The organism is Microvirga sp. KLBC 81, assembly GCF_003075415.1.
GTDB lineage: Bacteria > Pseudomonadota > Alphaproteobacteria > Rhizobiales > Beijerinckiaceae > Microvirga.
The window spans coordinates 55,427-110,790 of record NZ_QDAH01000011.1 but is presented as its reverse complement, the minus strand read 5'-3'; the positions used below and the strand labels follow the sequence as shown (position 1 = coordinate 110,790).

The 55,364-nt window shown below is 64.0% G+C and carries 56 protein-coding genes and 1 tRNA gene (2 of these 57 running past the window's edge); 34 read left to right on the top strand and 23 right to left on the bottom strand.

Going from position 1 to position 55,364, the window contains the following annotated elements; translation table 11 throughout:
- From DC522_RS10615 to DC522_RS10595, 5 genes are all read left to right on the top strand, one after another.
- On the top strand, positions 1-8 hold the 3' end of the coding sequence (locus tag DC522_RS10615; RefSeq protein WP_116528665.1) for a hypothetical protein. The gene continues 397 nt to the left of window position 1, outside the view; the window shows 8 of its 405 coding nt (coding positions 398-405); its start codon lies beyond the left edge, outside the window; its stop codon occupies positions 6-8.
- Positions 9-41: 33 nt separating this feature from the next.
- Entirely contained in the window at positions 42-305 is a 264-nt protein-coding gene (locus tag DC522_RS10610; RefSeq protein WP_116528664.1) for a hypothetical protein, read from the top strand.
- Entirely contained in the window at positions 302-868 is a 567-nt protein-coding gene (locus tag DC522_RS10605; RefSeq protein ID WP_116528663.1) for a tetratricopeptide repeat protein, read from the top strand. Before DC522_RS10610 ends, DC522_RS10605 begins: the two co-directional genes overlap by 4 nt.
- A 95-nt stretch (positions 869-963) precedes the next feature.
- Entirely contained in the window at positions 964-2,556 is a 1,593-nt protein-coding gene (gene purH, locus DC522_RS10600; RefSeq protein WP_116528662.1) for a bifunctional phosphoribosylaminoimidazolecarboxamide formyltransferase/IMP cyclohydrolase, read from the top strand.
- Between the two features lie 394 nt (positions 2,557-2,950).
- Positions 2,951-3,271: a heavy metal-binding domain-containing protein gene (locus DC522_RS10595; protein WP_047190164.1), complete on the top strand. Its 321-nt coding sequence runs from the start codon at positions 2,951-2,953 to the stop codon at positions 3,269-3,271.
- Positions 3,272-3,275: 4 nt separating this feature from the next.
- Here the strand turns inward: DC522_RS10595 and DC522_RS10590 are convergent, their stop codons facing one another.
- From DC522_RS10590 to DC522_RS10580, 3 genes are all read right to left on the bottom strand, one after another.
- Positions 3,276-4,616 (bottom strand): MFS transporter, encoded by a 1,341-nt coding sequence (locus DC522_RS10590; protein WP_116528691.1) that lies wholly within the window; start codon positions 4,614-4,616, stop codon positions 3,276-3,278.
- 65 nt (positions 4,617-4,681) lie between these two features.
- Entirely contained in the window at positions 4,682-9,532 is a 4,851-nt protein-coding gene (locus DC522_RS10585; RefSeq protein ID WP_116528661.1) for an NAD-glutamate dehydrogenase, read from the bottom strand.
- 114 nt (positions 9,533-9,646) lie between these two features.
- The gene (locus DC522_RS10580; RefSeq protein ID WP_116528660.1) at positions 9,647-9,997 is read right to left on the bottom strand and encodes a helix-turn-helix domain-containing protein; all 351 of its coding nucleotides are present in this window, start codon (positions 9,995-9,997) and stop codon (positions 9,647-9,649) included.
- Between the two features lie 97 nt (positions 9,998-10,094).
- Between DC522_RS10580 and DC522_RS10575 the strand changes: the two genes are divergently transcribed.
- The 3 genes from DC522_RS10575 to DC522_RS10565 all read left to right on the top strand — a co-directional run bounded on the left by DC522_RS10575 (position 10,095) and on the right by DC522_RS10565 (position 13,043).
- Positions 10,095-11,111 carry a zinc-binding alcohol dehydrogenase family protein gene (locus DC522_RS10575; protein ID WP_116528659.1) on the top strand — a complete coding sequence of 339 codons (1,017 nt, stop codon included), beginning with the start codon at positions 10,095-10,097 and terminating at the stop codon, positions 11,109-11,111.
- Between the two features lie 439 nt (positions 11,112-11,550).
- The gene (locus tag DC522_RS10570) at positions 11,551-11,931 is read left to right on the top strand and encodes a DUF2794 domain-containing protein (RefSeq protein ID WP_116528690.1); all 381 of its coding nucleotides are present in this window, start codon (positions 11,551-11,553) and stop codon (positions 11,929-11,931) included.
- A 116-nt stretch (positions 11,932-12,047) separates the two neighbouring features.
- The gene (locus DC522_RS10565) at positions 12,048-13,043 is read left to right on the top strand and encodes an SDR family oxidoreductase (RefSeq protein WP_116528689.1); all 996 of its coding nucleotides are present in this window, start codon (positions 12,048-12,050) and stop codon (positions 13,041-13,043) included.
- 83 nt (positions 13,044-13,126) lie between these two features.
- Here DC522_RS10565 and DC522_RS10560 read toward each other — a convergent pair whose 3' ends face one another.
- The 4 genes from DC522_RS10560 to DC522_RS10545 all read right to left on the bottom strand — a co-directional run bounded on the left by DC522_RS10560 (position 13,127) and on the right by DC522_RS10545 (position 18,054).
- Positions 13,127-13,663 carry a GNAT family N-acetyltransferase gene (locus DC522_RS10560; protein WP_116528658.1) on the bottom strand — a complete coding sequence of 179 codons (537 nt, stop codon included), beginning with the start codon at positions 13,661-13,663 and terminating at the stop codon, positions 13,127-13,129.
- Between the two features lie 97 nt (positions 13,664-13,760).
- Positions 13,761-14,525, bottom strand: a complete 765-nt coding sequence (locus DC522_RS10555; protein ID WP_116528657.1) for a Bax inhibitor-1/YccA family protein — start codon at positions 14,523-14,525, stop codon at positions 13,761-13,763.
- 232 nt (positions 14,526-14,757) lie between these two features.
- Complete coding sequence (locus DC522_RS10550) at positions 14,758-17,343, bottom strand: ABC transporter permease (RefSeq protein WP_116528656.1); 2,586 nt, start codon at positions 17,341-17,343, stop codon at positions 14,758-14,760.
- Between the two features lie 12 nt (positions 17,344-17,355).
- Positions 17,356-18,054: an ABC transporter ATP-binding protein gene (locus tag DC522_RS10545; protein ID WP_371679289.1), complete on the bottom strand. Its 699-nt coding sequence runs from the start codon at positions 18,052-18,054 to the stop codon at positions 17,356-17,358.
- Between the two features lie 90 nt (positions 18,055-18,144).
- On the opposite strand from DC522_RS10545, the gene DC522_RS10540 reads away from it, so the two are divergent.
- The 7 genes from DC522_RS10540 to DC522_RS10510 all read left to right on the top strand — a co-directional run bounded on the left by DC522_RS10540 (position 18,145) and on the right by DC522_RS10510 (position 23,118).
- On the top strand, positions 18,145-18,780 hold the full coding sequence (locus tag DC522_RS10540) for an arylesterase (protein WP_245444083.1): 636 nt from the start codon (positions 18,145-18,147) through the stop codon (positions 18,778-18,780).
- Between the two features lie 63 nt (positions 18,781-18,843).
- Positions 18,844-19,887, top strand: coding sequence for an aldo/keto reductase (locus DC522_RS10535; RefSeq protein WP_116528654.1), 1,044 nt, complete (start codon positions 18,844-18,846; stop codon positions 19,885-19,887).
- A gap of 179 nt (positions 19,888-20,066) precedes the next feature.
- Positions 20,067-20,603: an RNA 2',3'-cyclic phosphodiesterase gene (thpR, locus tag DC522_RS10530; RefSeq protein WP_116528653.1), complete on the top strand. Its 537-nt coding sequence runs from the start codon at positions 20,067-20,069 to the stop codon at positions 20,601-20,603.
- A 43-nt stretch (positions 20,604-20,646) separates the two neighbouring features.
- Positions 20,647-21,243, top strand: a complete 597-nt coding sequence (locus DC522_RS10525; protein WP_116528652.1) for a histidine phosphatase family protein — start codon at positions 20,647-20,649, stop codon at positions 21,241-21,243.
- An 83-nt stretch (positions 21,244-21,326) separates the two neighbouring features.
- Positions 21,327-22,337, top strand: a complete 1,011-nt coding sequence (locus DC522_RS10520) for a YeiH family protein (protein WP_116528687.1) — start codon at positions 21,327-21,329, stop codon at positions 22,335-22,337.
- Positions 22,338-22,383: 46 nt separating this feature from the next.
- Entirely contained in the window at positions 22,384-22,707 is a 324-nt protein-coding gene (locus DC522_RS10515) for a 4a-hydroxytetrahydrobiopterin dehydratase (RefSeq protein ID WP_256369849.1), read from the top strand.
- A gap of 3 nt (positions 22,708-22,710) precedes the next feature.
- The gene (locus DC522_RS10510; RefSeq protein ID WP_116528650.1) at positions 22,711-23,118 is read left to right on the top strand and encodes a GFA family protein; all 408 of its coding nucleotides are present in this window, start codon (positions 22,711-22,713) and stop codon (positions 23,116-23,118) included.
- Positions 23,119-23,229: 111 nt separating this feature from the next.
- On the opposite strand, the gene DC522_RS10505 is transcribed toward DC522_RS10510, so the two are convergent.
- Complete coding sequence (locus DC522_RS10505; RefSeq protein ID WP_116528649.1) at positions 23,230-24,015, bottom strand: SDR family NAD(P)-dependent oxidoreductase; 786 nt, start codon at positions 24,013-24,015, stop codon at positions 23,230-23,232.
- Positions 24,016-24,095: 80 nt separating this feature from the next.
- On the opposite strand from DC522_RS10505, the gene DC522_RS10500 reads away from it, so the two are divergent.
- The 5 genes from DC522_RS10500 (at position 24,096) to DC522_RS10475 (ending at position 28,120) form a co-directional block, all read left to right on the top strand.
- Positions 24,096-24,485 (top strand): YkvA family protein, encoded by a 390-nt coding sequence (locus DC522_RS10500; protein WP_116528648.1) that lies wholly within the window; start codon positions 24,096-24,098, stop codon positions 24,483-24,485.
- Between the two features lie 280 nt (positions 24,486-24,765).
- Complete coding sequence (locus DC522_RS10490; RefSeq protein WP_205769598.1) at positions 24,766-25,458, top strand: hypothetical protein; 693 nt, start codon at positions 24,766-24,768, stop codon at positions 25,456-25,458.
- Positions 25,459-25,774: 316 nt separating this feature from the next.
- Complete coding sequence (rlmN, locus tag DC522_RS10485) at positions 25,775-27,100, top strand: 23S rRNA (adenine(2503)-C(2))-methyltransferase RlmN (protein ID WP_205769596.1); 1,326 nt, start codon at positions 25,775-25,777, stop codon at positions 27,098-27,100.
- Between the two features lie 97 nt (positions 27,101-27,197).
- Positions 27,198-27,626, top strand: coding sequence for a hypothetical protein (locus tag DC522_RS10480; protein WP_116528646.1), 429 nt, complete (start codon positions 27,198-27,200; stop codon positions 27,624-27,626).
- Positions 27,623-28,120, top strand: a complete 498-nt coding sequence (locus DC522_RS10475) for a hypothetical protein (RefSeq protein WP_116528645.1) — start codon at positions 27,623-27,625, stop codon at positions 28,118-28,120. The genes DC522_RS10480 and DC522_RS10475 overlap by 4 nt, the downstream gene beginning before the upstream one ends.
- On the opposite strand, the gene DC522_RS10470 is transcribed toward DC522_RS10475, so the two are convergent.
- Positions 28,092-28,733, bottom strand: coding sequence for a LysE family translocator (locus tag DC522_RS10470; RefSeq protein ID WP_116528644.1), 642 nt, complete (start codon positions 28,731-28,733; stop codon positions 28,092-28,094). The genes DC522_RS10475 and DC522_RS10470 overlap by 29 nt on opposite strands.
- A 212-nt stretch (positions 28,734-28,945) precedes the next feature.
- Here DC522_RS10470 and DC522_RS10465 point away from each other — a divergent pair, with 212 nt between their 5' ends.
- Genes DC522_RS10465 through DC522_RS10455 form a run of 3 tightly spaced genes read left to right on the top strand, consistent with a single transcriptional unit; the run spans position 28,946 to position 30,953 of the window.
- On the top strand, positions 28,946-29,551 hold the full coding sequence (locus DC522_RS10465; protein ID WP_116528643.1) for a LemA family protein: 606 nt from the start codon (positions 28,946-28,948) through the stop codon (positions 29,549-29,551).
- 4 nt (positions 29,552-29,555) lie between these two features.
- Positions 29,556-30,344 (top strand): YgcG family protein, encoded by a 789-nt coding sequence (locus DC522_RS10460; protein WP_116528642.1) that lies wholly within the window; start codon positions 29,556-29,558, stop codon positions 30,342-30,344.
- Complete coding sequence (locus tag DC522_RS10455; protein WP_116528641.1) at positions 30,345-30,953, top strand: TPM domain-containing protein; 609 nt, start codon at positions 30,345-30,347, stop codon at positions 30,951-30,953. It begins immediately after the preceding gene.
- 3 nt (positions 30,954-30,956) lie between these two features.
- On the opposite strand, the gene DC522_RS10450 is transcribed toward DC522_RS10455, so the two are convergent.
- The 8 genes from DC522_RS10450 to DC522_RS10415 form a co-directional block, all read right to left on the bottom strand.
- Positions 30,957-31,694 carry a thioredoxin family protein gene (locus DC522_RS10450; protein WP_245444081.1) on the bottom strand — a complete coding sequence of 246 codons (738 nt, stop codon included), beginning with the start codon at positions 31,692-31,694 and terminating at the stop codon, positions 30,957-30,959.
- A 29-nt stretch (positions 31,695-31,723) separates the two neighbouring features.
- On the bottom strand, positions 31,724-32,683 hold the full coding sequence (locus DC522_RS10445; protein WP_256369848.1) for a lipid A biosynthesis lauroyl acyltransferase: 960 nt from the start codon (positions 32,681-32,683) through the stop codon (positions 31,724-31,726).
- A gap of 101 nt (positions 32,684-32,784) precedes the next feature.
- On the bottom strand, positions 32,785-33,807 hold the full coding sequence (locus DC522_RS10440) for a zinc-binding dehydrogenase (protein WP_116528638.1): 1,023 nt from the start codon (positions 33,805-33,807) through the stop codon (positions 32,785-32,787).
- A 338-nt stretch (positions 33,808-34,145) separates the two neighbouring features.
- Positions 34,146-34,892 carry an SDR family NAD(P)-dependent oxidoreductase gene (locus DC522_RS10435; RefSeq protein ID WP_116528637.1) on the bottom strand — a complete coding sequence of 249 codons (747 nt, stop codon included), beginning with the start codon at positions 34,890-34,892 and terminating at the stop codon, positions 34,146-34,148.
- Between the two features lie 166 nt (positions 34,893-35,058).
- Positions 35,059-36,333: a beta-ketoacyl-ACP synthase gene (locus tag DC522_RS10430; protein ID WP_116528636.1), complete on the bottom strand. Its 1,275-nt coding sequence runs from the start codon at positions 36,331-36,333 to the stop codon at positions 35,059-35,061.
- A gap of 12 nt (positions 36,334-36,345) precedes the next feature.
- Positions 36,346-37,464, bottom strand: a complete 1,119-nt coding sequence (locus DC522_RS10425) for a beta-ketoacyl-ACP synthase (RefSeq protein WP_116528635.1) — start codon at positions 37,462-37,464, stop codon at positions 36,346-36,348.
- Complete coding sequence (locus tag DC522_RS10420) at positions 37,464-37,925, bottom strand: 3-hydroxyacyl-ACP dehydratase FabZ family protein (RefSeq protein WP_116528634.1); 462 nt, start codon at positions 37,923-37,925, stop codon at positions 37,464-37,466. The genes DC522_RS10425 and DC522_RS10420 overlap by 1 nt, the downstream gene beginning before the upstream one ends.
- A gap of 129 nt (positions 37,926-38,054) precedes the next feature.
- Positions 38,055-38,336: an acyl carrier protein gene (locus DC522_RS10415; protein ID WP_047190190.1), complete on the bottom strand. Its 282-nt coding sequence runs from the start codon at positions 38,334-38,336 to the stop codon at positions 38,055-38,057.
- A gap of 311 nt (positions 38,337-38,647) precedes the next feature.
- On the opposite strand from DC522_RS10415, the gene DC522_RS10410 reads away from it, so the two are divergent.
- Positions 38,648-39,370 (top strand): tyrosine-protein phosphatase, encoded by a 723-nt coding sequence (locus DC522_RS10410; protein WP_116528633.1) that lies wholly within the window; start codon positions 38,648-38,650, stop codon positions 39,368-39,370.
- A 129-nt stretch (positions 39,371-39,499) separates the two neighbouring features.
- Here the strand turns inward: DC522_RS10410 and DC522_RS10405 are convergent, their stop codons facing one another.
- From DC522_RS10405 to DC522_RS10395, 3 genes are all read right to left on the bottom strand, one after another.
- Positions 39,500-41,281, bottom strand: a complete 1,782-nt coding sequence (locus tag DC522_RS10405) for an ABC transporter ATP-binding protein (protein WP_116528632.1) — start codon at positions 41,279-41,281, stop codon at positions 39,500-39,502.
- Positions 41,282-41,737: 456 nt separating this feature from the next.
- Entirely contained in the window at positions 41,738-44,134 is a 2,397-nt protein-coding gene (locus DC522_RS10400; RefSeq protein ID WP_116528631.1) for a transketolase, read from the bottom strand.
- 313 nt (positions 44,135-44,447) lie between these two features.
- Positions 44,448-44,522: transfer RNA gene (locus DC522_RS10395), tRNA-Gly, on the bottom strand.
- Between the two features lie 162 nt (positions 44,523-44,684).
- Here DC522_RS10395 and DC522_RS10390 point away from each other — a divergent pair.
- Genes DC522_RS10390 through DC522_RS10375 form a run of 4 tightly spaced genes read left to right on the top strand, consistent with a single transcriptional unit; the run spans position 44,685 to position 47,109 of the window.
- Positions 44,685-45,212: a prolyl-tRNA synthetase associated domain-containing protein gene (locus tag DC522_RS10390; protein ID WP_116528685.1), complete on the top strand. Its 528-nt coding sequence runs from the start codon at positions 44,685-44,687 to the stop codon at positions 45,210-45,212.
- A 52-nt stretch (positions 45,213-45,264) separates the two neighbouring features.
- Positions 45,265-46,170, top strand: coding sequence for a thioredoxin (gene trxA, locus DC522_RS10385; RefSeq protein ID WP_116528630.1), 906 nt, complete (start codon positions 45,265-45,267; stop codon positions 46,168-46,170).
- 28 nt (positions 46,171-46,198) lie between these two features.
- Positions 46,199-46,870 (top strand): LON peptidase substrate-binding domain-containing protein, encoded by a 672-nt coding sequence (locus tag DC522_RS10380; protein ID WP_116528629.1) that lies wholly within the window; start codon positions 46,199-46,201, stop codon positions 46,868-46,870.
- Positions 46,871-46,878: 8 nt separating this feature from the next.
- Entirely contained in the window at positions 46,879-47,109 is a 231-nt protein-coding gene (locus DC522_RS10375; RefSeq protein ID WP_116528684.1) for a Trm112 family protein, read from the top strand.
- A gap of 75 nt (positions 47,110-47,184) precedes the next feature.
- On the opposite strand, the gene DC522_RS10370 is transcribed toward DC522_RS10375, so the two are convergent.
- The gene (locus tag DC522_RS10370) at positions 47,185-48,066 is read right to left on the bottom strand and encodes a CoA ester lyase (RefSeq protein ID WP_116528628.1); all 882 of its coding nucleotides are present in this window, start codon (positions 48,064-48,066) and stop codon (positions 47,185-47,187) included.
- Between the two features lie 68 nt (positions 48,067-48,134).
- Between DC522_RS10370 and DC522_RS10365 the strand changes: the two genes are divergently transcribed.
- The 4 genes from DC522_RS10365 to DC522_RS10350 all read left to right on the top strand — a co-directional run bounded on the left by DC522_RS10365 (position 48,135) and on the right by DC522_RS10350 (position 51,579).
- Positions 48,135-48,878: a DUF429 domain-containing protein gene (locus DC522_RS10365; RefSeq protein WP_116528627.1), complete on the top strand. Its 744-nt coding sequence runs from the start codon at positions 48,135-48,137 to the stop codon at positions 48,876-48,878.
- Positions 48,875-49,813, top strand: a complete 939-nt coding sequence (locus tag DC522_RS10360) for a threonine/serine dehydratase (protein ID WP_116528626.1) — start codon at positions 48,875-48,877, stop codon at positions 49,811-49,813. The genes DC522_RS10365 and DC522_RS10360 overlap by 4 nt, the downstream gene beginning before the upstream one ends.
- A gap of 17 nt (positions 49,814-49,830) precedes the next feature.
- Positions 49,831-50,511, top strand: coding sequence for a carbonic anhydrase (locus DC522_RS10355; RefSeq protein ID WP_116528625.1), 681 nt, complete (start codon positions 49,831-49,833; stop codon positions 50,509-50,511).
- A gap of 321 nt (positions 50,512-50,832) precedes the next feature.
- Positions 50,833-51,579 (top strand): hypothetical protein, encoded by a 747-nt coding sequence (locus DC522_RS10350; protein WP_116528624.1) that lies wholly within the window; start codon positions 50,833-50,835, stop codon positions 51,577-51,579.
- 87 nt (positions 51,580-51,666) lie between these two features.
- On the opposite strand, the gene DC522_RS10345 is transcribed toward DC522_RS10350, so the two are convergent.
- A complete protein-coding gene (locus DC522_RS10345) occupies positions 51,667-52,698 on the bottom strand; it encodes an aspartate-semialdehyde dehydrogenase (protein ID WP_116528623.1) in 1,032 nt (343 codons plus the stop codon).
- A 392-nt stretch (positions 52,699-53,090) separates the two neighbouring features.
- Here DC522_RS10345 and DC522_RS10340 point away from each other — a divergent pair, with 392 nt between their 5' ends.
- A complete protein-coding gene (locus tag DC522_RS10340) occupies positions 53,091-53,882 on the top strand; it encodes a hypothetical protein (RefSeq protein ID WP_116528622.1) in 792 nt (263 codons plus the stop codon).
- On the opposite strand, the gene DC522_RS10335 is transcribed toward DC522_RS10340, so the two are convergent.
- Positions 53,860-54,963: a sulfite oxidase gene (locus DC522_RS10335; protein WP_245444080.1), complete on the bottom strand. Its 1,104-nt coding sequence runs from the start codon at positions 54,961-54,963 to the stop codon at positions 53,860-53,862. The two genes, DC522_RS10340 and DC522_RS10335, sit on opposite strands and share 23 nt — an antisense overlap.
- A gap of 151 nt (positions 54,964-55,114) precedes the next feature.
- Between DC522_RS10335 and DC522_RS10330 the strand changes: the two genes are divergently transcribed.
- Positions 55,115-55,364 carry the 5' portion of a hypothetical protein gene (locus tag DC522_RS10330; RefSeq protein ID WP_116528620.1) on the top strand. It continues 86 nt past the right edge of the window, so only the first 250 of its 336 coding nucleotides appear in the window; it begins with the start codon at positions 55,115-55,117; the stop codon falls past the right edge of the window.

Below are 55,364 nucleotides of genomic sequence, written 5' to 3'. Positions count from 1 at the left end.
TGAACTAATGGCAGAGCGAAAATCGGCGCGGAGACCGGGTAATGAGCAACACCAACCGTACAATAGCCCAGCAGGTTGAAAGCCACGACGGCAGGTTTCGATTGTCCATTTTCAAGCGCAGTGATGGCTTGTTCGAATTTTCGGCCGAGGAACTGATCGAGGACGATGAGGAGCCCTTCATACCGTTCTGGGTCCAGCAATGCGCCTCTGGGCTTCACGACACGGTAGCAGGGGCCGAAAGTGAGGCCCGTGCTGTTCTTTCCTGGCTTAGAGCACAAACCGAAGCTGAGCAGGTAAGGAAATGACTGTTAGTTCTGCTGGAGACAGTGAAGAACTCATTCATCAGGCTTATGAGCTTTATCACCAGCGCGAGTATTCACGCGCACGGGAGCTGTTTGAGGAGGCCTTCGATGGCGTCGATCCCTACGTCGCAGTGCATCTAGGGTGGATCTATAATCAAAAAGACTTGCCCCAATATGATCCTGTAAAGTCGGAAGAATACTATGTGATTGCAGCCAAGGCAGGACTGACGTCGGCTCACCATGGACTTGCCGGGCTATACTATGAGCAAGGCAAAAAGGATAAAGCTCTTCATCATTGTTCCGAGGCAAGCCAAGCGGGAAATGCTGAATGTAGTTGGGCGCTACAGAGTATTTATAAACGCGAAGGTCAGCTCGATCTGCACAAGTTGGTTTTGAATAGAGCGGCTGAACAGGGGCATCCTTTGGCGGTTCAAAGGCGGTCTATTGACGACATATTGCTTAGAAATGGAGCGAGACATTTTGTTCGCGGTCTAAGATTGTACTTTCTCAATATACGCCCGCTGTTCCGGTACGTTATGAAAACGCGCATAGATGGAAGTAGTTGACACCATTACGGCCTGAAACTTCCGCCTCCCCGGTTCCCATCTCAGGCCTCCCGTGCTATCGCGCCCGCATCTTTACCCTTCATGGAGCGGCCGCCATGCCGAGCGATCTGAAGCGCGTTTCCCGCGCTCTGCTTTCCGTATCCGACAAGACGGGTCTCGTGGACTTCGCCCGGGCGCTGTCCGAGCGGGGCATCGAGCTGGTCTCCACCGGCGGCACCCATAAGGCGCTGACCGAGGCAGGCCTGCCCGTGAGGGACGTGAGCGACCTCACGGGCTTCCCCGAGATGATGGACGGGCGCGTGAAGACCCTGCATCCGTCGGTCCACGGCGGCCTTCTCGGCATCCGCGCCAACCCCGAGCACCAGGCGGCCATGCTGGCCCACGGCATCCAGCCCATCGACCTGCTGGTGGTGAACCTCTACCCCTTCGAGGCCACGGTGGCGGCGGGTAAACCTTACGACGATTGCATCGAGAACATCGATATCGGTGGACCGGCCATGATCCGCGCGGCGGCCAAGAACCACGGCGACGTGGCCGTGGTGGTGGACGGCGCCGATTACACCGCCGTTCTCGACGATCTCTCCATCCATAACGGCGCGGTGACCTACACGCTCCGCCGCCGCCTCGCCCAGAAGGCCTATGCCCGCACGGCCGCCTACGACGCGGCGATCTCCAACTGGTTCGCCAATGAGCTCAACGAGCCGAACCCGCCCTTCCGCGCCATCGGCGGGACGCTCGCCGAGGTGATGCGCTACGGCGAGAACCCGCACCAGAGTGCCGCCTTCTATCGCACGCCCGAGCAGCGCCCGGGCGTCTCCACGGCGCGTCAGGTGCAGGGCAAGCAGCTTTCCTATAACAACATCAACGACACCGACGCGGCCTATGAGGCCGTGGCCGAGTTCGCTCCTGAGCGTTCGGCTGCCGTGGTGATCGTGAAGCACGCCAATCCTTGCGGCGTGGCCGAAGGCGCGAGCCTCGTCGAGGCTTACGAGAAGGCCCTGCGGTGCGACCCGGTCTCCGCCTTCGGCGGCATCGTCGCCATGAACCGTGCGCTCGATGCGGAAGCGGCGAAGGCCATCACCGAGATCTTCACGGAAGTAATCATCGCGCCTGACGCCAGCGAAGAGGCCATCGCCATCGTTGCCGCCAAGAAGAACCTGCGCCTGCTGCTCGCCGGCGGCCTGCCCGATCCGCGCCAGCCGGGCCTCACCATTCGCACGGTGGCGGGTGGCTTCCTGGCCCAGAGCCGCGACAACGCGGTGGTGGATGCCATGGACCTGAAGGTGGTGACGAAGCGTGCACCGACCGAGCGCGAGCTCGCCGATCTGCGCTTTGCCTTCCGCGTCGCCAAGCACGTGAAGTCGAACGCCATCGTCTACGCCAAGGACCTCGCCACCGTCGGCATCGGCGCGGGCCAGATGAGCCGCGTCGATTCCTCACGCATCGCCGCCTGGAAGGCTGCGGAAGCCGCCAAGGCGGCTGGCCTGCCCGAAACCCTCGCCAAGGGTTCGGTCGTGGCCTCCGACGCCTTCTTCCCCTTCGCGGACGGCCTGCTCGCCGCAGCCGAAGCCGGCGCCACCGCCGTGATCCAGCCCGGCGGCTCCATGCGCGACGACGAGGTGATCAAGGCCGCCGACGAGGCAGGCCTCGCCATGGTCTTCACCGGCCACCGCCACTTCCGTCACTAACCTGAAAGCAGCGCCATCCCGGGGCCGCACAGCGGAACCCGGGATCGTTTGACGAGAATGGAGCTCCATTCTTCCCTCCTCCTTGCGGGGAGGGATCGAGGGTGGGGGTCGCACAGTCGGAGCGCTACATGTGCTCCAGAGAACGCGAGGTGTGTCCACAGCGTCATGGCCGGGCTTGTCCCGGCCATCTCGATGCAGAAATGCGCAGCGTCTCACCGAAACGGGATCACCGGCACAAGGCCGGTGATGACACAGTCTTGCTGGTTTGATATCTCACCCAGCCGCATCACCCCTACCCCTCTCCGCAAGAGGGAGGGGAAAGAGAGGTGCAACTCCACCGGGATGACGTTTCTCCTTTCGCTTCCCATATGAATGGAACCGAAAGGAGACCCTGATGATCATCACCACCACGCCCAGTGTCGAAGGCCGCCGGATTGCCGCTTATCGCGGCATCGTTTCGGGCGAGGCCATTCTCGGCGCGAACGTCTTCCGTGATTTCTTCGCCTCCATCCGCGATGTGGTCGGCGGGCGCTCGGGTTCCTATGAGCGCGTGCTGCGCGACGGGCGCGATACGGCGATCCGCGAGATGATCGACGAGGCGCAGCGCCTCGGGGCCCATGCCATCGTCGGCGTGCACATGGATTACGGCGCTATCGGCAAGAACGAAGGCATGATGATGGTGACGGTGAGCGGCACGGCGGTGACGCTCGAATAAGGGCTCACGCCTTCTTCACGCCGCTCAGCAGCGCGAAGCCCGTGAACAGGAACAGGATCAGCACCGCTGGTCCTGCCGCTTGAGTCTGGAAGACCGCCGTTGCGACGGCAACCGCCAGCGGCGCGAGGAAGGACGTGACTTTTCCGGAAAGCGCCAGCAATCCGAAATAGCGCCCGGCCTCCCGCGCGGGCACGAGCCGCGCCAGCATGCTGCGCGAGGAGGCCTGCAGCGGCCCTGCCACGGAGCCGATAATGAGACCGAGGAACACGAAGAGCTTTTCCGGTGCGCTGGCGTAAAGACCTTCGCCCGCAGGCGCTGTGGGAATGACGAAGAGGATGTGCCCGCGGCCCAGCGACAGCACGCCGACGCAGACGAGCGCGAGCACGAGGATCGATCCCAGGATCACGGGCTTTGCGCCGAAGCGATCATCGAGACGCCCGCCGATCAGCGCGCCCATTGTCCCGGTGATGGTGAGCAGGATGCCGAAGAGGCCGAGCTCCGTCGCCTGCCAGCCGAACACCCCTGCCCCGTAGATTCCGCCGAAGGCGAAGAGCGCGACGAGGGCATCCTGATAGACCATGTTCGCGACGAGGAAACGCAGCACGCCCTCGTGCCGCCGCGCATCGGCAAGCGTGTTTCTCACCTGCGCCAACCCTTGCTTCACGGCCTCTCCCAAACGCAGCCTGGAGCGGGCGATGTCAGGCGTGAAGAGGAAGAGCGGCAGAATGAAGACGAGAAACCACAGGGCCGAGAACGGGCCCGTGATCCGGTCTCCCTCTCGCTGCGCGGGATCGAGCCCGAAGAGCGGCGTGAAGCTCAGCACCGTCCTGCCGCTGCCTGCATCGGCCGCGAGAAAACCCAGCACGATGACGAGCGAAACCAATCCGCCCAGATAACCGACGGCCCAGCCGGTTCCGGAGAGGCGTCCGAAGCGCTCCGGCGGCACGAGATGCGGGATCATCGCATTGTTGAACACGGCAGCGACTTCGACGGCGACGGTCGCGAAGGCGAAGCCGAGAAGTGCGATGGAGATGCCGTGAGGCTGGCCCGGTGCGGCATACCAGAGAGCGAAGGAGGCGACGAACAGCACGAAGCCGCAAGCGGCAATCCAGGGCTTCTTCGGTCCCGTCGCATCGGCCACGGACCCGAGAACGGGCGAAAGGATGGCAAGCGCAAAGCCGGCTGCCGCCGTCGCATAGCCCCAGAGGCTCTGGCCCGTGACCGGATCGGGCGCGAGGAATGCCGCGAAATACGGTGCGAAGACGAAGGTGGTGACGAGGGTGAAGAAAGGCTGGCAGGCCCAATCGAACAGGAGCCAGCCCAGGATGGCGGGGCGCGATGCCATGGCGGGCTTGATCCGAAGCTCGCGCCCGCTCACCGATCTGTTCCTGTCACCTTGCGCCTCGCGGTTCAGCCTGTTCTTGCAAGATCGCCGAGCAGGCTCGCCGCCACGGTGATCTTGGACAGCGTTAGACCCGAAGAGACGATGCTGTCCACTGCGCTTCTGATGCGGCTGACATCCGCACCCCGCTTTTCGCTCCAGGCATGGACGGCATCCGCGCCGGAGAGATCATGCACGGCGACTTCCGCGGTGAGGCCGCGATGGGCATAGGCGATGCTGTCGATGGCACGATCGAGCGCAAGGCGGTCGAAATAATCGCTGACGGAGATCTCACGCGCGGCCCCGGTGAGCGAGCCGAGACGGAACGCGGCTTCGAGGGCAAAGTGGGTGCACGCAATATCGCCCACGGGCTTGCCCGTCTTCTGCGCGGTGAGCGCGATATCGGGAGCCGCCACCAGATCCGGCAGAGCCGCGATGCGACGCGCCAGCGCCTCGGGCGCGCCTTGGTCGACCAGCGCCTTCGTCCGTGCGTTCCAGGCCTCATGCGCCTCAGGCGACAAGGTTTCCTGGAGGCTGCGCTCCACCTCCGCGATGCCGGCCTGATAGGTGCCGATGATCGTGTCGAGGGAATGGGTGGCGAAATCCACATTGCGGATGAACCACACGATGCGGTTCATGAGCAGATCCTGCAGCTCCCCATAGAGGCGCAGCTGCAGCTTGCCCGGCACAACGCCGTCGAGGGCATCGATGGCGTTGTTCATGTCGGTCAGGCCAAAGGAATCGCGGGTCGCCGCGTAAGCCGCGGCGATCGTCGGCGCATCCGCCCCGGTCTGGTCGACGAGACGCGCCACCATGGTGGGGCCGCCCCGGTTGATGATGGCGTTCGCCAGCTGCGTCGCGATGATCTCGCGGCGCAGACGATGGCCTGCAATCGCATCCGGGAAGCGCTCGCGCATCTCGGCCGGGAAATAGCGCTCCAGCTCCTTGGCGAGATAGGGATCGTCCGGCACCGCGCTGTCGAGAAGCTCGTCGTGCAGCGAGAGCTTCGCATAGGCGAGCAGCACGGCGAGTTCCGGACGGGTGAGCGCCTCGCCCCGGCGGGCGCGCTCCGCGAGAGCCGCATCGTCCGGCAGGTATTCCACCTTGCGATTGAGACGGCCCTGCGATTCCAGCATCTGCATGAGACGGCGCGCAAAGCCGAGATCGGCGACGCCGCGCTGCTCGGAGAGCGAGAGCGCCAGGGTCTGCAGGTAGTTGTTGCGGAGCACGAGGTCCGCGACTTCATCCGTCATGTCGGCGAGGAGCTGATTGCGCGCTTCCTGTGTCAGGCGTCCGTCACGCTCAGGCGTGGTGAGCGCGATCTTGATGTTCACCTCCACGTCGGAGGTGTTCACGCCCGCCGAATTGTCGATGGCGTCCGTGTTGAGGCGCACGCCGTTCTGCGCCGCCTCGATGCGTCCGCGCTGCGTGGCACCGAGGTTCGCGCCCTCGCCCACCACCTTGGCGCGCACATCCGCGCCGGTGATGCGGATGGCGTCGTTGGCGCGGTCGCCCACCTGCTCGTCGGTCTCGGAAGACGCGCGGATATAGGTGCCGATGCCGCCGAACCAGAGCAGGCCCACATTGGCTTTCAGGATCGCGGTCATCACCTCGGCAGGCGTCGCCTCAGCCTTGTCGAGATCGAGCAGCGCCCGCACCTCAGGTGAGAGCGGGATCGACTTCGCGCTGCGCGAGAACACGCCGCCGCCATTGGAGATGAGCGCCTTGTCGTAATCCTGCCAGCTCGAACGGGCTAGATTGAACAGGCGCTCCCGCTCCTTGAACGAAACTTCCGGATCCGGGTTCGGATCGAGGAAGATGTCCCGGTGGTCGAAGGCTGCCACGAGCTTCAGGGCCCGCGACAGCAGCATGCCGTTGCCGAACACGTCGCCCGACATGTCGCCCACGCCCGCCACCGTCACTGGCTCTCTCTGGATGTCGATGTCGATCTCGCGGAAGTGGCGCTTCACCGCCTCCCATGCGCCGCGAGCCGTGATGCCCATCTTCTTGTGGTCGTAGCCCTGGCTGCCGCCCGACGCGAAGGCATCGCCGAGCCAATGGCCCTTCTCGATGGAGAGCGCATTCGCCGTATCGGAGAAAGTGGCCGTGCCCTTGTCGGCGGCGACAACGAGATAGGGATCGTCCCCGTCGTGGCGCACGGTATCGGCGGGCGTCACCACGTGATCGCCCTCGATATTGTCGGTGAGCTGCAGGAGCGTACGCACGAAGATGCGGTAACTCTCCGTGCCTTCCGCGAGCCATGCCTGACGGTCGCTCGCCGGCGGCAATTGCTTGGGCACGAAGCCGCCCTTCGCGCCGACCGGCACGATCACGGCATTCTTCACCTGCTGCGCCTTCACGAGGCCCAGCACCTCGGTGCGGAAATCCTGTGGACGGTCGGACCAGCGAAGTCCCCCGCGCGCCACCTTGCCGTAGCGCAGGTGTACGCCCTCGACACGCGGCGAATAGACGAAGATCTCGTAGAGAGGCTTCGGCAGCGGCAGGCCTTCCACCTTCGCGCATTCGAACTTGAACGCGATGGTCTGGCGCGGCAGGCCGTTGCCTTCGAGCTGGAAGAAGTTGGTGCGGACGGCGGCTTCGATCAGGTTGATGAAGCGGCGCAGGATCCGGTCGTCGTCCAGGCTCGTGACGGCCTTCAGCTGCTCCTCGATGCCGGCACGGATGGCAGCCTCGGCATCCGCCCTCGAACCCTTGCCCGAGCTCTTGTCTTCATGGCGCGGGTCGAAGCGCGCGTAGAAGAGCTTCACGATGTTCTTGGTGATGTCGGGATGGTGGGCGAGCGTGCTCGCCAGGTAATCCTGCGCATAAGTCACCTGGATCTGGCGTAAGTATCGGCCGAGCGTCCTCACCATCGCCACATCACGCCAGCCGAGGCCCGCTTCAAGCACGAGACGGTTGAAGCCGTCCGATTCCGCAAGGCCGCGGAACAGGGCAAGCAGAGCCGCTTCGATGAGCGTCTGGATCTCGTCGATCTTGATCGCACCACCGGCCGAGCGCTCCAGCGCCATGTCATGGAGCCACACGCGGTCCAGGCCGGTCACACCGGTCGAGACCACGCGATAGGTTCGCTCGTTCACGACGCGGAAGCCGAGATTTTCGAGCAGCGGCACACGGTCGGAGAGCGGCAGCGCCGCGCCGCGCGAGAAAACCTTCAGGTTGACGCGGGTCTCGTCATCGCCTTCGCGGCGATAGAGATCGACTGCGCGGGGACGCGCCTCGGAGAGCTGTTCCAGGAGCGCGATATCCGCGATGGCGTGCTCTGCTCCGAAGGCTTCGCGATAGGCGGCGCTGAAGGCATCGGCATAGCGAGCCGCCAAGGCACGGGCGCGAGCGCCGCCGATGGTTTCGTCGAGTTCATCGCGCAGGGCATCGCCCCAGGTGCGCACAATGGCCGTGATGCCTTTTTCCAGCGTCGCGCGGGAAACCTGCGGGGTATGCCCCTCGTCGCGCCCGATGATGTAATGGGTGCGCGCCAGCGGGCCTTCCGGATAGGCCGGATAAGAGGCTGAGACGCGGCCCTCGTAGATCCCCGCAAGGAACTGGCCGATACGCAGGCGCACGCCCGTGTCGTAGCGGTCCTTGGGCACGAAGACGATAACCGACACGAAGCGGTCGAATTCATCCGCACGCACCAGCGCCCGCACGCGCGGACGCTCCGACAGGCTCATGATGTCGATGGCGAAGTGGTAGAGCGTTTCCTCGTCGATCTGGAACAGCTCGTCACGCGGATAATTCTCGAGAACGTTGAGAAGCCCGCGCCCCGAGTAGCTCGCAGGATCGAAGCCGGCGCGGGCAATCACCTTCGCTACCTTGTGGCGGAGATACGGCACCTCCGCCGTGGTGTTGGTGTAGGCGCTCGCCGTGAAGAGGCCGACGATGCGTAGTTCGCCCTGCAGCCTGCCGTCCGCATCGAAGAGCTTGACACCGATATAATCGAGGTGAGCGCGGCGATGAACGCGGGATTTGACGTTGGCCTTGGTGATGATGAGCGCCTTGGGCTGGGCGAGGAAGGCGCGGATTTCCTGCGTCATCGCCACGAGCTCGCGGCCGCGGCGCAGCACGCGCACGCTCGGATCGCGCAGGAGGCCAAGGCCCGATCCTTCCACCGGATCGGCAGCCGTGTCGTCCTTCGGCAGGCGATATTCGCGAAGACCCAGGAAAGTAAAGTTGTCGCGCGCGATCCAGTCGAGGAAAGCCACCGCTTCCCTCACCTCGTCGTCCGGCAGCGGCGGCGGGTTGAGGCGGTAGTTGTGAACGATTTCGGTCAAGCGGGCGCGCATGCCGGGCCAGTCGTGCACGGCGAGCGACACGTCCTTGTGGACGCGGCGCATGGCTTCGGTCAGGCGGCTGCGGGTCTCGGGATCGTCGATGCGCGGCAGATGAACGTGAATGAAGCTCTCGCGCTTCACGCCGAGGCGCCCGGTCGCCGTGGCCTCGCCGACGAGGCGAACGAGGCCGCCACTGGCATCGCGCTCCACCGCGAGGATCGGGTGCGCCACGAGATAGGGGTCGTAGCCCTCGTCGACCAGCTCGGCGAGGGTCGAATCGAGCAGGAAGGGCATGTTGTCGTTGACGATTTCGAGAATCGTCACATCGCGGCGGCGGCCCTGGCGCTCGACTTCCAGGTCGATGAGGCGGATATCCTCGCCACCGCCCACACGCGGCGCCTTGAGATGCTCATAGGCCGCCGCAGCCAACTCCGCGAGCGCAGAGGGGGAATAGGCGGCGAGATCCTCGGGTGGTACGCGCCCGTAAAGATCCCGGACAAAGGTGGGTGGAATGGCTTTGTGCCCGGCTTCCAGAACCGCAACGGCCTCGGCCGTCAGTTCGCTTCCGCTGGTCGGCGTTTCCAGCTTCATGCGCGTATCCTCTTATGATCGTTGCGGGAGCGTTGCCACAGAGTGACACGCCGCGCAACAAAACCATGCGGTTCTGCACATGGCAGGGTTAAGTTTCTGCAGCACACGGCAAGTTTATGCTGCCTCAGCCTCTTGAGACGACAGATTCGTGTCTCCCCAGTGTTTTAGGGCCAGGAGCACGGGCTCCAAGCTTTGCCCCCGCATGGACAGCGAATATTCGACTCGCGGCGGAACCTGCGCGTAAACCACCCGGACGATCAGCCCATCGGCCTCCAGTTCCCGCAGCTGGTGGGTGAGCATCCGTTGCGTCACTCCGGGAATGAGGCGGCGCAATTCGTTGAAACGCAAGGTTCCCCGCAGCAGCTTGTAAAGGATCACGATCTTCCACTTGCCATCGATGAGGCTCAAAGCGCGCTCGACGGAGCAGCCGGTCGAGGCTTGGAGCTTCTTCGGAACGCGCGGCATCACGGTATCCTTTTTGACACTATGGGCTTTAATTGTGCGTTCTTGCGAGCTTAAGCCCTATGCTCAACTATGTCTCCATCAAAAAAGGAGACATGCCATGCGCGCCGTTGGTTACCAGCAATCCTTAGCCATTACAGACGAAGCCTCCCTCATGGATATCGAGCTGCCCCGCCCCGAGCCGGGCGCACGGGATCTTCTGGTCGAGATCAAGGCGGTGTCCGTGAACCCCGTGGATACCAAGGTGCGCATGCGGGCCCAGGCAGAGCCCGGTGCCTACAAGGTTCTAGGCTACGACGCCGCCGGCATCGTCCGGGCGGTGGGATCGGAGGTTTCGCTGTTCAAGCCGGGCGACGAGGTGTTCTATGCGGGCGCCATCACCCGCTCGGGCACCAATGCGGAATTTCATCTCGTCGATGAGCGGCTCGTGGGCGCAAAGCCGAAATCCCTGAGCTTCGAGGAAGCCGCCGCACTTCCGCTGACCACCCTCACGGCTTGGGAAACGCTGTTCGACCGCCTCGACATCAAGCGCCCGGTGAAGGGCGCCGCCAATGCCGTCCTGATCGTCGGCGCAGCTGGAGGTGTGGGCTCCATTGCCGTGCAGCTCGCACGCAAGCTCACGGACGTGACCGTGATCGCCACCGCCTCGCGCCCGGAGACTCAAGCCTGGGCCCGCGAACTCGGCGCGCATCATGTGATCGACCACACCAAGCCGCTCGCCGAACAGGTGGAGGCTTTAGGGATTGGCGCTCCGGCCTTCGCGTTCTCGATCACGCATACGGATGCGCATTTCCCGGAGATCGCGAAAATCATTGCCCCGCAGGGACGTTTCGCCCTGATCGACGATCCGAAGACACCGATCGATATCAGTCTTCTGAAGGGCAAGAGCGTTTCGATTCACTGGGAATCCATGTTCACCCGCTCGACGTTCCAGACGGCGGACATGGAGCGGCAGCATGAGATCCTGAGCGAGGCCTCGCGCCTCGTGGAGGTCGGCACGATCAGGACGACGCTCGCCGATGTGCTGGGCCCGATCAATGCGGCCAATCTCAAGCGGGCTCACGCTTTCATCGAAAGCAACCGCGCCAAGGGCAAGATCGTCCTGTCGGGGTTCTAGCATCGGACGCAAAAGTGGAATCCGCTTTCGGGATCAATCCGATGCTCTCTTCTATCGAGAGCGCATCGTTTTCAGCGGAAAACCGGATCCACTTTTCACGGCCGTGGCCCTTCGGGTCGCTGACGCGGACCTTCGGTTCCGCACGATGCGCCAAGCAAAAAGAAAGGCCGCCTGTAAAGGCGGCCTGTGTCTCGATGATGGTGGCCCGGCTCTCCACAAGCCTGGAGGGCTGGGGGGCTGACGTGTCCAAGCCGATGGGCGAACCGGGCCGTCGAGGCAACTTGAGCATTTACCGTACTCAGTGAGGCACCTTAGGGGCGCGATTGCGGCAGGAATAAGATTTGCAAAAGTAGCGGTGATTCATTTCACCTCGACGGCTTGATCGATTCCTTAGCCGGACCCATCATCAGGGTTAAGTGGACCAATGATGGGAGATTTCATGAGCGAGGGTGACGTCTCAGAGCCGCTGCGCGGCGGCTCGATGCAGGGCTCGGCTCACATCGTGCCCTTCCCCGCCGCGTCGAAACAGGTGGCCTTCGACCGTGCCGAGTTGCAGACCATTCTCAATCTCTACGGCCGCATGGTGGCCGCCGGCGAATGGCGGGATTACGCCATCGACTTCACGCCCGACAAGGCGGTTTTCTCGATCTACCGACGCACCTCGGAAATGCCTCTCTATCGCATTGAAAAAGATCCCAAGCTCGCGAAAAAGCAAGGCGCCTATTCGGTGATTGTCTCGACAGGCCTGATCCTCAAACGCGGCCACGAGCTCGCTCGTGTGCTGCGCGTGCTCGACAAGCCGAAGGTGGTGCCGAACTGAAGCGAGTCTCGTTCTCACGGCTCGTCATGAGATGAATGTTCGTCTCTCCATGGGCCCGGAACACCCCGGTGCTCCTCGCGTTGCCGCATGATCATGCGGCAGCGATGAGGGTTTCCATGGCACGCGAGATGGCCGGTCTTTCCGTCGTGATCACGGGCGCTTCGAGCGGCATCGGCCGCGCGGCGGCACGGGCCTTCGCACAGCGCGGAGCGCACGTGACACTCGCTGCGCGCCGGGCGGAGTTGCTCGAAGAAGTCGCCCGCGAATGCCGGGATCTCGGAGGAGAGGCCATCGCCGTACCAGCCGATGTGACGGATGCCGAAGCCGTTGCAGAGCTGGCAGAGGAAGCGCTGCGCGCCTTTGGGCGCATCGATGTGTGGATCAACAATGCCGGATCGGGCGTATTCGGCCCCTATCAGGACGCTGACCTCGCGCTCCATCGGCGCACCATCGAGGTGAATCTCATGGGCTCCATGCATGGAGCCTACGTGGCCCTGCCGATTTTCCTCGAACAGGGCCACGGCATCCTCATCAACAACATCTCTCTTGGAGGCTGGGCTCCAACGGCTTTTGCCGCCGCCTATACGGCTTCGAAGTTTGGGCTGCGCGGCTTTTCAGCGAGTCTCCGGCAGGAGCTGGGCGATCATCCCGACATTCATGTCTGCGGCGTGTTTCCGGCCATCATCGACACGCCGGGGCTCGACCATGGTGCCAATGTCTCCGGCCGACAGATCAATCCGGGGCCGCTGATCTATGCGCCTGAAGATGTAGCGGAAACCTTCGTCTCGCTCGTGCGCTGGCCGCGCGACGAGGTGGCGGTGGGGTGGCCTGCCCGGGCGGCGCAGATCGCCTATGCCCTCGCGCCCGGACCGACGGAGCACCTGATCGGTGCCGCCATGCGCCGTTCCCTGAAGCGCGCATCGCCCGCGCCGCGAACAGAGGGAGCATTGCTCAAACCCGTGCCCACAGGAAGGGGCGTGAGCGGCGGCTGGCGCGAGCGCAAGGGCCTGCCGTTTTCGGCGCGCCAGACCAGCAGCGTCATCGGCGCGGTGGCTCTGGCGGGCCTGGCACTGCTTCTCGGGACGAAAGCCGCAGCGCGCGTGCGGCGCTGATCCGCTTTCAATGCAGCCAGGACCTCAGGCTTCTAAAGCATCGTCGGATGCGGAAAACCGGGTCCACTTTTCCGCACGATGCTCTAAGCAATCGGCCGGGTCGGCGGCTCGGTCGTGCCGCGCCCGAGGGGGCGCTGCATGAGCACGGTGGAAAGCCAGCGCCCGTGCTTGTAGCCGATGCCCTTGATGATTCCGGCAAGCTCGAAGCCGAGGCTCCTGTGCAGGCTGATGGAGCCCTTCGATTCCTCGTCGCCGATCACGGCCACCATGAGCCTGAAGTCCCGCGCCTCGCATTCCCTGATCAGCTCGGTGAGCAGCGCACGCCCGACACCCTGCCCTTGAGCGGACGGCGCGATGTAGATCGAATCCTCGACCGTGGAGCGATAGGCAGGCCTCGTGCGGTAGGCGCCTGCATAGGCATAGCCGAGGATCTCGCCATCACGCTCCGCCACGAGATACGGATAGCCGCCCACGAGAACGGCCGCGCGGCGGCTTGCCATTTCCTCTTCACCGGGCGGCTCAAGCTCGAACGAGGCCGTGCCGTGCAGCACAGCATGGGCATAGATGGCGGTAAGGCTAAGAATGTCGGCTTCAGCCGAGGGGCGGATGAGGAGGCTCATGCGCCATTGGTAAGATGAAGCCTTGCTGTACGCAATCCGCTAACAAAAAGCCCCGGCTTTGCGGCCGGGGCTTTCAGATCATGCGATCCGCTCAGCTTTACTCGTTGCGGTTGCCCAGCAGCGAGAGGAGGAACTGGAACATGTTGATGAAGTCCAGATACAGCTGCAGCGCGCCATAGACCGACACCTTGGCCGCGGCCTCGGTGTCGAAGTTGCCGTACAGGTACATCTCCTTCAGCTTCTGCGTATCGTAGGCCGTGAGGCCCGCGAAGATCAGAACGCCGATCACGGAAATGCCGAACTGCATCGCGCTCGACGCAACGAAGATGTTCACGATCGAGGCGATGATCAGGCCGAACAGGCCCATGATCAGGAACGAGCCCATGCCCGACAGGCTTCGGCGGGTGGTGTAGCCCCACAGCGACAGCGCGCCGAAGGACGCCGCCGTGATGAAGAACACCTGCACGACGCTCGCGCCCGTGTAGCGGAGCAGCAGCGTCGAGAGCGAAGCGCCCATCACGGCCGCGAACGCGAAGAAGGTGCCGCGGGCCGCAGCGGCCGACATGCGGTCCATGCGGAACGAGAAGAAGAAGATGAAGGCCAAGGGCGCCAGCGCCACAACCCACATCAGAGGCGTGCCATACAGAACGCGCCCGAACTCGGTGAGCGCCATGCGGCCGGCGCCATCCGTGGTCACGGCCAGCATGTTCACACCCAGCGCGACGAGAGCCGAGATGGCCAGACCCAGGATCATGTTGTTGTAGACGCCGAGCATGAAGGCGCGCAGGCCCTGGTCGACCTGAGCCGCCGTCCGGGCAAAGCCGGTGCCATAGGCGGTTTGGTTTTGCTCATACGGTTGCATCGGAGCCCTTTCTCACGGTGTCCCGTTGATGTTCCCTCGAAAGGCTGGGAAGTCAGCCCTCGGCCGCCGCGAAAAACCGGCGACAGAGAAAATATGAGGGGATAGCCTTGGTTCCGCAAGAGGCAGCGCCAAGCTACAAGTCATTGTGAAATGAAGTTTGAGGAGCAGAGTAGATGCTCCTCCCCGTGATCCCCTCGCTGTTCCTCTATAACGCCCGCATGAACCTCGGCCGTTAAAGGTTTCTTAAGTATTGGGCCGGCTTCTGGCTCAAGATGCGCCACGTGCCCATCAAGCCTAAACCTACCGTCACCAGAACGGCCAAGGCGGAAGCCACAAATGCGCCCGACAAATCTAAGCTAAAGCTTAAGTTCATGAGCCGGGTCACGATGAAATAGGATGCGATCCCGCCCGCGAGGAGCCCGAACACGGCCGTAGCCAGGCCCAGCAATCCGTATTCGAGGGCATAGGCCGACAGCAGCCGGGCGCGGGTGGCGCCCAGGGTCTTCAGGACCACGGCATCATAGAGGCGCGCCCGATGACCGGCCGCGAGCGCGCCCGCAAGGACCAGAAGGCTCGCGATCAGCGCAATCGAGCTTGCGCCGCGAATGGCCATGATCAGCTGCGAGACGACGTCGTTCACGGCTTCAAGCGCATCCTTCACCCGCACGCTCGTGACCATTGGAAAGGCCTGAGCGGAACTCCGCAGGATCTTTGCATCGGTTGCCGCATCCGACCCGTTCGGGAAGGTGACGGTGGCCAGATGCGTATGCGGGGCCCCGGCAAAGGTGTTGGGCGAGAACACCATGACGAAGTTGATGCCGAGCGAACGCCATTCCACCTCGCGCAGATTCGCGATGGTGGCCGTGATGTTGCGGCCGAGCACGTTGACGGTGATCTCGTCGCCGATCTTGAGACCCAATCCTTCCGCGATCCTGTGGTCGAAGGAGACGAGCGGCTTGCCGCGGTAGTCTTCAGGCCACCACTCGCCCTGCACCAGCTTCGAGCCGTCGGGCGGCGTCCTGGAATAGGTGATGCCGCGATCACCCTCCAGCACCCAGGAAATGTCCTCGGGAGCCTTGACCTCGGACACGGGCCGCCCGCCGAGCGTCACAAGGCGCCCGCGCATCATGGGCACGCGCTCGATCTGCGCATCGCCTGCTTGTTGCTTCAGGAATCCCTCGAACGCATCCGCCTGCTGGTTCGGGATGTCGAGGAAGAAGAAGCTCGGCGCGCGTTGCGGCAGGCTCTGGGTCAGTTGCTTCGTCAGGTTGGTGTCGATGAGCGAAAGCGTCACGAGGAGCGTGATGCCGAGCCCGAGCGAGAGCACGAGGGAGGGCGTGAGCGCACCGGGACGGTGGATGTTGGCCAGCGCCAGACGCGGAGCCGTGCGACGGGGGCGCGGGAGACGGCGGGCGAGCGCCATCAGCCCAAGCGCCACGATGCGCAGCAGCAGGAAGGAGCCTGCCGCTGCCGCCACGAACATCAGCGCGATGCGCCGGTCATAGGCCGCGATCACCGCAAGGGCGACGAGGGCTATGACGGAAACGCCGAGCGCCGCGAGATAGCGCTTGCGCGGCCAGCGCCGCTCTGGATCGATCTGGTCGCGAAACAGGCCGGATACCGGTACGTCATGCGCGCGACCGAGCGGTGCGATGGCGAAAACAAGTGCGGTGAGCACGCCGTAGAGAAGCGCGATTCCGAGTTCAGGCACGGCGATGACCGGCTGGATCGGAATCGGCAGCAGATGGCCGAAGAGAGCCGTGATGATGAACGGCAAGGCCGCGCCGATGGCCAGACCGATCGCGATGCCGAGGGCTGCGATCAGCATCACCTGCGTGAGATAGAGCATCACCACCTGCCCGCCCGGCGCACCGAGGCTTTTCAGCGTCGCGATGGAAGCGCGCTTGCGGTCCACGAAACCGCGCACCGCATTGGCGACGCCGACGCCGCCGACGAGCAGCGCCGTGAGGCCGACGAGCGTCAGGAACTGCGTGAAGCGTTCGATGTTCTTGGCAAAGCGCGGATCGGCATTGAGCCGCGTGCGGATATTCCAGCCGGCCTCGGGCAGGGTGCGGGTTGCCTCGGCCTGGATCCGGGCGAACCCCTCTTCCGTGGAGAGGGCCTGCGGCAGGGTGAGCCGGTAGGTCCAGCGCACGAGGCTGCCGGGCTGGATAAGGCCGGTGGCCCTCAGGGCCTCCTGCGACACCATCAGGCGCGGCCCGAAACCGACGCCGTCCGCGATCTTGTCGGGCTCGGAGACAAGGCGCGCGCGCAGTTCCACTGTCGCGCCGCCAACCGTCACCCGGTCGCCCACCTTCAGGTCCAGGCGCGCCAGCAGCGCCGGATCGACGGCTGCGCCGAAAGCGCCCTCGCGCTGGGCGAACAGGTCCGAGGGTGGCAGCTGAGGATCCGTTTCGAGCGTGCCGACTGTCGGATAGCCCGCATCGACCGCCTTCAGCTCGACGAGGCCCGAGCCCTTCGGGCCCGCAACCGCCATGGCGCGCATGGTGGCAACGACATTGACCTGGCCCTTCGAGGTCAGGAATGCCCGCTCGGGCGCGCCCGCCTCCCGCTGGAGAAGCGAAAAGGCCATGTCGCCGCCGAGGATCCGGCGGCCCTCGCGGGAGATGCCTTCCGTCAGCGAGCGCGAGAGGGAGGAGACGCTCGCAATCGCCGCAACGCCGAGCGCGATGCAGGCGAGAAAGATGCCGAAGCCTTTCAGGCCTCCGCGCAGCTCACGCAAGGCGAGGCGCAGGAGGAGCGGCAGGGAGGAAGAAGGTGCTTTACGCCGCTGCGGCGTCGTCAGGGTGCCGTGCATGGGGCTGCTCCCTCACGCCACTGCCGAGGCCGCATCGGCCTCCACCTGACCCGAACGCAGGCGCACCATGCGATCGCAGAGGCGAGCGAGGTTAAGGTCGTGGGTCACGAGCACCAAGGTCGCGCCGCGGTCGCGCTTCAAGGCAAAGAGCAGATCCACGATCGACTGGCCCGTGTTCTCATCGAGATTGCCGGTGGGCTCGTCCGCCACGAGGATCGCAGGGTTCGGCACGATGGCGCGGGCAATGGCCACCCGCTGCTGCTCGCCACCGGAAAGCTGGGCTGGATAATGGTGGAGGCGAGACCCTAAGCCCACGGCCTGAAGCTCGGCCTCCGCCCGCTCGAAGGCATCGTCCTTACCCGCCAGCTCCAGGGGCAGCGCCACGTTCTCAAGCGCCGTCATGGTGGGCACGAGATGGAAGGACTGGAATACGATGCCGATTCGCCGGCCTCGAAAACGGGCAAGCGCGTCCTCGTCGAGCCCCGACAGATCGGTGCCATCGACGATGACCTTGCCCGAATCGGGACGCTCGAGACCGGCCATGGTCATGAGCAGGGTGGACTTTCCCGAGCCCGAGGGGCCGACGAGGCCGACCGCTTCACCCTTGTCCACATTCAAGGAAATCCCTTTCAGGATATGCACCCGCGCGGCCCCGCGCCCGAGGCTCAAATCGACATCGTGAAGCGCGATGGCCTTGTCCTTCATGCCCATTCATCCGATCTGTTGGAGACTTGTTCGAAGACGTTGTTTAGTCCGGCATAGATGGGAAGCCTATCAATGAAGCGCCAATCAGGCCCGTTCATGACGATCATTTTTGCGTGTGCGGCGGCTCTTGCCGCCATGATCGCCCCCTCCACCGCGCCTGCTCAGAGTAAGACGCTGCGCCTCGTAGCCTTGGGCGACAGCCTGACGGCCGGCTACGGCCTGCCGCAGGAAGCCGCCTTCCCGGTGGCGCTGGAGAAAGCCCTCAAAGCCAAGGGCTACAAGGTCGAGATTGCCAATGCGGGCGTCTCGGGCGACACCTCTTCTGGAGGCCTCGACCGGCTCGACTGGTCCGTGCCCGACGGCACGGATGGCGTGATCGTGGAGCTTGGCGCCAACGACATGCTGCGCGGCCTTGATCCGGCCGTCACACGGAACTCCATCGAGGCCATTGTCGAACGTTTGAAGGAACGGAACATCCCTGTGATGCTCGCGGGCATGTATGCCTCGCGCAATCTGGGTCAGGACTACATTCAGAAATTCGACACCATCTATTCCGACATTGCGAAGAAGCACGACCTTGTGCTCTATCCCTTCTTCCTCGACGGGATAGCCGGCGAGCGATCTCTCAACCTTCCCGACGGCCTGCACCCGACGGTAAAGGGCGTGGAGATCATCGTCGACCGCATTCTGCCCACAGTCGAAAGCTTTCTCGCCCGCCTGACCCAGCGCTGATCGTCGTCAGCGCCTCGATTCCCCCAAACGCGGCGGCCTTATCCGCCGCGAGGAGCCTTGAATATGGAATATCGCCGCCTTGGCCGCACCGATCTCAATGTCAGCCTCATCTGCCTCGGCACCATGACTTGGGGCCAGCAGAACACCGAGGCCGAGGGCCATGAGCAGATGGATTATGCCCTCGACCAGGGCATCAATTTCTTCGATACCGCCGAACTTTATTCGATTCCCCCACGGCCTGAGACGCAAGGCTCCACGGAGCGGATCATCGGCTCCTGGTTCAAGTCGCGCGGCACCCGCGACAAGGTGATTCTCGCCACCAAGGTGGTGGGCCGTTCCGACAGCACCTGGTTCCGGGACGACGGCTCCAAGGCCGAGCTCTCCCGCAGGCAGATCGAGGAGGCTGTGAACAAGAGCCTGAAGAGGCTCCAGACCGATTATATCGATCTCTATCAGATCCACTGGCCCGACCGCCCCATGCCCTGGGGCTCGAACCCGACGATCTACAGGCACCAGGACGGCGATTCGCACCCGATTGCCGAAACCGTCGAGATCATGACGGACCTCGTGAAGGCCGGAAAGATCCGCCATTTCGGCCTCTCCAACGAGAGCGCCTGGGGCACCATGAGCTTCCTCAAGCACGCGGAAGCCAAGGGCCTGGCGCGGGCGCAATCGGTGCAGAACGCCTACAACCTGCTCAACCGCACCTACGAGGTGGCGCTGGCCGAAATCAGCACACGCGAGCAGGTCAGTCTCCTCGCCTATTCGCCGCTGGCTCAGGGTTACCTGACGGGCAAATACCTCGACGGCGCCCGCCCGCCGGGAGCGCGCACCACGCTCTTCGAGCGTGGCCAGCGCTATGAGAACGCGACGGCCGAAGCCGCCATCCGCAAGTATCTGGCACTCGCCAAGGAATTCAGCCTCGATCCGGCGCAGATGGCGCTGGCCTACGTGAATTCCCGCCCCTTCGTGACGTCCAACATCATCGGCGCGACTTCCATGGCGCAGCTGAAGACGGACATCGCCTCCATCGAGGTCAGGATCACGCCGGAGCTGGAAAAGCGCATCGACGCCATCCACGTCGAGCACTGCAATCCCTGCCCCTAAATACCCCTTCCGTCATGGCCGGGCTCGTCCCGGCCATCTCGATCTGGAAAGGCGCTGTGCTTTCTTAATCAGGATCACCGGCACAAGGCCGGTGATGACGAGCAGGTCTCTCAGCCGGAACAAAGCCGGCTGTCCATCGTCTGTTTCCTGAAGTGTCAGCAAAGCCGGGGAGGTGCCGCATGCCACGTCTGTTTACCGGCATCGAGATCCCCGCCGAGATCGGCCTGGCGCTGTCCACCTATCGCGGCGGGCTGCCGGGTGCGCGCTGGGTCGATCCTGAAAGCTATCACATCACCTTGCGTTTCATCGGCGACGTGGACGAGCGCGTGGCCGATGACGTGTGCTCGATCTTGGGTGATTCCCGCTGGCGCGAGCCCATCGCCATCACCATCGACCGGCTCGGCACCTTCGGTGGATCAAAGCCTCGCGCTGTGTTCGCTCATACCTCCGACAACGGCGAGCTCGCCGATCTGCAGGCCGAGCAGGAACGCATGATGCGCCAGATCGGCCTGCCCCCCGAAGCCCGCAAGTTCACACCACACGTCACGCTGGCGCGCCTGAAGAACGCCTCTCCCATCGATGTGGCGGATTACATGGCGACCCGAGGCCATTTCCAGAAGCTCACCTTCACCGCGAGCCGCTTCGTGCTCTATTCGTCGAAGGCCTCCGTGGGCGGCGGGCCATACATCATCGAAGCGGCGTACCCCTTAAGCTAGCTCGACGGCTATGCTCTGAACCGTTACGCCAGGGTTAGGGTTCATGGCAGCACTCATCTTTCTCACTCACCCCGAAGTCGTCATCGATCCCCAGGTGCCCGTCCCGCGCTGGCCCTTGAACGACACAGGCCGCAGGCGCATGAGCCGCTTCGCGGATGCGCTCGCCGGCACGCACATTTCCTCCATTCATGCCAGCACGGAGCAGAAGGCGATGGATGGTGCCGCCATCGTCGCGGAGCGTTTTGGCCTCCCCTATCGAACCCACGAGGATGTCGGTGAGAACGACCGCTCGGCGACAGGCTATATCGCGCCACCCGAATTCTGGGAGGTGGTGGATGCCTTTTTCGCCAACCCGCACGAGAGCATCCGCGGCTGGGAGCGCGCCATCGATGCGCAATCACGCATCGTGAAGGCTGTGAGCCGGATCGCCGCGGAGGATGATGGTCCCGGTAATACCCTCGTCGTCGCCCACGGCGGCGTCGGCTGCCTGCTCATGGCTCATCTGCAGCAGGTGGAGATCGGGCGCGAAAGCCGCCCCCGGCATTCCGGAGGCGGCTGCTTCATCGTGGTCGACCGCGAGACGCTCTCGCTCAGGCAGGATTGGCGCACCATCGAGGAAGCCGTCTTCCCTGTGAGCTGACACTCAGATTTTGACCTTGCTTCGCGCCGGGCTGAAGGATAGCCCTCCCCTTCGTTGGCGACATGAAGGACAAGAGCGATCCGATGGACGGCGCGCGCGTGGCAAAAGTCATCCCCGGAATCGCTTTGTGCATAAGCATCTCCGCTGCCGCCCTCGGCCTGCAGATGCTCGAAGAGCATTGGACGGGCCGGCCCTGGATCGAGGCGCTCGTCATTGCGATCCTGCTTGGAACATTGGTGAGAACCCTCTGGACGCCAGGTGCCCGCTGGGTTCCCGGAATCGGCTTTTCTGCCAGGACATTGCTCGAGATCGCCGTGATGCTGCTGGGCGCCTCCATCAGTTTTCAGGCGGTGCTGCAGGCGGGTTTCGGCCTCATTCTCGGCATCGCCGTGGTGGTGGCTCTCGCCATCGGCGCCAGCTTCGGTCTGTGCCGCCTTTTGGGATTGCCCTGGCGCATGGCGGTCCTGGTCGCTTGCGGCAACTCGATCTGCGGCAACTCCGCCATTGCGGCCGTGGCACCCGTGATCGGCGCAAAGCCTGAGGATGTGGTCTCCTCCATCGCGTTTACGGCCATTCTTGGCGTCATCGTCGTGCTCACTCTGCCGTTGCTGATACCGCTTCTCGGCCTCTCGTTCACGCAATACGGCGTGCTTGCGGGTCTTACCGTCTATGCAGTGCCGCAGGTGCTCGCAGCGACCGTGCCGGTGAGCATGGTCAGCACGCAGATCGGCACGCTCGTCAAGCTCGTGCGCGTGCTGATGCTGGGGCCCGTGGTGATTGCGCTGTCGCTGAGGATGGACCGGGAAACGGCGCCGAAGAGCCTGTCCCTGAACCGCTTCGTGCCCTGGTTCATCATCGGTTTCCTGGGGCTGGCCGCGCTTCGCTCCCTTGGCGTGATCCCCGATGCGATCCTCGGCATCGTTACGCCAACGGCGACCCTGCTCACGGTGATCTCCATGGCGGCCCTGGGGCTTGGCGTCGACCTGAAGGTCCTCGGCCGCGTCGGCGGGCGCGTCACGCTCGCGGTGACGCTCTCGCTGCTCGTGCTGATTGCGATCAGCTTGGGCCTTATTTGGCTGCTCGGCATGAGCTAAGGGCTTGAAACATCTCACGCGTGCTTCATCACTAAGTCATCTCGTCCTGCAAGAAACGAAGCCGCCCATGCCCCGCTTGACCGAATCCGAACGCCAGGAACTCCTCTCCGCCCTCGACGGCTGGACTCTCGTGGAGGGCCGGGATGCCATCCACAGGCGCTACGTGTTCGACGATTTCAACGCGGCCTTCGGCTGGATGACCCGCGTGGCGCTGATCGCCGAGCAGAAGAACCACCATCCCGAATGGTTCAACGTCTACAACAGGGTGGACGTGACGCTCTCGACGCATGATGCAGGCGGCCTCACGCGCCGCGACATCGAACTGGCGCAGCGCATGGACCAGTTGGCGGCGGGACTGGCGAAGGCTTGAGCCATGGATGAGCGCGACGTCTTCACGGGCGGATGCGCCTGCGGACAGCTGACCTTCAAGGCGCACGGCGCCCCGAAACGCGTGGGCCTGTGCCACTGCATGACCTGCCGCAAAGTGACCGGCAGCGTCTTCAACGCTTTCGCGGTCTTTCCCGCGGACCAGGTGACGATTTCCGGTGACAGCCGGAGCTGGGAGGCCGTTCCCGGAGGCCAGAACCGCTTCTGCCCGCAATGCGGTTCGCTCGTCTTCTATTCGGACGGCAGCGACGAGATCGAACTCATGCTCGGCGCCTTCGACCGGACGGATCTGTTCAAGCCTACCTATGAGGCCTGGACCAAGCGCCGCGAGTCCTGGCTCTGCACCCCGGATCTCATCAGCTATCCTGAGAACCGGGGTGAGGTGACCTCTTAAGCATCGGACCCAAAAGTGGAATCCACTTTTGGGTCCGATGCTCCGTTCATAGAGAAGCGCATCGTTAGGAGCGGAAAACCGGGTCCACTTTTCCGCACGATGCGCTAGCGCTTACTTCGGCTGCATGCGCAGCGCGCCATCGAGGCGGATGCCTTCGCCGTTGAGCATGTCGTTCTCGATGATGCCCTTGACGAGCTGCGCATATTCCTCGGGTCGTCCGAGTCGCGAGGGGAACGGCACGTTGGCTTCCAGCGCCTTGCGGTAATCCTCCGCGATTCCTTCGAACAGCGGCGTGTGGAAGAGGCCCGGCATGACCGTCATCACGCGGATGCCGAACCCTGACAGATCGCGCGCCACCGGAAGCGTCAGCGCGAGCACGCCACCCTTGGAAGCGGAATAGGCTGCCTGCCCGATCTGCCCGTCCTGGGCTGCGACCGACGAGGTGTTGACGACGACGCCGCGCTCTCCGTCCGGCGTCACCGGCTCGAGCGCCGCCATGGCGGCGGCGCATTTCGAAATCATCGCATAGGTGCCGATGAGGTTGATCTCCACGGTCTTGCGGAAGCTCGCGAGATCATGCGGGATCAGTTCGCCCGTCTCGCGCTTCTTCGTGACCGTGCGGCGACCCGGCGCCACCCCTGCGCAGTTCACCAGAACCCGCTCGACGCCGTTCTTCTCGCGCGCCTTCACGAGGCCGGCGTCGATGGAGGCCTCGTCCGTCACATCCACCTGACAGAACAGAGCGCCGATCTCGCGGGCAACCGCCTCGCCGCGCTCCGCGTTCATGTCGAAGATGGCGACTTTTACGCCCTGTGCCGCAAGCATGCGCGCCGTCGCTTCACCGAGGCCCGAAGCGCCTCCCGTGACGATGGCTGCCATCAATTTGTCGAGCTTCATGGGTTTTCTCCTCTCTTGAGGATGCTTGTAGGCAATCCTTGGATAGGTGGATACCTAGACTGTCGAAGGAGCGGAGGAGCATGAGCGAGCCTTTCATCAAGCCTTTCACCAAGGCGGAGATGGACGCCATGCGCGCGGCCACCCGTGACGAGGAGAGCCTGAAGCAGCGGTTCCGGGACAAGCTGAAACGCGTCGCCGGCAGGATCCCCTTCGCCGAGGATCTCGTGGCCGCCTTCTTTTGCGCCACCGACCCCAAGACCCCGAGCCGCGTGAAGCTGATTCTCTTAGGGGCCATCGCCTATTTCGTCCTGCCGCTCGATGCGGTGAGCGACCTCCTGCCCCTCATCGGCTTTGCCGACGATGCCGCCGTGCTGGCTGCGGCAATTACGCAGGTCGCGGGTTCCATTACGGAAGATCACCGGGCCAAGGCACGGAAATCCCTAGGGGAAGTCACCTCCGAGCAGGGATGAGCGACTGAACGCTATAAGATTGTATTCAGAACAAAGAATATAGACTTATTGCAACATTATAATTTTTCGTCTAAACAGGACCTGTTCATCAGAAGTTATTTCATCTCCTCCCTTTTGAACAACGAACAGCCTTTTCAAGGACAACTCGGCGGGCCGCTTTTGCGGCCCCTTTATTTTCAGCTCCCAAGTAATGCCGCGTTTCGACGCATCGCCAACGCGCCGGGGCCGGGCTACGGCATGGTGAAGAGTTCTTAACCATCCTCCCCTATTGTCCGCCTTCATGACGACACAATCTCTCCAGCGCGGCATCGCCGCGGGCATCCTTTCCGCCGTTCTCGTCCTCGGAACCGGGCCTGCAGCTCTGGCTCAGACCCGGCCGGCGCAGAAGCCTCCTGCGACCAAGACGGCTCCTGCCAAGCCGGCGGCCAAGACGGGCAAGGCCACCTCGGCCGCGAAGCCGGCGGCTGCCGCTGCTGCGGCGGGTGCTGGCGCGGCCGCTGCCAAGCCCGCCCAGGCCGCCACGGGTCCAGGCGGTGCCTCCCTGGTGACGTCTTACGGCGATTGGGGCGTCTATACGGCCCAGGCCGGACGCTCGAAGATCTGCTACGCCCTGAGTCAGCCCCAGGATCGGCTGCCGAAGAACCTGAACCGGGATCCGGCCTATCTCTTCGTGTCCTTCCGCCCGGCGGAAAACGTGAAGAACGAGGTCGCCCTGGTGCTTGGCTTCGCCGCCAAGGAGAACGGCCCGGCGGAAGCTGCCGTCGGCAACACCTCCTATGCGCTGATCACCAAGGCCTCCAATGCGTGGCTGAAGAACCCTGCCGAGGAAGGCCAGGCCATCGCCACCATGGCCCGCAGCGGGACGATGACCGTGAAGATGCAGTCCGCCCGCGGCTCCAGCCTGACGGACCGCTATTCGCTGAACGGCTTCAGCAAGGCCCTGGAGCATGCCCGCAAGGAATGCGGCGTTTAAAGGCACCTCACAAAGCTGCCCTGAGCCTCATCTGAGGAGGCCTTCAGGCCGTCTCGAAGAGCCTGCCCCGGACTTGATCCGGGGACGAGGCGCCTCCAGCGTACACTGACCCTCCTTCGAGACGCCGCTTGCAGCGGCTCCTCAGGATGAGGGCGGTGTTTGTTCGACACTCTGAAGTCGACCAACTCTTGCAAATGACGCTGTCAATGAGCATCTTCCGGGTCTCGCCCGGAATTTTGCTTATCGGAGCTCACGGTTTCGGCGCAATCGTGTTATAGAGCACGCCAATTCCCAACAACGAGGCTTGAGATTTCCCATGGCGACGGCGCTCGACATCGCCAAGCGTAACCCCAATGCGGCCCCCGTGGCCGTGAACGATGCCGCACGCGCGGCCGGGTCGACCGCTTTGTCCATTGAAAAGACGGCTGAGATGCACGTGGCGGCGGGAGCCGCCCCCGGCGGAGCCTCGCTTGTCGGTCTTACCCGCGACCAGCTGAAGGATTCGCTTTCGGCCATCGGCGTGCCCGAGCGCGAGCTGAAGATGCGCGTCGCCCAGCTCTGGCACTGGATCTATTTCCGCGGGGCGAAGGACTTCGCCGAGATGACCAATGTGGGCAAGGAGCTGCGCGCCAGATTGGCCGCCGCCTATACGCTTGCCCGCCCGCAGGTGGTTTCCGAGCAGGTGTCCAAGGACGGCACCCGCAAATGGCTGATCCGCATGCCCTCCACCGGCCCGCTCGACAAGGGCGCGGAGATCGAGTGCGTGTATATTCCGGAAGTCGATCGCGGCACGCTCTGCGTGTCGAGCCAGGTCGGCTGCACGCTCACCTGCTCCTTCTGCCACACGGGCACCCAGCGCCTCGTGCGCAACCTGACCTCGGCCGAGATCGTGGCGCAGCTCATCGTGGCGCGCGATGCCATCGGCGACTGGCCCCATGCCACGCCCCCGGAAGGCGCTTTTGTGCCGACCGACGGCGGACGCTTCGTGTCAAACATCGTGTTCATGGGCATGGGCGAGCCGCTCTACAACATCGACAACGTGATCGACGCCATCGGCGTCATGTCGGACAACGAGGGCCTCGGCCTCTCGCGTCGCCGCATCACGGTCTCCACCTCCGGCGTCGTGCCGCAGATGGAACGCCTCGGCGCGGAAGCCAACACCATGCTCGCCATCTCGCTCCACGCGGTGCGCGACGACCTGCGCGACGTGCTGGTGCCGATCAACCGCAAATACGACATTAGCCAACTGCTCGATGCCTGCCGCGCGTACCCTGGCCTGTCGAACGCCCGCCGCATCACGTTTGAGTACGTGATGCTGAAAGGCGTGAACGACTCCGACGCCGATGCGCGCGAGCTCGTGCGCCTCTTGAAGGGCATTCCGGCGAAGATCAACCTGATCCCGTTCAACCCATGGCCCGGCTCGAAATACGAGTGCTCGGACTGGGAGCGGATCGAGCGCTTCTCCGAGATCGTCTACCGCGCCGGCTATGCCTCGCCGGTCCGCACCCCCCGCGGCCGCGACATCCTTGCCGCCTGCGGCCAGCTCAAGAGCGAGACCGAGAAGCTGCGCGCCCGCGCCCGCATGATGGCCGAACAGGGCATCGGAGCCGAAGGCGTCTACGCGCTGGGGGATGGGGAGTAAGGCTCATCGAACAGAGCTGCAGATAGGTGCGGCTCTGTTTGCTTTGCCCGAAATGTGATATTGAAGCTCCAGGCCAGAGATCGGCTCGGAGAAAGCTATGAGACAGCTTAACGGGGTTGTTGGGGCGACGATCGCAGGTCCTTACCTTGCCGCCTTTCTCCTATCATTGCTGATCATGTTTCGTGAGCACGACAATCTTTACAGGCTGTTGGAAACAGATTTCTACGCATATCTCTTTTTCTTAGGGACTATTGGATTGCTTTATACTTGCATTCCAACACTGATCCTGTCCCTGGTCGCAGCTATGATCCTGAGGTTGCTGCGGTGGAACCCTTTCGCGAAAGCTCTTATTGCTGGCTCGTCGATAGGCTTGTGCTTTGGAGCATTTTTGAGTGCCTCCGATTTTTCCAGCAATTGGTACCTGATAGCAATCTTCCTTCTGTCCGGAGCACTCTGCGGCTGGATTTATTGGTTTATCGCCATCGGGCGGACACATGAGCCGGGTCATGCTATAGCCAAGCCATGATCCGCTGGCTTCTCCTCATTCCCTTCGCGCTCCTCATTGCTGTCGGCATGAGCAGTCTGTTCTTCTTCATCGCCTCGATGGTCGATCCGCTCATGGCGACGCTCACGGGGGAGACGCTGTTCGTCGGGTTCTGGAACCTCGTGGATGCGGTGTTCTCATCCGACGATCCCGGTCCCATCGTGGCCGATGCCATGCTCACTGTGGGGCGGATCATGTTCACGCTGCTCGTTCTGCCGCCTTTGGTGATCGCCGTGATCAGCGAAGTTCTGAAAATGCGCAGCCTCATCTGGTATGCGCTCGCCACCGGCGCGCTGACGGCTGCGGTGCCGTGGATCCTGCGCGGCGCGGCGCGCGTTCAGAACCCCGAAGAATTGCACGTGAGCGCGATCCTCGGCCTCACCGGGGCGGTGGCGGGCTTCATCTATTGGGCGATTGCCGGACGGGATGCGGGCGGCCGCTCCCCTTCTACCTCGCAGATGCCGTCAGGATCTTGACCGCGAAGGCTCCGAACAGGCCCGCGAAGGAATAGTCGATTCCCCGCATCACCCTGGGATGATTGCGCAGGAGCGCGATCACCTTCTCGGCGCCCAGGATCATGATGGCGCCCATGGGGGCGGTGAGCGCGATGAAGTAGAGGCCGAGGAACAGGAGCTTGTCGGAGGCGTGAGGATCGGCCGAATCCACGAATTGCGGCAGGAAGGTCACGAAGAACAGAACCACCTTCGGGTTCGTGAGATTGATGCCGACGCCCATGAAAAAGGTCTTCCAGAACGGGATCTCGACCCGGCCCTCCTCCTTCACTGATAAAGCCGAGCCATTGCGCACGGCATCAAAAGCAAGCCACAGGAGATAGAGCGCGCCCACAACCTTGAGGATCGTGAAGGCCGTGACGGAAGCCGCCAGCAGGGCCGAAAGCCCCAAGGCCGCGAGCAGCGTATGGACACAGCACCCCGCCATGGCGCCCAGCATCGACGCCATGCCGGCCTTGCGCCCGCCGGACATGGTTTTCGCCAGGAACAGGCTCATGTCCGGCCCCGGGGTGATGAACAGCACGAAGCAGGCGAACGAATAGGCGAGCAGGGTGCTCAAATCGGGCAGAAAGGTCATGGGGTTAAGCCTCGTCTCTGGCTGCCGGATCATGCCTCAATCCGCTGTTTACGGCTAGAGCATCGGGCCCAAAAGTGGATTTGCACTTTTGGGCCCGATGCTCCCTTCCTCAGTGGGCACTCGTGAAAACCGCTTGTTGAAACACCATGCTTGCCCCAAGTGTTGAACCCGGCCAAGTTTGTGGAACTATTAGTAAAGCGGGAAGGACAGACATGAAGGCTTCGCCCCTGTGGACCAGGTTCCGCATCGCCCTGACCGGATTAGCTCTCGCCTTCGGCCTGTCCGCCTGCGGGATCAACAACGTGCCGACCTTTGAGGAACAAGCCAAGGCTGCCTGGAGCGAGGTGCAGAACCAGTACCAGCGCCGGGCCGACCTGATTCCGAACCTGGTGGAGACCGTGAAGGGCTTCGCCCAGCAGGAGCGCGAGGTTCTGACCCAGGTGACGGAAGCCCGCGCCAAGGCCACCCAGGTTCAGGTCGATGCCTCCACCGTCACCGACCCTGAAAAATTCCGCCAGTTCCAGGAGGCGCAGAACCAGCTTTCTGGTGCCCTCGGCCGCCTGCTCGCCACCGTCGAGCGCTATCCGGAGCTGAAATCCAACGCCAACTTCCTGGCTCTCCAGTCGCAGCTGGAGGGCACGGAAAACCGCATCGCGGTGGCGCGTCGCGACTACATCGCGGCGGTGCAGGCCTATAACACGGAGCTGCGCACCATCCCGGGCCGCTGGATCGCGGCGATCATCTATCCCGACGCCAAGCCCATGGAGACCTTCACGGCCACCGCCGGCTCCGAGCAGCCGCCGCAGGTGAAGTTCTAACTGTATGGTAAGCGCAGGCGGCTTTCCCTCCGCTCTCGGAGGTCGGGTGCGGCTGCATCACACCGCCGCGCTTATCCTTGCGCTCTTTTTCGTTTTTTGGCCACTCGCGGCTCTCGCCCAGACCTTCCCACCCCTCACCGGTCGCGTGGTCGATACGGCCAATCTCCTGAAGCCGGAGGAGCAGGCGGCGCTCGAGGCCAAGCTCAAGGCGCATGAGGACAGGACCTCCGATCAGGTGGTGGTCGCCACCGTGCGCTCCCTCGAAGGCACGAGCGTCGAGGATTACGCCAACCGCCTCTTCCGCGCCTGGCAGCTCGGGCAGAAGAAGAACAACAACGGCGTGCTGCTGCTGGTGGCGCCCAATGAGCGGAAGGTCCGCATCGAGGTCGGCTATGGCCTGGAGGGCGCGCTTACCGATGCGCTCTCGAAGGTGATCATCACGACGGCGATTGCCCCGCAGTTCCAGAAGGGCAATTTCGCAGGCGGGATCGATGCGGGCGTCGATGCCATTCTCTCGATCCTCACCGGCGATGCGGAGCAATGGCAGCGCCGGGCTCAAGTACGCGAGGATCAGACCTCGAGCATGGATACGATCATCACCTTCCTGATCATCGCCTTCATCATCTTTCAAATTTATCGCGCCATGCGCGGCAGCAGCAGACCGGGCGTCTACCGCCGTCGTCGCAGCTCCGGCCCCTGGATCATCCCGACGGGCGGCTGGTCCGGCGGCGGCGGAGGCTTTTCGGGCGGGGGCGGCTCGTCGGGCGGAGGCGGAGCCTCGGGGAGCTGGTAGATGATTTCGGAACACGATCAACGCCGGCTCTCGAAGGCCATTCACGAAGCGGAAAAGGGCACCGCGGGCGAGATCGTGGTGGTGCTGGCGCGCCAGGCCAGCGCCTATCGCGCGATCCCGGCCCTCCTGGGCCTCTTTGTGGCGCTCGTCGTGCCCTGGCCGCTGATCTGGTTCACGAGCCTCGGCCCCTCGCGGATCTTCCTGATCCAGCTCATCGTCGCCTTTGTGCTGAATTTCGTGCTGGCCTGGCCACAGATCCACTTGGCCCTGATCCCGGGCAGCATCAAACGCGCGCGGGCCCATGAAGCGGCTTTGCGGGAATTCGCGAGCCATGGGCTGTCGCGCACGCAAGGGCGGACGGGCGTGCTGATCTATGTGGCGGCGGCCGAGCATTATGCGGAGATCATCGCCGATATCGGCGTTGCCGACCGAGCCGGCCCTGCGGTGTGGCGGGACATCATCGCGGAGCTGATCGAGGCGATCCGCCAGGACAGGCCCGGCGACGGTCTCATCCTGGCCGTGCAGCGTGCTGGCGCGATCCTGGCCCAGCATGCGCCGCCTCAGACGCATGACGCGAACGAGCTGCCGAACAAGGTCGTGATTCTCTAGAGATCAGAGGCCGGCGCTCTTCGCGGCACCCAGGATCACGCTGGGCCTGCCGTCATGCGAGGTCTGCAGCAGCACCACATAGCCGTCCCCACCGCTGCGGGCGGTGTCGACCGGCACCTCGAAGCGGGCGGAGCCGCCGTGCCATTCGCCGATGCGCTTCAGACCACGCACCACATTGGCATAGGTGACCGTCTTGCCCTTGTTCTCGCCGCGCTCGATGGGTACGGCCCGCGAACGCAGCACGGGCAGCACCCACACTTGCGCTTCGCGCTGCATAGTCTCCCCCGTCTCCGAGACGGACACGGTGACCATGCCGTTCTGCTCAGCGATCGTGACATCGACCGGAAGGGTTGAGCGGCCCTTCAGGGTCATCTGGATCGCCTTTTCGATCTGCGCCTGGTCGGAGCCGATGCAGGATTTCTTGCCGTTCACGATCATCTGCGGCGTGAAGATCTGACGGTCGCTGCGGGCGTGGGCGTAATCCTTCTGACGCGTCGTGAAATCGGCGTGGGCCAGCGTGTCCTTCCAGCCGAGATAATCCCAGTAGTTCACGGGAAAGGAGAGCGCCACGATATCGGGCTGCTTCGAATACTCGACCAGCAGCGCATCGGCCGGCGGGCAGTTCGAGCAGCCCTGGCTGGTGAACAATTCCACAACCGCGCGGGGCGGCTCCGCAAAAGCGGGCTGCAGGAGCGCGGCCAAGCCGGTCGCGGCCAGGAAGAGTTTCAGTCGAGACGCCATGATGCCCGTCATCAAACACCAAGGGCTGCTCAATGGGAACTCACGTTACCTTGAGCTTCGCTCCCGGCTTTGGCGGGAACCCGCCAGCGGCGGTGCATCCACAGCCATTGCTCGGGGTATTCGCGCACCCATTGCTCCACCACGGAGGTCATGGCCTGCATGGCGCCTTGCACATTGATCTGCCCGTCGGGATCGCGGGGCAGGTCGAGCGGGGGCGTGAGCTGCAGCCGGAAGCGGTGGTTCGGCAGGCGGATGACGCGCACGCCATGAACCGGGCAGTCGAACCGCCGGGCGAACTTGCCGAGGATCGGGTTCACCAGGGCCGGGCGGCCCATGAAGTTCACGATCACGCCCCGGGTGAAATGCTGGTCGATGAGCATGCCGAGATGCCCGCCCCTCTCCAGCGCTCCCTGCATGGCGAAGGCCGCGCCCTGACGGGCCGCCTCCAGGTTGCCCATGGTTTCGCTGCGGATCTCGTGCAGCACCCGGGCAATGGCCGGATCGTTGGGGGCCCGGAACACCGCCGTGGCGTCGAGCCCGAAGCGGGCGGCGCAGATCGCGGGCAGCTCCCAATTGGCCAAATGGGCCGAGAAGATGATGCCGGGCTTGCCGTCGTCACGAAGCGCGAGGAAATGCTCGATTCCGTCCACTTCCGTGCGGCCGGGAACGGAGCTGTCCGGGTCGAAATCGAACAGGTCGCCGAGATGGGGATATTCCCCGCCCGTGCGGCCGAGATTGTCCCAGGCCGCCCGGGCCAGCGCCTTCACGTCGGCCCCTGATTTTTCCGGATAGGCGGCGCGGATATTGGCCAGCGCCGTCTTGTGCGCCTTCAACAGCGGCCCGATCGTGCGGGCGAGCGCAGCGCCGATGGCCCCCGAACGTTCGGGGCCGATGGCTCGCGAGAAGGCGAACACGCCGCGCACGATACCGACCATCACCGTCTCGGAGAGACGCGAGAGAAGGCTGCGGGGGCGGTGGCTCTGCTGCACGATCGGGAAATCCGGTAGGAAAAGGAAAAAGGCTCCGCGTCTTTTTCGCGAGGAGCCCGTTTCGTCAAGATCTATGGCTGAACGACAGCCCGTTCCAGGCGTCAGAAGGTCACGATGACCTTGCCGAAGACCTTGCGGCCCTCGAGCCGCTCCAGGCCCTTCTGGAACTCGTCGAGGGGGAACACCGAGTCGATCACCGGGGTCATGCCCTTCGCCATCTTGTCGAGGGACTGGATGATGTTCTCGATGCGGCAGCCGAAAGAGCCGAAGATCCGGTATTGCTGCTGGAAGAGCTGCATCAGGTTCATGGTGGTGGACACGCCCGAAGTCGAGCCGCAGGTGACGAGGCGGCCGCCGCGCTTGAGGCAGAGCAGCGAGCCGTTCCAGGTCTCCGCGCCCACATGCTCGAACACCACATCGACGCCCTTGCGCTTCGTGAGCTGACGAACCTCGCCCTCGAAGCGTTCCTTCCGGTAATTGATGACGTAATCGGCCCCCAGAGCCTTCGCCTTCTCGCCCTTCTCGTCATCGCCGACCGTCGTATAGACCGTGCAGCCGATGGCCTTCGCCATCTTGATCGCCGCGGTGCCGATGCCGGAACCACCCGCATGGATCAGGATCGACTCTCCGGGCTCGAGCTTTGCGTTGTCGAAGAGCATGTGCTGCACCGTGCCGAAGCCGATGGGGGCGCACGCCGCCTGCTCGAAGGTGACGCCCTTCGGCACCGGGATCACGAGGCGCTCGGGGCGGTTGATCAGCTCGCGGGCGAAACCGTCGATATGGAAGCCCATGATGCCGGCGACGTTCTCGCAGAGATTGTCGCGGCCTTCGCGGCAGGCCCTGCAGTGGCCGCAGGTCTCGGCACCGTACATGGTGACCGGATCGCCCACCTTGAAGCGGGTCACGCCCTCGCCCAAAGCCGCGATCTCGCCCGAGGCCTCGACGCCCACCGCCTGCGGCATCTTGCGCTTGGCAAAGGCCATGCCCCGGAAGCCCCACACATCGAGGTAGTTCAACGCCAGCGCCTTGACCCGCACCTGCACCTCGCCCGCGGCAGGCGGCGGCGGTGCGTCGATCTCGGTGATGCGAAGGTCACGGTCGCCGAAAAGCTGAAGGGAGCGCATGAAGGACAATCCTATTCGGCGTCACCGCCGGCAGCCTAAGGCGCGGCGGTCACGGAAAAATTCTTTTCCGGCGGCTTAAAGGGCGAGTAGAGGAATGGCAAGGTCCGGGCGTTCTTGATGGTCATCCCGGCCGGGCAAAGCGAGAGCCGGGATCGCTTGATGAATAGTCCCCACGTCATGGCCGGGCATGTCCCGGCCATCCCGCTTCGGAAGAGCGCTACGTTTCCTGCCATAGGGATCACCGGCACAAGGCCGGTGATGACGAGAAGGGTGTCATCCTGGATGGCGAAAGCCGATCCCGGGTTCCGCTCCGCAGCCCCGGAATGACGCTTTGCGACTTAGCGATGCACGCCCAGCATCGACGTGAGGCCGCCATCGATGGGCAGCACCGCGCCGGTGATGTAGGCGGCGGGTTCGCTCAGGAGGAAGGAGGCCAGGCCTGCGATCTCCTCGGGCTTCGCGAAGCGCCCGGCAGGGATCTGCTTTTCCATGGTCTCGCGATAGGCCGCGTAGGGGGCCATCATGTCCGTGTCGATGAAGCCCGGCGCGATCACGTTCACGGTGACGCCGCGCTTGGCGGTCTCGACGGAGAGCGTGCGGCAATAGGAGATGAGCGCACCCTTGGACGCCGCGTAGGCAGCATTGCCCGGATTGCCCTGGAGCGCCGCCACCGAGCCGATCGCGACGATGCGGCCCGCTTTGCTGCGGATCATGCCGCGGATGAGGGATTTCGCGATGCGGGTGAGCGACCAGAAGTTCACCTGCATGGCGGCTTCGGCCCTGTCCTGCTGCATCATGGCGGCGAGCGCGTCATAGGGCTGGCCGGCATTGTGTATGAGCCCGAAGAAGCTCTCGCCTTCCAGTATCTCGCAGAAGGATTCGAGCGCCGCCTTGTCGGCGAGGTCGACCTCATGCGCCTTGATGGTGCGACCGGGATTCGCCTGCATCAGCTCATCGGCCAAAGCCTTTGCGGCATCGCCCGACGAACGATATGTGAAGTCGACATCGTGGCCGGCCGCAACCAGCGAGCGCACGATGGCGGCACCGACACCTTTGCCGCCGCCAGTGACGAGAACGCGGGTCATAAGCGGACCTCCAACAATCCCCCTCCCCCTTGTGGGGAGGGGCTAGGGGCGGGGGTGTGAGCGCCCAGGCCGGGAAGGTCGCACTTGCACCCCCCTCTCCAACTCTCCCCCACAAGGGGGGAGAGGGCACCGAAACGCTCAATGATCACCGGTGAAGACAGATCGATCACTTCGGCTCGGCCCCGAAGACGAGGCAGGTGTTCTGGCCGCCGAAGCCGAAAGAGTTCGAAAGCACGTATTTCACGTTTTGATCGCGCGCGACATTCGGCACCACATCGAGCGGGATCGCGGGATCGGGCACCTGATAATTAATTGTCGGCGGAATGCGGCCCGTCGCAATCGTGAGCAGCGACATCACCGCCTCCACCGCGCCTGCTGCGGTGAGCGTGTGGCCGATCATCGACTTGTTCGACGAGATCGGAAGACTCGCCATGCGCTCGCCGAACACGGCGGTGCAACTCATGGCCTCCATCTTGTCGTTCTCCGGCGTCGAGGTGCCGTGCGCGTTGATGTAGTCGATCTCGTCGGGCGTGACGCCTGCATCGCCGAGCGCCTGCCTGATCGCGGCAATCGCAGGCGAACCGTCCGGTGACGAGCGCGTGCGGTGGAAGTTGTCGCCCTTCTCGCCGCAGCCGAGCACATAGCCGAGAATTTTCGCGCCGCGCGCTTTCGCGCTTTCCGCGTTCTCCAGCACGAGCGCGGCACCGCCCTCGCCCATCACGAAACCATCGCGGTTCTTCGAGAACGGCTTCGACGCGCCTTCCGGATTCTCGTTCTGCGTCGACAGGGCCGACAACAGGGAGAAGCGGATGAGCGATTCCGGGTTCACCGAACCGTCGGTGCCGATGCAGAGCGCGGCATCCGTCTCGCCGCGGCGGATCGCCTCGACGCCGAGCTGGATGGCGGTGGCGCCCGAAGAGCAGGCCGTGGAGAGAGAGATCGGCGAGCCCTTCGTGCCGAATCGATCGGCGACGCGGTCGGCGACCGTGCCGAAGATGAAGAGATCGTGCCACTTCTTGAAGCGGCCAGTGGCCGCAGCCTTGAGAAGATCCTTGTACGTGATCTCAGCACTCTGCTCGGATGCCTCAGCAAGCGCTTGGCGCTGCGGCCATTCCATCTCGACCGGCGGCACGGCGATGAAGAGCGCGCCGGGGAATTCACTCGATGCGAGGCCCGACTGGCCGATGGCCTCGTCCGCCGCCAGCATCGCGAGGCGCTCGGAGAGCATCGGCGCGCAGAAGGGCTCCACATCGATGAAGTCGATGGTGCCCGCAATCGTCGTGCGCAGGCCCTCCGTGGGGAAGCGGTTGATGCGGTGGATGCCGGACTTGCCCGCCGTCAGCGCGGCCCAGGTGGCATCCTTGCCCTGGCCGAGGGAGGTGACCACGCCCATGCCGGTGACGGCAACGAGCGGACGGCCCTGTTTGTCGCGAAGCGCCATGCCGTTCTCCTCTTAAGCCTTGGTGACGCGCAGAGCGCCTTCGCCGCGCCAATGGCCGATGGACGTGACGAGGGCGTCGCTCGCCTTGCCGTTCGCGATGAGGCCCGCTGCCAGCGCCACGCCCGCCGGGGCCTGCGCCTCCATGGTATGGCCGATCACGTCACCGCTTGCATGAACCGGAGCGCCCGGAGCGAGATCCCTCAAGGCCGCCTGCTCTTCTTCCGTGATGCCCTTCACGCCGGTGCTGCCTGAGATCACCACGTCGGGCTTGGCGTTCAGCTGCCTGGAAAGGCCATGAAGCGCCTGCTCGACGCTGCCCGGCTTACGGCGCGAGCGGTCGGAGGCGACGCCCGCGAGAGCCGCCAGCGGCTTTGCGCCGCGTGCCTGAGCGTGTTCGCGGGATTCGAGCACCAGGAAGCAGGCCGCAGAACCGAGTATCATGCCGCCGCCGTCAGCGGGGCGGCTCCAGACCGGCGCATAGGGCTTCTTCCAGAGAAAGCCGCCCATCTCGTAGATCAGCAGCACGTCGGGCCGCTCGGCATTGTAGGCGCCGCCGACGAGAAAGATGTCGTCCTGGCCCGCCGCAATGCGCTCCTTGGCGATGCGGATCGCATCCACGCCGCTCGATTCCTCGCCCATGAAGGTGCGCGATCCGCCCGTGACGCCGTGAACGATGGAGATGTTGCCCGCGAGCAGATTGGAGAGCTGCGCCAGGAAGAGCGTGGGTCGCAGATCGCCCATCAGGCGCTCGTTGAGGAAGACGCCCGGGTTTTCCGCATTGCGCAGACCCGTGAGGATCTGCCCGTCGACCGCATAGTCGCGCTCGCCGCCGCCCGCCGCCACGATGAGCTGCATGCGGTTTTTGAGCTCCGCATCCTCCTTCGCGCCGGCAGAGTCGAGGGCGAGGCCTGCGGCATAGCAGCCGAGCTTCTGCCAGGCTTCCATCTGCCGCTGGTCGGATTTCTTCGGAATCTGGCGGTCCCATTCGAGCGCCGTGACTGGATGGACCGGGTAAGGCGCGAAAGTCTGCGTGTCGGCCTTCGGGGCGCCCGAGAGCGCGGCAAGATGCACATCCAGTCCCTCTCCCGCACAGGAGACGATGCCGATACCGGTGATGACGACGTCACGCATTAGATCGTCTCCTCCAACAGGCCGATGCGCTTGGCCTGCGCGCGCATCTGGCCGTCCATGCCTTCGGGGAAGGGCATGATCCTGAACCGCAGCTCAGCATCGCAGATCGGCTTGCCCTCGGCCAGGATCTTGGCCTTCGTCACCGCGTAGCCCGAGCCTTCGTGCTCCAGTTGCGCCTGGACGGTGAGCACCGTACCCGGGCCGACGAAGGTGCGGAAGCGCGCCTTGTCCACGGCCATGAGGAACGGCATGTGAGTGAAGCCCATGAGGCCCAGCACGAGATAGCCGGAGGCCTGGGCCATGGTCTCGGTGAGAAGAACGCCGGGAACGAGGGGATGGCCGGGGAAATGGCCCTCGAAGACGGGGCTTTCCATGGGAACGGTGGACGTCGCCTCGATCCGCTTGTTCTCGCGGTCGAGCGACACCACCCGGTCGATCATTTCAAAATATTCGAGGCGCATCCCGATCCTGGTTCCTATCGCTCCCGGCGGGTGGAACAGGAAAAGGAATCCATGAGGCGGGGCTCTTGAATGGATCGCCTCTCCGGACAGGCCTTTCAGAGCCTGCCCGCCGGGATAGAGTTTTGGGTTTTAAGCCTGCTTGGCAGCCACGAGCGCGTCGATACGCGCCACGAGGTTCTTGAGAACGAAGTATTCCTCGGCCGGAGCCTTGCCCTCGTTCACCTCCTGGGTCCACTGCTCGAGGGGCAGCTTGATCCCGAAGGCCTTGTCGATCGCAAAGGCGATGTCGAGGAAGGCGAGCGAGTCGATGCCGAGATCCTCGATGGCGTGGCTCTCGGGCGTGATCTGATCGCGCGGGATGTCGGCGGTCTCTGAAATGATGCCGGCGACGGTCTCGAAGGTGGACGACATGACGCCGCTCTCCTGGAATGCTGCTCTCAACGATTCCGCCGCTGCCGGACCGTTCAAGGCCCAGATCCCAGCCGCTCTTCTCGTCAAGGAGGGTTGTATTGGAACGCCCCCCTTACACGACGGGGGGCTCAGCGGCAACAGATTGGTTGCATTTCAGGCATCTTCAGGGCACGGCGCGGGGTGGAACCTGCGGCAAGGGTTAAGAGGACGGCCGATTGATTAATCGGTTGCCATGGTCAATAAGGGCCGGCCCGCGGTCTGAAGGACCCTGGTTTTCTCTTTAAAAGCGATACGTTCAAGACTGGATCAACGTGCTCAACAGGTTCCGCAGACCTGCCGTTCGCCGTGCCCGACGCATGGCCCGCATCACCCGGTGGAACAGACCCATCGAGGGCAGTTTCGGCCGCCTGCGCGCCTGGATCAACATGCTGCTCGTCGACCATGGCGTGTTCCGCCTGATCTATCTGAACAAGCACAGGGTTTCGGAGCAGGTGTGGCGCACGGCCCAGCCCGCGCCGCACCAGATCGAGGCGCTCGCTAGGGAAGGCGTGCGCACCATCATCAACCTGCGCGGCGGGCGCGAGCACGGCTCCTGGCAGCTCCAGAAGGAGACCTGCGACCGGCTTGGCATCAAGCTGATCGAGTTCGTCGTCCGCTCCCGCGGCGCGCCGGACCGCGAAACCCTGCTCAACGCCAAGGATTTCTTCGACGGCGTGGAGTATCCGGCGGTGCTGCACTGCAAGTCCGGCGCCGACCGGGCCGGTTTCATGGCGGCGCTCTACCTCATCCTGCATGAGGGCCGGAGCGTGGACGAGGCCCATAGCCAGCTCCACGTCCGCTACGGCCATTTCCGCTTCTCGAAGACCGGCATCCTCGATGCCTTCTTCGATATGTACCGCCGCGAGGGCGAGGCCGAGGGCATGTCCTTCCTGACCTGGCTCGAAACCACTTACGACGCCGAGGCCCTGGAGCAGGAATTCCGCCCCGGATTCTGGTCGAACCTCCTGGTCGACCGGATCATGCGGCGGGAGTAGATCCGTGCATCGTGTCATCCACGACGGCCCGTGAGGGCCGGGAAGGGGATCCATAGCGCAGCGGGTGTGAGGGGATTCCCCTCCCCTCCGCTGCGCTCCGGCCGGGAATGACACTCCCCTGCATTTCGATCAGGAAACCGCCAAACTCACCTCGATATCGTCCGACAGCTGCAGCCGGTGCAGTCGGGCATAGGTCCCTGCCTTCGCGATCAGGGCCTCGTGTGGCCCCATTTCCACGATGCGCCCGGCTTCCATCACGACGATCTTGTCCGCATCGCGCACGGTCGAGAGGCGATGGGCGATGACAAGGGTCGTACGACCCTTCATAAGCTTGGCGATCGCAGCCTGAACCAGGCGTTCCGATTCCGAATCGAGGGCGCTCGTCGCCTCGTCCAGCAGCAGGATCGGCGCATTCTTGAGGAAGGCGCGTGCCAAGGAGATGCGCTGGCGCTCACCGCCTGAAAGACGCCCGCCGCCGGTGCCGACCATCGTGTCGTAGCCCATGGGCTGCTTCATGATGAAGTCGTGCGCCGCCGCAGCCTTTGCCGCCTCCACGATCTCCGCCTCGGAAGCGCCCGGGCGACCGAAGGCGATGTTGGCGCGGATGGTATCGTCGAAGAGCACCACGTCTTGGCTCACCACCGCGATGGCCTGACGCAGGCTCGCCAGCGTCACGTCACGGATGTCCTGCCCGTCGATGAGGATCGCGCCGCCGTTCACGTCATAAAGACGCGGCACGAGGGACAGCAGCGTCGATTTGCCGGAGCCGGAGCGGCCCACCAGAGCCGTGGTGCGGCCAGCCTCGGCGACCAGATCGATGTGATCGATCGCTGTCGCGTTGCCATTGTAGGAGAAGGACAGATCCGAGAAGTGGACCTCGCCGCCTTTCAGCGCGAGCGGCTTGGCGTCCGGCTTGTCCTGGATCTTCGGCGCCTCGTCCATGACGGCGAAGGTGCGCTGGAGAGCGGCGGCGGCCTCCTGCAGGATGGCGTGGAGATTGCCGAGCGCGCGGATCGGCTGGGCGGCGATCAGCAGCGCGCTGACGAAGCCGGTGAAATCGCCGACCGTGCTGTTCTGGGACAGGATGCGCTGACCGATCAGGACCAGGACCGCCGCCACCGCCACGCCGCCGCCCACTTCGAGCAGCGGATCGAGCCGGCCGCGGGCATTGGCGCCCTTCATGCGAAGACGGCGGATTTCGTCAAAGGTGTTGGCAGCCTTGGCCTTGAGATAGCCCTCAAGCCTGTAAGTCTTGGCGAAACGCGAGCCCGCCAGACTCTCGGTGATAAGGCCCGCCATCTGGCCCGTCTGCTCCTGCGTGGATGCGGCGACGCGGCGCAGCTTGCGACCGATCTTCTCCACCGGATAGACGAAGAAAGGCACCGTCAGGCCTGCCACCAGCGTCATCATCGGGTCGATCCAGATCATCGCACCGACCAGCGCGAGAACAGTCGTGACCTCGCGCAGGAACACGGTGGAAAGGCGGGTGAGCGCCTCCTTGATGAAGGTGAAGTCCGTGGTGAAGCGCTGGGTGAGCGCGGCCGGGCTCTCGCGCCCGATCTGGGCGAGATCCGCCTCGATCATGTGACCGTAGAGCTTGGTCTGCATGTCGGCCTCGATGCGCGTCACCACCTTGTTGGTGAGGACGGTCAGCGCCAGCAGCGAAAAGCCTTTCACGGAGGTCACCGCGATCACGAAGAGCGGACCGAGATAGATCGCCGCCACGTCCTTCGTGTCGAAGGCGTCGAAAGCCGCCTTGATGAGCACCGGGTAAAGGCCGGTTGAGCCCGCGACCAGGGCCACGAACACGAGCACGGCCAGCAGCGTCTTTGCGTGCGGGCGCATCCAGTCGCGCCAAAGGCGCCTGATCAGCGGAAGGGTATCGCCTGTCGAAAGGCTTTTGCGGGCCATAGCGGTGCTTGAATCTCTCAGTGACAGGCCGCGAGTTACCACGCGAAGCCCGTCACCGGCAAATTCCGCTCCGCCGCACCCGTAGCATTGTTGCATAGTTGCAGCGCCACCTTCGGAAAGCTTAGAGCATTGTGCGGAACCGGAGGTCCGCGTCAGCGACCCGAAGGGCCACACCCGTGACCCGAAGGTCCGCGTCAGCGAAAAGTGGACCCAGGTTCCCGCACGATGCGCTGCTCCAGAAAGGAAGCATCGGATCGATCCTAAAAGTGGAATCCACTTTTCCCGTCCGATGCTTTAATCCTGAACTCTGTTCTTAAGCCCTCGTCCTGAGGAGGCCTGAAAGGCTGTCGCGAAGGGCGAAGCGTCTCCAGAGAGCACCGAGCCCTCCTTCGAGACGCCGCTTCGCGACTCCTCAGGATGAGGAGGGGAGTGATAGCCTCTTTCAGGATACTGACATCACACAGCTTTGAGATACCGCATGGGCCGGCCCGGTGCGATCATCTCGGCGGCGGCAATGATGCCCTGCGCATCGATGCCGAAGTGGCGGTAAAGGTCCTTGATCGTACCCGTCTGGCCGAAATGCTCCACGCCGAGCGAGCGGGTGCGGTGGCCCATGACGGAGCCCATCCAGGCGAGCGTGGCCGGATGGCCGTCGATCACCGTGACCAGCCCGCAATGGGGCGGCACATCGGCGAGCAGGCGCTCCACATGGCTCCTGGCGTGCACGAGCCCACGCTCGCGGGCGCGCTGCGCCGCCGTCCAGCCCGCATTGAGGCGATCCGCCGAGGTAATCGCCAGCAGTCCGATGTCGCGGCGATCCTCCGCCATCAGGCCCACCGCCTCGATGGCTTCCGGCGCGACCGCGCCCGTATAGGCGACGACCACCTGCGCATTCGGGCCGGGCTTTCTCAGCCAATAGGCGCCCGCCATGACGTCATCGGCGAGGTCCGGTGTCATCTCGCGCTGCGGCTGTTCGAGGGTGCGGGTCGAGAGGCGCAGATAGACGGAGCCACCGGTCTCGTCGCGCAGCCACGTCTTCTCGTTCGGCTCGCCCTCTCCGTCGCGCTGCATGTAATCGAAAGCCCAGCGCATGACTACGGCAAGCTCGTCGACGAAAGCGGGCTCGAACGACGCGAGGCCGTCCTGCGCCATACCGACCAGTGGCGTCCCGATGGATTGGTGCGCGCCGCCTTCCGGCGCGAGCGTTACGCCCGACGGCGTCGCGACGATCATGAAGCGCGCGTCCTGATAACAGGCGTAATTGAGCGCATCCGCGCCGCGATAGATGAACGGATCGTAGAGCGTGCCGATGGGAAGCAGTCGCTCGCCGAAGAGCGAGTGCGAGAGGCCCAGAGCGGAGAGCACGATGAAGAGATTCATCTCCGCGATGCCGAGCTCCAGATGCTGGCCCTGTGGCGAGAATTCCCAGTTGTAGGTCGAGGGAATCCGCTCCTTCTTGAAGGTATCGACCATGCTGTTGCGGGCAAAGAGCCCGCGCCGGTTCACCCAGGCGCCCAGATTGGTCGAGACCGTCACGTCCGGTGCGGTGGTGACGACGCGATCGGCGAGCGCATGGTCGGAGCGCGCGAGCTCGTTGAGGATGAGACCGAAGCCCTGCTGCGTGGACATGGACGGGTTCGCCGGGAACGAGAGCTTTTCCGGCACCGGCACCGTCGGCGCGGAATAACGCCGCCGTCCCTTCTGCACGAAGGGCACCTTTTTCAGGAAACCTTCGAGTTCGGCTTGCGGGATTTTCACGCCCTCGAACTTGTCCCATTCATGACCCGGGCGCACGCCCTGGGATGCGCGCCAGGCCTCCATCTGCTTGGGAGTCAAAAGGCCGGAATGATTGTCCTTGTGGCCCGCGAGCGGCAGGCCGAAGCCCTTGATGGTATAGGCGATGAAGCAGACCGGCTTGTCGTGGTGGCGCGCCTTCTCGAAGGCGTCCAGCAGGCTCGGCAGATCGTGCCCGCCGAGATTGGACATGAGCCGCGCCAGTTCCTCGTCGGTGCGCTTCTCGATGAGGCGCGTGACGGGGCCCTGATCGCCGAGATCGTCGAGCAGGCGTTTCCTCCACGCAGCCCCGCCCTGGAAGGTGAGCGCGGAATAGAGCTGGTTCGGGCAGCAATCGATCCAGGCCTTCAGCTTGTCGCCGCCGGGCTCCGCAAAAGCCTCCTTCATCAGCGATCCGTATTTCAGGATCACCACCTCCCAGCCGAAATTGCGGAACAGCGCCTCGAAGCGCTCCCACAGGCCTTCGCGGATGACGGCGTCGAGGCTCTGCCGGTTGTAGTCGACGATCCACCACGTGTTGCGCACGCCGTGCTTCCAACCCTCGAGCAGCGCCTCGAAGATGTTGCCCTCGTCCATCTCCGCATCGCCGACGAGCGAGATCATGCGGCCTTCCGGCCTATCCTTCGCCCAGCCATGGGCCTTCACGTAATCCTGCACGAGGCTCGCAAAGAGCGTCTGCGCGACACCGAGGCCCACCGAACCCGTGGAGAAATCGACATCATCCACGTCCTTGGTGCGGGAGGGATAGGATTGCGCGCCCTTGTAGCCGCGGAAGTTTTCGAGTTTCTCGCGGGTCTGGTTGCCGAAGAGATACTGGATCGCGTGGAAGATCGGGCTCGCATGGGGCTTCACCGCCACCCGGTCCTCAGGCCGCAGCACCGAAAAATAAAGCGCCGTCAGGATCGTGGAGAGCGAAGCCGAGGACGCCTGGTGCCCGCCGATTTTCAGCCCGTCCTCGTTGGGACGCAGGTGATTGGCGTTGTGAATCGTCCAGGTCGAAAGCCAGAGCACCTTGCGCTCGAGCTCGGACAGACAGGCAAGATGCCGCGCGTCGGCCATGAAACTCCTCCCGGGTGTGCACCGATTCTATCGCGGAGGCTCGCTGAAGCGAGAGCCAAGCGCGGGCATGTCGGTTTTGGTTGAGATGATTTCTTAGCAGGCAGTGGCCTGTCGTGCACCCCGTGTCATTCCGGGTCGGAGCAGAATAGTACCCTCTTCGTCATGGCCGGGCTTGTCCCGGCCATCCCGCCAAAGAATGGTTCCACACCTCTCTTAATCGAGATCACCGGCACAAGGCCGGTGATGACAAGAAGAGCGCTGAGAAAGTATCCGAAAAGCAAAAAAGCCGCCCGAAGGCGGCCTTTTTGGAAATTGGAGCGGGCGAAGGGATTCGAACCCTCGACCCCAACCTTGGCAAGGTTGTGCTCTACCCCTGAGCTACACCCGCGCTCCGCGATGCCGAGGCATCGTTGCGAGGCCGCTGATTTGCCCCAAAACGACTCACATTGCAAGGGGTTTTCGCCAAACTTTTTGACGCGGCGCTTGAGCCCGGTTGCCGGGGTGGGTAGAAGCCTGGGGCACGTTGGCGTTTCAAGAAGGCTCCTTCCCCTTGGCCCACCTCTCCCCCAAAGAACTCCTGGACCGCCTGGATGCGCTCGGCATTCCATCCGAAACGGTGGAGCACGAGCCCGTCTTCACGGTGGCCGAATCGAAGTCCGTCAAAGAGCAGGTTCCGGGAGCCCATTCCAAGAACCTGTTCGTGAAGGACAAGAAGGGTCGGTTCTTCCTGATTTCCGCCAAGCACGACACCGCGATCGACCTGAAGCGCACCCATGAGGCCATCGGCGCCTCGGGCCGCCTCTCCTTCGGCTCCGCCGAGCAACTCCGCGTCATGCTCGGCGTCGAGCCCGGCTCCGTCACGGCGTTCGCGGTGGTGAACGATACGGAAGGTAAGGTGACAATGGTGCTCGATGCCAACCTCATGGAGCATGAGCGGGTGAACTTTCATCCGCTGGTGAATTCCATGACCACCGGCGTGTCGCGGGAGGATCTGGTGAAGTTTCTTCGCGCGACGGGCCACGACCCGCTCATCTTAAAGCTGCCGGAACCGTCTGCGGAATTGCCAGAGAACGGTTAAGCTCCCATCTAGGCCCAAAGCTTCTTCTCACGACAAGCCCTTCGAGGATCGCATGTTGACCGATAACCCCTCCCCCGGAATGCCGTCCGACGATCTCGTGAAGGACACCACCACCGCCAGTTTCCGCCAGGACGTCTTGGCCGAATCGATGAACCAGCCGGTGCTGGTCGATTTCTGGGCTCCCTGGTGCGGCCCCTGCAAGCAGCTCACCCCCGTTCTGGAAAAGGTGGTGCGGGCTGCCGGCGGCAAGGTGAAGCTCGTGAAGATGAACATCGACGAGCATCCGCAGATCGCGGGCCAGCTCGGCGTGCAGTCGATTCCCGCCGTCTTCGCCTTCCAGCGCGGCCAGCCGGTGGACGGCTTCATGGGCGCCCTGCCGGAAAGCCAGCTGAAAGGTTTCATCGAGCGCCTCGTCGGTCCCTTGGGTCCGGGCGCGGCGGAAGAGCTTCTCGCAGAAGCCGACCAGCTCGTGGCCGCCGGCGACATGGGAGGCGCAGCGGAACTCTATGCCGCCGTTCTCTCGCAGGAGCCTGAGAACACCACGGCGCTCGCCGCCCTCGTGAAGCTCCATGTGGAGGTGGGCGACCTGGAGGGCGCGAAGCGCTTCCTCGCCATGGCGCCTGCCGCCAAGGCGAATGATCCGGCGATGGCCGGCGCACGCGCAGCCGTGGAGCTTGCCGAGCAGGCCGGTTCGCTTGGCGATATGGCCGAGCTTCAGCGCAAGGTCGAGGCGGATCCGCTCGATCATCAGGCGCGATTCGACCTCGCGATTGCGTTGAATGCCCGCGGAAAGCGGGAGGAAGCGGTCAATCACCTCCTTGAAATCGTTCGCCGCGACCGCAATTGGAACGACGATGGCGCTCGCAAGCAGCTCGTTCAGTTCTTCGAGGCCTGGGGCCCGATGGATGAGATGACCATTGCGGGGCGGCGGAGGCTCTCTTCGCTTCTGTTCGCCTGACGCCTCTGAATGACACGGAGAGATCGGCATGGGAATGAACGCGGTATACCGGGGGCCGGACGATTGCCCATCGGTCATCCCGGTCTTTCCCCTGCCTGGCGCGCTGCTTCTGCCGCGCGGGCAGATGCCGCTCAACATCTTCGAGCCGCGCTACATCGCCATGGTGGATCAGGCGCTCAAAACCGACCGCGTGATCGGCATGATCCAGCCGGATGCGGACAGCAACCCTCATTCCGTCGTTCCGAAGCTCTACTCCGTCGGCTGCGCAGGCCGCATCACGCAATTCGCGGAAACAGGTGACGGCCGGTATCTGATTACGCTCATCGGCATCGCGCGTTTTCGCGTGGAGGAGGAGCTGCCGCCCATCGACCTCTTCCGCCGCTGCCGTGTGACCTTCGAGCCCTTCGTGAACGATTTCACGGCTCGCATGGGCGAGACGGAAGTCGACCGCGCGGGCGTCGTGAAAGCCCTGCGCGATTTCGTCGATGCGGCGCATGTGAAGGTCGATTGGCGGGGCATCGAGGAGGCCCCCAACGAAGCGCTCGTGAATGCCCTTTGCATGATGAGCCCCTTCGGCGTACGCGAGAAGCAGGCGCTCCTCGAAGCACCGGATTTGAAAACCCGCGCGGAAGTTCTCATCGCGCTGACCGAGATCGAATTGGCGCGCGGGGGCGTCAGCTCCGATTCGACGCTCCAATAGGATTGATCATGTCTTCAGAGACAAGTGTTTCACCCCAAGCCGACGCTCCCCAGCCTGTCGAGGCGACGCGCATCGACCCGAAGCTCCTCGAGCTTCTCGTCTGCCCGCTCACCAAGGAAACGCTGGAATACGACGCCGAGCGCCAGGAGCTCATCAGCCGCCGCGCGAAGCTCGCCTACCCGATCCGCGACGGCATTCCGATCATGCTGCCGGAAGAGGCGCGGCAACTGACGGATTGAAATCGAGGAATCATTATCCCCCGGACACTCTCCGTCATGGCCGGGCCAAGCCCGGCCATGACGGAGAGGGGACGATCACCCACGCTGCGCAATCGCCTCGGCCAGCGCCAGCGTGCGCTTGGCCATCTCCGCATGGAGTCGCTCGACCATGCGGCCGTTATGGCTGACCGCGCCCTTGCCTGCATTCTCCGGCAACTCGAACAGGGCAACGATGTCGCGAGCCTTTTCGATGTCGTCATGGGAGGGCGCGAAGACCTCGTTCGCCACCGCGATCTGATTCGGGTGGATCAGAGTCTTGCCGTCGAAGCCGCAATCGCGGCCCTCCATGCACTCCGCGCGAAAACCCACTTCGTCCGACAAATGATTGTAGACGCCGTCGAGAATATCGATGCCATAGGCACGCGCCGCCGCGAGTGCCGTCATGAGCCAGGGCATCATGACCGCGCGTCCTGCCTTCAGATGTGCGCGGGTATCCTTCGCAAGATCGTTCGTTCCCATGATGAAGCAGGAGAGACGCGAGGTTTCATCCTGCGCGACGGCGGCGATGTCCTTCGCCTGCAGAATCGCAAGCGGCGTCTCGATCATGGCCCAGATGCGCGTCTTCTCCGGCGCGCGGAGCGCGCTCAAGCGCCTGCCCACCTCCACCAGGTCGTGGGGTGACGAGACTTTGGGAATGAGGATCGCATCCGGCGCAGCCGATGCTGCCGCCGCCAGATCCGCCTCGCCCCACGGCGTGTTGAGCCCATTGATGCGGATCACGAGCTCCCGCGCGCCATAACCGCCTGCCTTGACCGCCTCGCAAACCGCAGCGCGCGCTTCAGCCTTCAGGTCAGGCGCGACGGCGTCCTCCAGATCGAAGATCACCGTGTCGGCGGGAAGCGTCTTGGCCTTCTCGACGGCGCGGGCATTGGAGCCCGGCATGTAGAGGGCGCTGCGGCGGGGGCGGATCGCGAACATGATGGTTCCTCAAAGACGCATTCGGTTTTAATCAGCCTCAAGAGATCGCGCAAAGGAGAAGCGGAGCGATGTGGGTTGCGGGCGTCGATGGCTGCCGGGCCGGGTGGATCGCGGCGCTCATGCAGGTGGGCAAACCCGCCTCTGCCAAGATCGTGGTGGTGCCGACCCTTGCGGCGATCGCCGATGCGCCGGAGCAGCCGGCCGTGATCGCTGTCGACATGCCCATCGGTCTGTCCGAGAAGACGACAGGCTCCGGCCGCGCGCCCGAACAGCTGATCCGTCCGCTCCTCGGGCAGAGGCAATCCGCCGTTTTCGCGATTCCCTCCCGCCAGGCCGTGTATGCGGAAGATTACGGCGAGGCCTGCCGTCGTGCGCTTGCGACCTCCGATCCTCCGCGGAAGGTCTCGCGGCAGGGTTTCGGCATCTTTCCGAAGATCCGTGAGATCGATGCGCTGCTGCGGGCACGGACCGATCTGGTGGACAAGGTGTTCGAGGTCCATCCCGAACTCGCCTTCTGGGCCCTGAACGGCAGGCTGGCGCTGGACCAGCCGAAGAAGGTGAAGGGTGCGCCCTATGAGCCCGGCATGCGCCTGCGCCGCGCGCTTCTGGCTGGGTCAGGGCTCCTGCCGGAAGCCCTCATCGCCTCCCCTGCCCCGAGAGGTGCTGCGGCCGACGACCTCCTCGATGCGCTGGCGGGGTTGACGGTAGCGCTGGATCTCGCGACAGGTGGAGGGCAACCCTTTCCCGATCCGCCCGGCCGTGACGCCCACGGCCTGCCGGTCGCCATCTGGACGCTCCGCAGGCTCCCATGACCATGACCCGTGCCGACATCGAAGCCGCCCACGCCCGCATCGCTCCCCATATCCGCCGCACGCCGGTGATGAACTTGGGCGGAGCGTTCGGCCATGAGGGCCTGGTGAGCCTCAAGCTCGAATTCCTTCAGCACGCAGGCTCCTTCAAGTCGCGTGGAGCCTTCAACACGCTCCTGTCGAATCCCGTTCCGGCGGCAGGTGTCGCGGCGGCTTCGGGCGGGAACCACGGCGCGGCGGTGGCTTATGCGGCCAAGCAGCTCGGCGTGAAGGCCCGCATCTTCGTTCCTGAAATCTCAAGCCCCGCAAAGGTCGCCGTCATCCGCTCCCATGGGGCCGAGGTCGTGATCGGCGGCGCGCGCTATGCGGACGCGCAGGAAGCCTGTGACCGCTACGTGGCCGAGACCGGCGCGCTGCGGATCCATCCCTTCGCCGCCGAGAGCACCATGACCGGCCAGGGCACGGTGGGCCTCGAATGGGAGCAGGATGCTCCCGCCCTCGACACCGTTCTCGTGGCCGTCGGCGGCGGAGGGCTCATCAGCGGCATCGCGAGCTGGTGGGCGGGCCGCGTGAAGGTGGTGGGCGTGGAGCCGGAGGGGTCGCGTGCGCTCCATGCGGCGCTCCAGGCCGGAGGGCCTGTCGACGTTGACGTGGATTCGGTCGCCGTCGATTCGCTCGGCGCCCGCAATACGGGCGATCTCGTCTATTCCATCTGCAGCCAGACCGTCGATCACGTGGCCCTCGTCAAGGATGAAGCCATCCGTGAGGCGCAAGCGCTCCTCTGGCGCGATTACCGCATTGCATCCGAGCCCGGTGGCGCTGCGGCACTGGCGGCACTGATCTCCAGGGCTTATATGCCACGCTTGAACGAGCGGGTCGGCGTGCTCCTGTGCGGAGCCAATGTCGAACTCACCAAGCTCGCCGAACTGACGCACTGACCGACGAGGAAAAAACCATGTTTCCCCAGCGCCTGACCGACGGCTACCGCTCCTTCCTGGAAGAGCGCTTTCCGCGCGAGAAGGGCCGCTTTGAGGCTCTGGCCGAAAAGGGCCAGTCACCGGAGGTGATGGTGATCGGCTGCTGCGACAGCCGCGTGTCGCCGGAAGTGATCTTCGACGCGAGTCCGGGCGAGCTGTTCGTGGTGCGCAATGTGGCGAACCTCGTGCCGCCTTTCGAGACCGGCGGCGATTATCACGGCACCTCGGCGGCGCTCGAATTCGCGGTGCAGGCGCTTCGCGTGAAGCATATCGTGGTGCTGGGCCATGCCCGCTGCGGCGGCGTGCGCGCCTTTGCCGACGAGACGGCTCCTCTCTCGCCGGGCGATTTCATCGGCCGCTGGATGAACCTGATCAAGCCGGCGGGTGAGCGCCTCGGCCCGCATCACGGCAATCTCGACGAATACCTGCCGCGTCTCGAACTGGCCGCCATCGAGAACAGCCTGAAAAACCTGATGACATTCCCTTGCGTGCGCATTCTGGTGGAGCGCGGGAAACTCGAACTTCACGGCGCCTACTTCGGCGTGGCGAGTGGCGTGCTGCTGGTCCGCGACCCTGAAACCGGAGAGTTCAAGCCGGTGGTGGACAACATACCGGAGCGCGTGTCGATGTTCTCCGCCCGCGATGCGGGACCTCTTTAGCGCCTCGTGCGGAAACGAGGGTCCGCGTCAGCGACCCGAACGGCCACGCCCGTGACCCGAAGGGCCGCGTCAGCGAAAAGTGGCCCCGGTTTGAACGCCCTGTGACAAGCCGGTCGCGTGGCCGCTCTGCCGGAACGATTCGGCTCAGGCCGGGTTCACCAACAACACGGAGGTCGTGTTGGGAGTCGATCCGTGTTGGGTCGGGGCAAGGCTCATTCTGGCACCTGTGCCATCGCTGTCGCCAGTCTTCTCTGCGGATTGAATGCCGCAACGCTGCCACTGGACGCGCAGCCTTTGTCATTGCCGGCTGATCGGCCGACAATGAATGAGCCTCGTGCAGGTTTCGACGAGCGCTTCTCGCCCGATGTCAAAGCAGAACCTTTTTTCACGCGCCCTGAGATTCAGGAGCTTCTCGCATCGCTGCCGCCGTCACCCACTTCTGCCGATGTGCCCGTTGCTGGTGCTGAGCCCGGTGCGCCACCATCCGAAACACAAGAAGCCATGCCTGCCGAACCGTATCCGGCAGAGAACACGGCATCCGTGACAGCACAGAAGCCAAGTTCCGAGGCCGCCACATCCACTCCCAACCTCGCAATACAGCTGCCGGAGTTTCCGCCACCTCCGCCTCCCGCAGATGTCGTTTTGCCGTCAGCGGAAGAACTCGCGGCGACGACACCGCCACAAGCGCCTCCTGAAGCGCCATCGGACATGTCCAGCGCGAGCAGGTCAGAACCCGGTCGTCAGGCTGAAGCGTCGGAGCCGTCGGTTTCTCAGCCGCAGGCCGAAAGGAAGACGAACCTGAAGAAGCAGGCCGCGCAGAAACCCGCTCGCGTGAAGAAGCAGACGACAGCCCACCATGAGCCCGCCGTTACCGGCACTGTTCCCGATTGCCGGACGGGAGCGACTTGCGTCACACAGCAGCAGACCTTCGCGATCTTTTTCGGCTTCATCGCAGGTGCACTTCTAGGAGGCCCGATCGGCGCCATTGCAGGCGGAACAGCAGGAGCCATGTTGACCGCTCCAAATGCACCACAAGGCGAAAGATCCGATCCTCCGCCACGGCGGTAGCCGCAAATGTCTGACCGGCCGGGCCGGAGTCTCAAACAAAAAGGCCGCGCAAAGGCGGCCTTTTCACGTCTTCGTTGCAGGAGAAACTTACGCTGCCTGCTTCTTCGCCTTCAACAGGCCGCGATTGGCCATGGCTTCTGCGATCTGAACGGCGTTGAGCGCCGCGCCCTTGCGCAGGTTGTCGGAAACGCACCAGAAGGACAGGCCGTTCTCGACGGTGATGTCCTCGCGGATGCGGGAGATGTAGGTGGCGTCTTCGCCGGCCGCCTCGTGGGGCGTGATGTAGCCGCCGGGCTCGCGCTTATCGACTACCATGATGCCGGGCGCCGCGCGCAGGATCTCGCGGGCCTCGTCCGCCGTGATCGGCTTTTCGAATTCCACGTTCACCGCTTCCGAATGGCTGATGAAGACCGGCACGCGCACGCAAGTGGCGGTGAGCTTGATCTTCGGATCGAGAATCTTCTTGGTCTCGGCCGTCATCTTCCACTCTTCCTTCGTGTACCCGTCCTCCATGAACACATCGATATGGGGGATCAGGTTGAAGGCGATGCGCTTGGGGAACTTCTTCTCCTGCACATCCTGCAGCGAGTAGAGCGCCTTGGTCTGGCGGTCGAGCTCGTCCATGCCGTCCTTGCCCGCGCCGGAGACCGACTGGTAGGTGGCGACGACCACGCGCTTGATGGTGGCGCGGTCATGGAGCGGCTTCAACGCGACGACGAGCTGCGCGGTGGAGCAGTTGGGGTTGGCGATGATGCCCTTCTTCATGTCGCGCAGCGCTTCGGCATTCACCTCCGGCACCACCAGCGGCACCTCCGGGTCGTAGCGCCAGGCGGAGGAGTTATCGATCACCACCGCGCCCTGAGCCGCGATCTTCGGAGACCACTCCTTCGACACCTCGCCACCGGCCGACATGAGGCAGAGATCGACATCCGAGAAATCGTAAGAATCGAGGGCCTTCGTCTTCAGGGTCTTGTCGCCGTAGGACACTTCCGTTCCCTGGCTGCGGCGGGAGGCCAGCGCCACCACCTCGTCAGCCGGGAAAGCCCGCTCCGCCAGAATGCTCAGCATCTCGCGGCCCACATTGCCGGTCGCACCCACGACGGCGATCTTGTAACCCATTGGACTTCTCCTGTTGTCGCTCTCCCCGGGAAAACTCTCAAAACCCTGTTCGGGTGTCGCCTCTCGCCCCGACGGGAGAGAGGACCGGGGACGACGAGGCTTATGCGGCCGTCGTTTTCACGGCCGCTTTGGCGGTTTTCGTTTTGCTCGTCGTGAGGGTGAGCAGCGCCATTGCCTTCGTCCATTCGCAAGCCCAGTCCGGGCTTCGATAAAATCACCAACACACCAAAGGTTCGCTCTCGTCAAGCGTTCTCTGCAAGAAACCGACGATTGACGGCGAAGCTGAGCAATAACCTTTCGTTTACCTTGCTTAGCAAAACCTTTCGAGGCTCAGGCACTGCTACGCTAGAACATGCTCACGACAGCCCCAGTGACGGGTGTGGTGAAGCGTGATGGCACGGGCCGGTTATCCTGCATGGGATGAGGACGAGGCGTTCTTCGATGAACGTCCGGCCCATCGCGTGCGCAAGAGGCGCCTGCCCTGGTTCCGCATGATCTTCATGTCCTCCCTCATGATCGGAGGACTGGTTTATCTCGCGCAGCGCAAGGGCAGCGAGGTGCAGGTGGCGGCCCGCAAGAGCGTGCCCGCCTCCGTCCTGATCGCGCCCGCTCCTGCCTGGACGCCGGCTGCCCCGACACCGGCCCCCTACGTGATCGAGAGAGCCTCCGCTCCCCCGATCATGGAGGCGCGCCAGCACACGAGCGGCGCGCGGGAAGACACCCTGACGTTGGGCCGCTTCGGCGATGCCCCATATGCCAGGCTCATCCTGATCCAGGGCTCGTCGGAGCGGGCCCGTAGCTTCTTCGTCGATATCGTGCGCCGTGCGGCGGAAGCCGGGCTTGCGGTCTCGCGCAATGAGCAGAGCCGGATGGTCGCCACCAAGTTCGGGCTCGTCGAGGCCGCCGCCATGACGCTCGTCGGCAAAAGCGAACAGGAATGCCAGACCTTCCGCTTCGCGGATCCGGATCTCGGCTTTGGCATCCAGGGCTGGATGTGCGGTTCTGATGCTGCAATTATGGATGACGCTCAGCTTGCCTGCTTCATCGACGGAATCACGCTCGCGGGCGCGAGCAGCCCTTCCCTGAAAGCCCTTTTCGTGCGCGCCGAAAAGAGCCGCACGGAGGCCTGCGGCGTTGCCGCCCGTACGGCCTCGACAGGTATCAGACCACCTCACCGACCATGAACGCCACCCGGTGCACGACATTGCAGCCATAGCCATTCGGGTTCCAGTTGACGGCCCGGAACGGCTGAGCCCGCCCCTGTGAGTCGGTGGCTCGGGCAAAAATCTCGTAATAGCCGTCGCCGGGGAGTTCGACGGTCGCGGTCCAGCGCACCCAATCATAGCGGTTACGCGGCGGCGTCATCTGCGCAGACACCCAGGTGGCGCCGCCATCGATGGAGCAATCCACGCGGGTCACCGCATCATCACCCGCCCAGGCAGCACCGCGCACCATGATGGTTCGCGTGCCGGCCTCATGGCTTGAACCATGGGCCGGTGCCGTGATGATGCTGCGCACCGGCATCGATTCCAGGATCCGGGTCTCTCCATGCGTCCCGTCAGAGCCCGGCGGAAGCGGGTGGACCGGGACGCGGTAGGACGTCATGCCTGGACCGTCATGCTCCCGGTCGCGGATCCAGATTCGTTTCAGCCATTTCTGGCTCAACGAGCCAGGCCAGCCCGGCACGATGAGACGCAAAGGCCCGCCGTGGATGAACGGCAGGGGTTCGCCGTTCATGGTCCAGGCGAGCAAGGTATGCTCCTCCAATGCTTTCGTGATCGGCACGCCACGGGACATGGCCTGCCGCTCCACGCTTCCGGTCTTGTCCGGATCAGCCCCGAAATGACCGGTGAAGAGTGCCGTGTTCTTCAGACCGGCCGCCTGCAGGACATCGCGCAACGAAACGCCCGTCCATTCCGCGCAACCGGCACCGCCGTTGGTCCAGGCATTGCCTTCCGCCTTCGGCTCGAAGAAGGAACGCCCATTGCCGCCGCATTCGAGCACCATACGAAAGGTTTTGGCCGGGAAGCGGCTCTTCAGTTCGGCCACACTCAGATCAAGCGGGTGTTCGACTTCTCCATCGATGGTGAAGCGCCACGCCTCCGGATCCTCGACCCTTTCGGGCAAAAGGCCATTGTTGCGGATGAAGAACCGCGCAATCGGCGTCGTGTCATCATCGAGAAGCGACTCCGGCGTCTCGGCCACAAGAGGTGCTTCACTTAATACGGTGAGGCGATCCTTCCCGGACAGGTCAAGCGCGCTCATCCGATCCTGCATGGCGATTCGCCCTCACCCTTTGGTGAACTTCGCTATTCAAAGGAACCAATTTAGGCAGGTCGCCTTGTTCTGACAGCCTTTGAACTTGTCACGACGGCTCAGCGAGGAACCGCTGGTGCCGAGCCTGGAGATTTGCAAAATGCGCCGCCTCACAATTATCGGTTTGGCTTCGCTTGCGTCGCTTGCGGCCTTCTCGGTCGCGGCCGATGCGCAGGCACAGGATCGTCCTCTCGTCTTCCGCGTTCAACCCCGCAGCTTCCTCGATCCCGGGCGCACAGCTCCGGTGGGCTCGCTCAATCGCTACGCCACGCAGGGCCAGCTTTCCTACATGACGAACCCGCCCTGGGGCCATCAGCGCGACCGCTTCGGCGAAGGCGTGTTGCCCGACC

Excerpts from the sequence above, each read along its gene's own strand:
- DC522_RS10455 (WP_116528641.1), top strand. The coding sequence starts at position 30,345 with ATGATTTCGGAACACGATCAACGCCGGCTCTCGAAGGCCATTCACGAA.
- DC522_RS10435 (WP_116528637.1), bottom strand. The coding sequence starts at position 34,892 with ATGACCCGCGTTCTCGTCACTGGCGGCGGCAAAGGTGTCGGTGCCGCC.
- DC522_RS10370 (WP_116528628.1), bottom strand. The coding sequence starts at position 48,066 with ATGTTCGCGATCCGCCCCCGCCGCAGCGCCCTCTACATGCCGGGCTCC.
- DC522_RS10510 (WP_116528650.1), top strand. The coding sequence starts at position 22,711 with ATGGATGAGCGCGACGTCTTCACGGGCGGATGCGCCTGCGGACAGCTG.
- DC522_RS10610 (WP_116528664.1), top strand. The coding sequence starts at position 42 with ATGAGCAACACCAACCGTACAATAGCCCAGCAGGTTGAAAGCCACGAC.
- DC522_RS10450 (WP_245444081.1), bottom strand. The coding sequence starts at position 31,694 with ATGGCGTCTCGACTGAAACTCTTCCTGGCCGCGACCGGCTTGGCCGCG.
- DC522_RS10470 (WP_116528644.1), bottom strand. The coding sequence starts at position 28,733 with ATGACCTTTCTGCCCGATTTGAGCACCCTGCTCGCCTATTCGTTCGCC.
- rlmN (WP_205769596.1), top strand. The coding sequence starts at position 25,775 with ATGGCGACGGCGCTCGACATCGCCAAGCGTAACCCCAATGCGGCCCCC.
- DC522_RS10490 (WP_205769598.1), top strand. The coding sequence starts at position 24,766 with ATGACGACACAATCTCTCCAGCGCGGCATCGCCGCGGGCATCCTTTCC.
- DC522_RS10520 (WP_116528687.1), top strand. The coding sequence starts at position 21,327 with ATGGACGGCGCGCGCGTGGCAAAAGTCATCCCCGGAATCGCTTTGTGC.
- DC522_RS10555 (WP_116528657.1), bottom strand. The coding sequence starts at position 14,525 with ATGCAACCGTATGAGCAAAACCAAACCGCCTATGGCACCGGCTTTGCC.
- thpR (WP_116528653.1), top strand. The coding sequence starts at position 20,067 with ATGCCACGTCTGTTTACCGGCATCGAGATCCCCGCCGAGATCGGCCTG.
- DC522_RS10440 (WP_116528638.1), bottom strand. The coding sequence starts at position 33,807 with ATGCGCTCCCTTCAGCTTTTCGGCGACCGTGACCTTCGCATCACCGAG.
- DC522_RS10590 (WP_116528691.1), bottom strand. The coding sequence starts at position 4,616 with ATGGCATCGCGCCCCGCCATCCTGGGCTGGCTCCTGTTCGATTGGGCC.
- DC522_RS10380 (WP_116528629.1), top strand. The coding sequence starts at position 46,199 with ATGGGAATGAACGCGGTATACCGGGGGCCGGACGATTGCCCATCGGTC.
- DC522_RS10550 (WP_116528656.1), bottom strand. The coding sequence starts at position 17,343 with ATGCACGGCACCCTGACGACGCCGCAGCGGCGTAAAGCACCTTCTTCC.
- DC522_RS10360 (WP_116528626.1), top strand. The coding sequence starts at position 48,875 with ATGACCATGACCCGTGCCGACATCGAAGCCGCCCACGCCCGCATCGCT.
- DC522_RS10560 (WP_116528658.1), bottom strand. The coding sequence starts at position 13,663 with ATGAGCCTCCTCATCCGCCCCTCGGCTGAAGCCGACATTCTTAGCCTT.
- DC522_RS10535 (WP_116528654.1), top strand. The coding sequence starts at position 18,844 with ATGGAATATCGCCGCCTTGGCCGCACCGATCTCAATGTCAGCCTCATC.
- DC522_RS10345 (WP_116528623.1), bottom strand. The coding sequence starts at position 52,698 with ATGGGTTACAAGATCGCCGTCGTGGGTGCGACCGGCAATGTGGGCCGC.
- DC522_RS10545 (WP_371679289.1), bottom strand. The coding sequence starts at position 18,054 with ATGGGCATGAAGGACAAGGCCATCGCGCTTCACGATGTCGATTTGAGC.
- DC522_RS10415 (WP_047190190.1), bottom strand. The coding sequence starts at position 38,336 with ATGTCGTCCACCTTCGAGACCGTCGCCGGCATCATTTCAGAGACCGCC.
- DC522_RS10500 (WP_116528648.1), top strand. The coding sequence starts at position 24,096 with ATGAGCGAGCCTTTCATCAAGCCTTTCACCAAGGCGGAGATGGACGCC.
- DC522_RS10420 (WP_116528634.1), bottom strand. The coding sequence starts at position 37,925 with ATGCGCCTCGAATATTTTGAAATGATCGACCGGGTGGTGTCGCTCGAC.
- DC522_RS10335 (WP_245444080.1), bottom strand. The coding sequence starts at position 54,963 with ATGAGCGCGCTTGACCTGTCCGGGAAGGATCGCCTCACCGTATTAAGT.
- DC522_RS10595 (WP_047190164.1), top strand. The coding sequence starts at position 2,951 with ATGATCATCACCACCACGCCCAGTGTCGAAGGCCGCCGGATTGCCGCT.
- purH (WP_116528662.1), top strand. The coding sequence starts at position 964 with ATGCCGAGCGATCTGAAGCGCGTTTCCCGCGCTCTGCTTTCCGTATCC.
- DC522_RS10350 (WP_116528624.1), top strand. The coding sequence starts at position 50,833 with ATGAATGAGCCTCGTGCAGGTTTCGACGAGCGCTTCTCGCCCGATGTC.
- DC522_RS10460 (WP_116528642.1), top strand. The coding sequence starts at position 29,556 with ATGGTAAGCGCAGGCGGCTTTCCCTCCGCTCTCGGAGGTCGGGTGCGG.
- DC522_RS10425 (WP_116528635.1), bottom strand. The coding sequence starts at position 37,464 with ATGCGTGACGTCGTCATCACCGGTATCGGCATCGTCTCCTGTGCGGGA.
- DC522_RS10565 (WP_116528689.1), top strand. The coding sequence starts at position 12,048 with ATGGCACGCGAGATGGCCGGTCTTTCCGTCGTGATCACGGGCGCTTCG.
- DC522_RS10505 (WP_116528649.1), bottom strand. The coding sequence starts at position 24,015 with ATGAAGCTCGACAAATTGATGGCAGCCATCGTCACGGGAGGCGCTTCG.
- DC522_RS10480 (WP_116528646.1), top strand. The coding sequence starts at position 27,198 with ATGAGACAGCTTAACGGGGTTGTTGGGGCGACGATCGCAGGTCCTTAC.
- DC522_RS10400 (WP_116528631.1), bottom strand. The coding sequence starts at position 44,134 with ATGGCCGACGCGCGGCATCTTGCCTGTCTGTCCGAGCTCGAGCGCAAG.
- DC522_RS10575 (WP_116528659.1), top strand. The coding sequence starts at position 10,095 with ATGCGCGCCGTTGGTTACCAGCAATCCTTAGCCATTACAGACGAAGCC.
- DC522_RS10365 (WP_116528627.1), top strand. The coding sequence starts at position 48,135 with ATGTGGGTTGCGGGCGTCGATGGCTGCCGGGCCGGGTGGATCGCGGCG.
- DC522_RS10355 (WP_116528625.1), top strand. The coding sequence starts at position 49,831 with ATGTTTCCCCAGCGCCTGACCGACGGCTACCGCTCCTTCCTGGAAGAG.
- DC522_RS10465 (WP_116528643.1), top strand. The coding sequence starts at position 28,946 with ATGAAGGCTTCGCCCCTGTGGACCAGGTTCCGCATCGCCCTGACCGGA.
- DC522_RS10605 (WP_116528663.1), top strand. The coding sequence starts at position 302 with ATGACTGTTAGTTCTGCTGGAGACAGTGAAGAACTCATTCATCAGGCT.
- DC522_RS10475 (WP_116528645.1), top strand. The coding sequence starts at position 27,623 with ATGATCCGCTGGCTTCTCCTCATTCCCTTCGCGCTCCTCATTGCTGTC.
- trxA (WP_116528630.1), top strand. The coding sequence starts at position 45,265 with ATGTTGACCGATAACCCCTCCCCCGGAATGCCGTCCGACGATCTCGTG.
- DC522_RS10525 (WP_116528652.1), top strand. The coding sequence starts at position 20,647 with ATGGCAGCACTCATCTTTCTCACTCACCCCGAAGTCGTCATCGATCCC.
- DC522_RS10540 (WP_245444083.1), top strand. The coding sequence starts at position 18,145 with ATGACGATCATTTTTGCGTGTGCGGCGGCTCTTGCCGCCATGATCGCC.
- DC522_RS10430 (WP_116528636.1), bottom strand. The coding sequence starts at position 36,333 with ATGGCGCTTCGCGACAAACAGGGCCGTCCGCTCGTTGCCGTCACCGGC.
- DC522_RS10375 (WP_116528684.1), top strand. The coding sequence starts at position 46,879 with ATGTCTTCAGAGACAAGTGTTTCACCCCAAGCCGACGCTCCCCAGCCT.
- DC522_RS10405 (WP_116528632.1), bottom strand. The coding sequence starts at position 41,281 with ATGGCCCGCAAAAGCCTTTCGACAGGCGATACCCTTCCGCTGATCAGG.
- DC522_RS10570 (WP_116528690.1), top strand. The coding sequence starts at position 11,551 with ATGAGCGAGGGTGACGTCTCAGAGCCGCTGCGCGGCGGCTCGATGCAG.
- DC522_RS10580 (WP_116528660.1), bottom strand. The coding sequence starts at position 9,997 with ATGCCGCGCGTTCCGAAGAAGCTCCAAGCCTCGACCGGCTGCTCCGTC.
- DC522_RS10585 (WP_116528661.1), bottom strand. The coding sequence starts at position 9,532 with ATGAAGCTGGAAACGCCGACCAGCGGAAGCGAACTGACGGCCGAGGCC.
- DC522_RS10340 (WP_116528622.1), top strand. The coding sequence starts at position 53,091 with ATGGCACGGGCCGGTTATCCTGCATGGGATGAGGACGAGGCGTTCTTC.